Source organism: Natroniella sulfidigena, from assembly GCF_023223645.1.
Classification (GTDB): domain Bacteria; phylum Bacillota; class Halanaerobiia; order Halobacteroidales; family Halobacteroidaceae; genus Natroniella; species Natroniella sulfidigena.
The window spans coordinates 1-57,671 of sequence record NZ_JALKBY010000007.1 but is presented as its reverse complement, the minus strand read 5'-3'; the positions used below and the strand labels follow the sequence as shown (position 1 = coordinate 57,671).

Below are 57,671 nucleotides of genomic sequence, written 5' to 3'. Positions count from 1 at the left end.
AGTCTCTTGCAGGAGCTTAGTTTTAGTTCTAGAATTAAATAGATGAAATAAATTGAGTGATAATTAAAAAAGATTATATTTACCAGGAGGGATTATAGTTAGAGAAAAAGAACATAAAGAGATTCCATTTTTGATTACAATTTCTTATTTTCTTTCATTTTTAGCGATCAGAGTGATGGTATTAATAGCTGGTTCAGCAGAGAGTGAATTTGCTGAGGTAGCAAAGCAAGGTGGAGTTCCTGAAGTTGATTTTTATATTGGTCGTAATATAATTCTCTTTGGCTATCATATTCATCACTTTTATTTTGGAGTCCTTCTAATTGCTTTCGCTGGATGGATAGCATTAGTTGGGTTTACATTTTTAACTAGAAAACAGACGGCGTTGATTTATGGAACAGGCTTAGGGTTATTTATGGATGAAATTGGTTTGTTGCTGACTTGGGGTGATTATTACTCTAGTTTAACTTATTTATTGAGCCTCTTTTTAATTGGTATCTTCTTAAATTTCATCTTCTTTCCTTACTTTTGGAAAGAAGTTAGGAATAATATTTTGCAGTCTAATGCCCATTCACTTACTTGGAATACATTATTAAACCATACTAATTTTATAAAGGTGGCTGATACTTTGAGCGAAAAAACTGGTAAAACTGAACGAGCTAGTTTGATTTTTACTGGAATTGTTTATTTATTCGTCGGGATCTTAATTTTACTATATCCGCAATTTGTCTATTATTGGGTTGCTGGTGTTTTTTTCATTCAAGGGGTTTCATCATTAGTAGGAGCTTGGCGGAAAGATTGATTGCAATTTATTAAAGGAGTTGATATATTCTTATTAAGGGTATATCAATTTCTTTTGTTTTTTTATTTAAACAGGCTTTAATTAGCTTTTCTTGACAATAAATTCAATTATCTATATAATAAATCTGACATGAAATTTACATACAGGAGTGATCTGATGGAGGGATTTGGACTAGGATTGCAGATTAGTTTAGTAGGAGTCTTAATTGTAAGTTTAGCTTTGGCCAGTATTCCTTTAGTTGTCAAGATAATAGAGTTGCTTGTGATGAAGCTAAAGTTGGATCGAATTGTTTCAACTAAGCAGATTAAGAGGTTAGAAGATGATCAAATGGAATTAACAGAAGAAGAGATTGCTGCTATTTGTGGGGCAATCAGTACTTATTTAAGTGATGAGAAGCAAGAATATAGAATTAAATCGATATCTAAAATAGAATAATTAATTTTTAAGTTCAAGGTTAAGTCTAAGTAGAAATTAACTTAACCTTGGACTTCACTATAGTGTTGGAGGTATGGGATGCGTAAGTTCAAAGTTAAGGTTAATAATAAAGAATATTTGGTAGAGGTAGAGGAAGTTGAGCGGAGAGAAGCTGAAAATTTTGAAGAGCAGGAAATTAAGAATGAAGAACATGAAAAGAGTAATGCACGAACTGAAATAACAAGTCCCCTAGCTGGAGTAGTCAATCAGGTCTTAGTAGCTGAGGGCCAACAAGTTAAAAGTAATGAGTTGATTATGATTTTAGAGGCGATGAAGATGGAGCATGAGATTAGAGTTGATAATGAAGGGGTTATTGAAGCTATTAATATTGTAGAAGGTGCAACAGTAGAAGCAGGAGATATACTAGTAGTAGTTGAGTAGATTACTTTTTCAGGGGTTTGATTTTAATATTTTAGAATTAATTGTAAATTGTGCATCGTGAATTGTGAATTGAAAAGGAGGTGGAAGGATTGAGTTCTTTAATAGCTGATTTTTGGGCTTCAACCGGTTATGCACAATTAGATTATCGTTATTTAATTATGCTCGGGGTTGCCTTGGTCTTATTTTATTTAGCAATTGTGAAAGAATACGAGCCGTTATTGTTGCTACCAATCTCTTTTGGCTTACTATTGGCTAATCTACCAGCAGCAGGCTTAATGGAAGAAGGAGGCCTGTTATATTATTTATATTATGGAATCAGATTGGGGATTTATCCCCCTCTTATCTTTTTAGGGGTGGGGGCGTTGACCGATTTTGGCCCTTTGATTGCAAATCCGAAGACTGCGTTATTAGGAGCTGCTGCTCAATTTGGAATCTTTGGCACAATGTTAGGAGCACTTGCGTTAGGTTTTTCATTACCGGAGGCTAGCTCGATTGGAATCATTGGTGGAGCAGACGGGCCAACAGCTATCTTTATGGCATCTAGGCTGGCCCCTCATCTGTTAGGTTCGATTGCTGTTGCAGCTTATTCTTATATGGCTTTAGTACCGATTATTCAACCACCGATTATGAGGCTGTTGACTACCAAAGAGGAACGCCAAATTGAGATGAAACAGTTAAGGGAGGTCTCTAAAGCAGAAAAGGTATTATTTCCGATAGTGATGATTATAGTTACTGGGTTATTATTGCCTGCAGCTACGCCACTATTAGGGATGTTGATGTTTGGCAATCTGATGAGAGAGTGTGGAGTTGTAAAGCGGCTTTTAAAGACGAGCCAAAATGAATTACTTAATATAGTGACTATTTTATTGGGATTGACAGTAGGAGCCACAGCCAGTGCTGATCAATTCTTAACGATTGATACGATTCAGATTATCTTATTGGGATTAGTAGCGTTTACAATTGGAACAGCAACTGGGACTTTATTTGGCAAGTTGATGTCTAAGTTGACTGCTGGAGAGATCAATCCCTTGATTGGTTCAGCTGGAGTATCAGCGGTACCAATATCAGCTAGAGTTGTACAAGCTGTCGGTCAAGAAGAGAATCCTAAGAATTATCTGTTGATGCATGCTATGGGGCCAAATGTAGCAGGAGTGATTGGGTCGGCAGTGGCAGCAGGGGTTTTGTTGGCGTTGGTTTAAAATAATGTGGCACTAAAGTGCCACATTATAGTTGACAGTTTACGGTTTACAGTTGACAGTTGAAGGTCAAAATCTTAAAAACTTAAAAAATTAAGACCTTTGAAAAGTCTTATCTTTAGAGGTTTAGGTTTTTAACTGTCAACCGTCAACTGTTCACTGTCAACTGCTTTTAAAGAGGGGGGGCTACATAAATGTATCAAGTCGATTTGAATAGTGATATTGGTGAAAGCTTTGGTAATTATAAATTAGGTTTAGATCAAGAAGTAGTTAAGCATATCACCTCAGCTAATATTGCTTGCGGCTGGCATGCTGGTGATCCGTTGGTGATGGAGCAGACGGTCAGAATTGCTAAAGAGAATGGGGTACAGATCGGAGCTCATCCTGGCTTGCCAGATTTGATGGGCTTTGGTAGGCGCAAGATGGAGCTTACTCCCACAGAAGCGAAGGCTTATGTCAAGTATCAGTTAGGGGCATTGGTAGCATTTGCTCAAGGAGCAGATGCTAAAGTTAAACATCTTAAACCTCATGGTGCTTTGTATAATCTGGCTGCGGAAGATGGGGAGTTGGCCCGGGCAATTGCAGAAGCAATTTATGAAGTTGACCGAAGCATTATCTTGGTAGGATTAGCAGGAAGCCAGTTGATTGAAGCTGGCTTAGAGCAAGGGTTGCAGGTTGCTAATGAGGTTTTTGCAGATAGAGCTTATAATTCTGATGGAACTTTGGTCTCTAGAAGAAAAGAGAGAGCAGTGATTCATGATTCACAGTTAGCAGTTGAGCGAGTAGTCAAGATGGTCAAAGAAGGAAAGGTAGAAGCAATTACAGGAGAGGAAATAGAGGTTAAGGCTGATACTGTCTGTCTTCATGGTGACAATCCGCAAGCAGTTGAATTGGCAGTTAAGATTAAAGAAGGATTGAAAAAAGAAGGAATAAAAGTAAATTCTATGTCTTGTTTTTTATAATTTAATTACAATAATGTGTCAGTTGTTTGTGTGAGTGTGAGTGAGGTCAAAATCATAAGGTCTAAGGTTTTGCTTTTACACACACACATTACTCACACTGACACTTAATATCAATAATATTTTAGTTAATTGTGGAGGGAAAAATGTATAATCAAGCTAGATACTTAGATGCAGGGGATAAAGCAGTGGTAGTTGAGTTAGGGAATCAAATCTCTACAGAGATAAATAGAAAGATAAGAAATTTTACTTTAGCCATTGAAAAGGAAGGTCTAGAAGGGGTTGGGGAGGTAGTTCCTACTTATAGATCACTATTGATAACTTATGATCCCTTAACAATAGAACGTGACCTGTTGATTGAAAAATTAAAGATATTAGAAGAAAACCTTGAAGAAATTGAACTTCCTCAACCAAAATTAGTTAAAATTCCTACATTATATAAAGGGGAAGGTTTGGAGTATGTATCTCAAGTTAATGGTTTGACAGCAGAAGAGGTAGTTGAGTTACATTCTAAGCCAAAATATCTAATTTATATGTTAGGTTTTACGCCTGGTTTTGTGTATCTAGGAGGTTTAGCAGAGAAGTTAGCTACTCCGCGTTTACAAGAACCACTGACTAAGATTCCAGCGGGGAGTGTAGGGATTGCTGATAATCAGACAGGAATCTATCCGATTGAAAGTCCTGGTGGTTGGCAGTTGATTGGAAAGACACCTGTCAAGTTATTTGATCCTGATCGTAAGCAACCAATTTTGGAGGGGATAGAGAGTGGCAATTATATTAAGTTTGAGCCGATAACCGCAGAGGAATATGAAGCAATAGCTGTTGTAGTAGAAGATGGTGATTATCAAGTTGAGGTTAAACAAATTGATAATTGATGTTAATTACAATATTGTGGCACTTTTGTGCCACAATATTGAGTTGACAGTTTACGGTTTACAGTTTACAGTTGAAGATCAAAATCTTAAAAACTTAAGATCATAAGACCTTTGAAAAGTTTTATGTTTAGGGGTTTAGAGTTTAGGTTTTTAACTGTCAACCGTCAACTGTTCACTGTTAACTGGTATTTTGGAAGGAGATCTAGCAGAGATGGGAGAATTAAAGATTATAAAAGCCGGGCCAATGACAACAATTCAGGATCTAGGAAGATTTGGTTATATGAAGTATGGAATGCCTACTGCAGGGGCTGTTGATCAGTATGCTTTCAAGATTGCTAATATATTAGTAGGGAATCCAGAAGATGAAGCAGCGATTGAAGCAACATTCCTAGGGCCAACAATTCAGTTCAAAGTTGAAGCAGTCATTGCGATTACTGGGGGAGGTATGAATCCTGAGCTTGATGGGAAAGAGATTCCTATGTGGCAGGCGGTGAAGGTAAGTAAGGGTAGTAAGTTATCCCTTAATGGAGTAAAAGCAGGATTAAGGGGTTATATTGCAATCCGAGGTGGGATTAAGTTGCCAGAAGTAATGGGCAGTAAGTCGACTTATTTAAGGGGGGAGTTGGGTGGTTTTAAAGGAAGGAAGCTTAAGCAGGGAGATGAACTCAGCCTAGCTAAGAATAAAGAAGTAAGGGAGTTCTGTTTGAAGAGAAGTATTCCAGCAGATCTCTTAGAAGATTATCTAGAGGATAGGAAGATTAGGGTGATTGTTGGCCCGCAGGGTGATTATTTTACCTCCAAGAGTTTAGAGACCTTCTTAACTAGTAGATATCAACTAACCACTCAATCAGATCGGATGGGCTGTAGATTGGCTGGGCCAACGTTAGAACATACCAAGGGAGCCGATATTATTTCAGATGGGATAGCTAGCGGAGCGATTCAAGTACCTGGTGATGGTCAGCCGATCATTATGTTGGCTGATCGACAGACGACTGGAGGTTATGCCAAGATAGCAAATGTAATCAGTATAGACTTACCTAAAGTGGCTCAAGCTAAGCCAGGAGATAAATTGAAATTTGAGCAGATAGAAGTTGTAGAGGCTCAGCAAGAATTGAAGAAAAAGGAAGAGAGAATAGCTCGACTTAAAGAATGGCTTGCTACTGAGGTTAAGAAAAGAACTAGATACTTTAAGATAAAGGTCGATGGTAAATTATTTGAGGTAGAAGTGGAAGAGCAGTGAATAGTGAATAATGAATAGATACAGAGCATATTTAATAAGAGATATAAATATCTAAAAACTAGGAACTCAACTAATGAAAGGAGTAGATGATGATGAAAAAACAATTTTTAGTTTTATTGCTGGTAGGTTTGTTGTTTAGTTCTTCAGGGACTGCCTGGGCTTTAAGCGGGCCAACTGTAAGAGCAGAGCAAGGTTCAATGACGGCAATGTTAATCAGTGATCACGGTTTTAGTCTTGGTGGGGAGTATGGTTTGAATTCTGAGATAGGATTGACAGCAAAGGTAGGAACCTCTTTTGATCGGTTAGGAGTTAAGTATCAGCTTGATAGTAATTTAGCACTCTTAGCAGGGTTAGCTGATAGTGATCCATTTGTTGGAATCAATGGTCAGCAAGGGCTAAGTAATGAGGTAGTAGGGCTTTATGAATTGAATCTAACTACAAGGGGAGGCGATTTATCGCTGCTTTATGATGTAGGAGTTAGCACTAGTTTAAATCATAATCTTGATCTTAGAGCAGGTTTTATAGGTCATTTAGATGATCGCAGTTCGATTAATTTACAGTTAGGAGTAGGGCATCGATTTTAGTTCAATTAATAGTGAATAATTAATAGTGAATAGTTAAAACTAATTAAAGTAATGTTACAATATTGTGGCACTTTTGTGCCACATAATTGAGTTGATAGTTTACGGTTTACAGTTTACAGTTAAGATCAAAATCTTAAAAGCTTAAAACCTATGAAAAGCTTTAGAATTACAGGTTTAGAGTAGTTTTGATTTTAAGGTTTTAACTGTCAACCGTCAACTGTAAACTGTACACTGATATTTAGTGGCAAAGTGCCACTAAATATCAATAATGTGTAAGTTGTTCTATAGGGAGGTAGAGAAATGGACAGTAAGCAAGTACTAAAAGAACTATCTGAAGCTACCGGTGTCTCAGGATATGAAAAAAAGTTGGGTCAACAGGTAGCTCAATTATTTGAACCTTATGTAGATCAGATTGAATTTGATAAATTAGGTAATCTGCTGGCTTATAAAGCAGGAGAGAGCCAACAGGAATATAAAGTGATGTTAGCAGCTCACTTGGATGAGATAGGATTGATGGTTACTGAGATTGAAGAAGGAGGATTTTTACGATTTACGACGGTTGGTGGGGTTGATCAGAGGACAGTAGTAGGTCAAGAGGTAACTGTTCATGGTCGAGAAGATCTGTCAGGGATAGTTGGAGCTAAGCCACCTCATTTGCAAGATGAAGAGGAGCAGAAAAAGTCATTTGAGATAGAGAAGATGTATATTGATCTAGGTTTAGCTGAAGCTGAGGTTAAAAAGAAGGTTAGAGTTGGTGATATTATTTCACTGCAACGGGATCTTTTAAGCTTAGAAAATGATCGAGTAGCAGGTAAGGCCTTAGATGATCGGGCAGGGGTCTTGCTTTTATTAGAGACATTAAAAGAGTTAGATAAGATGACCCATCAAGTCGATCTTTATGCTGTAGCTACAGTTCAAGAGGAGGTAGGAGTCAGAGGAGCGACGACGAGTACTTATGGCGTTGTACCCGATATTGGGATTGCAGTTGATGTCTGCCATGGATTGATGCCTGGTGTCAATCAGGATGAAGCTGTTGAATTAGGAACAGGTCCAGCACTCAGTTTTGGCCCGCATATTCATCCTCAGTTGGTCAAGAAGTTAAAGGAAGTAGCAGATGAAATAGAGCTTGATTATCAACTGGATGCTTCTCCATCACCACGGGGGACTGATGCTTATGCAATTCAGGTTACTAAAAGTGGGATTCCAACTGCGGTTTTATCTATTCCTTTGCGGTATATGCATACTTCAGTAGAGACGGTCAGTTTGAATGATATTAAGCGAGGGGCTAGGTTGTTGGCCCAGTTACTAAGAGAGTTAGAAGGCGAATTTGTGGAGGGATTAAGATGTTTTTAAAGCAGTTATCAGAGGCAGTTGGAGTTTCAGGGCGTGAAGCTGAAGTAAGAGATTTAATTAGAGCAGAGATTAAGGATGATGTTGATCAAATTGAGACTGATGCTTTAGGGAATTTAATCGCTTTTAAAGAAGGTAAACCAGAATATCCAACGATATTATTAGCAGCTCATATGGATGAGATTGGATTGATGATTACAGATATTACAGATGATGGGCTGTTGAAGTTTAAACCGATTGGTGGGATTGATAAAAGAATCTTAGTCTCTAAGCAGGTTGTTGTTGGCCCGGATAAGATTCCTGGGTTGATTGGAGCGAAAGCAATCCATCTTCAAGAGCCTGATGAGCGAAAAAATCCACTTGATTATGGAGAATTGTATATAGATATTGGAACTAAAGAGAAAGAGGAGTCTGAAAAGTTGATTGAGTTGGGAATGATGGCTACTTTTGCTACTGAGTTTAAGCACTTGGGTACTGATACCGTTAAAGGTAAAGCATTTGATGATCGGGTTGGATGTGCAGCATTAGTTGAGCTTTTACAACAAGAGCACCAACTTTCTATTATTGCTGCTTTTACTGTTCAAGAGGAGATTGGTCTGCGGGGAGCAAGTGTAGTTGCTTATGATCTTGATCCTGACCTTGCATTAGTAGTAGAGGGTACTTCAGCTTCTGATGTGCCTGATAGTAAGGAGGCAGGTTATTCTACTCAGCTAGGAGCAGGGCCAGCTTTAACAGTTCAGGATGGCTCGTTGATTCCTAGTCAACCTGTAGTGAATAAACTGATTGAGGTAGCTAAGCAGAATGAGATTCCTTATCAATTCAGAAAGTTGACTACAGCAGGAACCGATGCAGGAGCAATCCATTTAACTAAGGAAGGGATTCGGACAGCAGTTATGTCACTGCCGTGTCGATATATTCATTCCCCAGCGTCACTGATCAACTTAAATGATTATCAGGCAACAGTTAAATTGTTGACTAAATTTTGTGAAGAGATGGAAGAGGGAGGTCTGACAGATGAAGGAATTAATTAAGAGGTTAGTAGAGACTTTTGGCCCGTCAGGGGATGAGCTTGCAGTAAGAGAGTTAATTCGTGGGGAGATAAAAGATCAAGTAGATCACATTGAGGTTGATACAATGGGTAATCTGATTGCTCTTAAAAAGGGGCAAGATGATTCTAAAAAGGTGATGTTAGCAGCTCATATGGATGAGATCGGATTGATCGCTACCCATATCGAGGAAGATGGATTTATTCGTTTTTCTAATGTAGGAGGGGTCTCTCCTTATAATCTATTGGGTGAGCGAGTGTTATTCAATGGAGAAACGATAGGTGTGATCGATAAAGAGGGTAAATTGGATGATATCAGTAAGTTAAAGCATGATAAGATGTATGTCGATATCGGAGCTACTAGCCAGGAAGAAGCAGAAAAGAGGGTCAAGATCGGTGATACTGCTACTTATTATCGCCAGCTCGATCTGCTAGAAAACAGACTTGTTGCCAAGGGATTGGATGATCGGGCAGGTTGTGCTGTCTTGATTGAGACGATCAAGCAATTAACAGAGCAACCGACTTTTGATACTTACTTTGTCTTTACCGTACAAGAAGAGGTTGGTACTCGAGGAGCTATAACATCTTCTTATGGGATCAATCCCGATGTAGGGATTGCAGTTGATCTGACCTTAACTGGTGATACTCCTGAAGCTAAGCGGATGGCAGTTTCATTGGGTGAAGGGCCAACAATCAAAGTCAAGGATAGATCGGTGTTGGTCAATCCCCAACTAAAGAATTTAATGATTGACTTAGCTGAGGAGAATGAGATACCTTATCAGCTTGAGGTATTAGATAGAGGTGGAACCGATACGGGTAGAATGCAGTTGTCTCGAGAAGGTGCGATTGCAGGAGCAATTTCAATTCCTGGGCGTTACGTTCATTCGCCAGCGGAGATGATTGATTTAACAGATCTAGAAAATAGTATTAAGTTATTGAGTAAAATTGTACAGAGCGATTATCAAGGATTATTCTAATTTGAGCTCAGGGCCAACGTTGGCCCTGAGCTTTTGTATAATTAAGTTTAAGGTTAAGTCTCAGTTTAATCTTAAACCAAGACAAACTTCTCATCAAAGACCTTCTTTTATCGAGTATCAGATAACTCCTTAATGTAAATAATATTAAAGGTCTTTATTCGATTTTAAAAGGAGTTGTAGTTATGCCGATAGTACTTAGAGCGTTTCTTTTTTACATTGGTTCTGTATTAATACTTCGCTTATTAGGAAAAGGGCTTACCTTTCAACAAAAACCTTATGATCTGGTAGTAATGATGATCATGGGTTCTGCTTCAGGGGCGTTGATAGTCAACAGGGAAGTTCCTATTTTGAATGGGCTGATAGCTTTAGTAATCCTTGCTTTGCTTCATACTTTGATCAGTGTCAGTACTTTGAGTAATCCTTTAAAGGGGATTGTGGGTGGGCAACCAGATATATTGGTACGTAATGGTCGGATTGTTAAGGAGAATCTAATCAAAAATCAAGTTAATCTCAATCAATTATTGGCTGGTTTGCGTAGTAAAGGCTATCGGAGGTTACATGATATTGAATTTGCAATCTTAGAACCAAGTGGTCAATTATCTGTGATTCCTAAAGCCCAATCTCGACCTGTCACTCCGACTGATCTAGAATTAAAAACTAATTATGAGGGAATTCCTGTCCCACTGATTATTGATGGTGAAATTAATAGAGGTAAGTTAGAGGCTGTAGGATTAGATATGGAGTGGTTGGAAACTGAAATTTCAAAACGGGAGTTAGAGATAGATGAGGTCTTATTAGCTTTACTAGATACCGATGGGAGCTTTTATATCTCTGAACAACCACCAATTGATTATCTTAAAGCATTCTTTTTAGGTGAAGGAAAGGATCAGGCACAGGGTAAAACTGATTGAAATAGAGAAAATAGTAGGAATTATTATAAGAGATCTAGAAGTGAGGTAGTATGTATTAATCATTGAGAATTGGAAAATAATAAGAAAAAGAATATTAAAATAAATGGGGGTTAGTTATGGAAGTGATCTATGTCGGGCCAACAGGCTCTGGTAAGACGACAAAGTTATATCAAAAATATAAAGAGGTTGCTCAACAGACTAGTACTGATGACTGTCTTGTTTTGGTCAATGATGCAACCAGTGTGAGGGATTGGCGAAGAAAGATCGATTTAGAATCTATCGGTTCTTTACATATCTATAGTTATTTTAGTTTTTTACAACAAGAGATCAAACGATATTGGGATCTGATTGAAGGAGAGTTAGCAGAGGGGCGTAAGGTTTTAGAGCCGCTCTTTATGACTGTTGAACCAGCTCATTATCTAATGAGTAAGTTAGTAGAAAAAGAGCGGGAGAAGGGCTATTTTATAGATGTTAAATCTACCATGCAACAGATTGCAGTACAGTTGATTGATAATCTAAATCATGCAGCTTTAAATGGTCTCTCACTGACTGAGGCTAAAGAGCGACTCTTAATCTTAGCAGATGGTGATCAGGATAAGCAAGAGGCTTATCAAGTGGCATTGAAAGTGATGAAGGGCTTTCGGCGATTATGTTTAGAACGGCGTTGTCTCGATTACTCTTTATTGGTGGAGTTATATAATCGGTATTTATTATCTAGCACAGAGTACTATCAAAGTTTAGCTGAACGGTATAATTACTTAATTGTTGATGATTTAGAGCGGATGACACCTGTTGGTCAGGAATTAATTATCAAGCTGATGGAAGTGGTTGAAGATAGTTGTTTAGCTTTTAATCCTGAGGTTAGCTTGGGTAAATTCTTTGGTTCAGCACCGGAGTTGGCTAGGGAGCGATTTGTGGCTAATTGTGAAAGAGTAGAGTTAGAAGAGTCTTATACTGCTTCTGAAAATGCAAGGGAGTTGGCCCGGCAATTAGCTGAAGGAATCTTAACTAGTAAAGAGATAGAATCAACAGGCTTTATCCAACAACAGATTCGGACTGAACTACGAGGAGATATGCTAGCAGAGGTTGCTTCCAAGGTTGTTAATCTACTTCAAGCTGGTGTTGAAGCTAATCGGATTGCTATTATTACTCCTTATCCAGATAAGGTATTAGATTTTACTCTTAATAAACACCTTGAGCAAGAAGAGTATTCTTTGCTCAGTTTGACCAAGAATAGATTGTTGCTTGATAACCCCTTTGCTCAAGCATTAGTTGTCTTAACAGTCTTAACGAGGCCAGATTGGGAGTTAGAGGTCAGTCAATCTGCTTTGTTTCAGACTTTAAATTTGATCTTAGAGTTTGATCCAGTCCGAAGTTCATTATTAGCAGAAAAGATTAAGGAGAATGATTTAAGATTACCTGATCCTGAAGAGAGTGGCTTACGGGCCAAACTTGGCTTCCAGCGAGCTGAGAAATATGAAGCCTTTCGAGATTGGTTATTTAAGCAGCGAAAGGATGATTTTCAATTGGAGTACTTTTTTAGAGCAGCATTTGGAAACATATTATCTTCTTTAGTCCCCGATGAAGATGATATGTTGGCCTGTCGACAGTTAATTAAATCATTTGTTAAATTTAAGGAAGTAATGATTAAGTTCAAGGACTTTGAAGAACGTGATTTAGGAGCTAGGTTCATCGAAATGATCAATGAAGGGACTTTGGCAGCAGAGCTACTTTATCGACCAGAGGATCTAGAAGATAAGGTCATCTTAGCTACTCCTTATACTTTTCTCTCCTTTTCTTATCTAGAAGATGTTGATTATTTATTTTTATTAGATGCTTCTAGTGAATTGTGGCTATTAGGAAGCAGTAAGGAGTTGAGTAATCCGCATCTATTATCCAAAGAAGAGGAAGAGTTAGAGTGGAATGATTTTATAGATCAGTCTTTACGTAAAGAGCAATTGGCTGGTTATTTACAGAGTATGCTCAGTAAGGTCAAGGAAGGACTTTATGTAGCTGATAGTGATCTAAATAGTAGAGGATGGGAGCAGACAGGACAGTTAGCTCAGTGGATAGAAAAAATCTAAGAGCGGATTTTTTCATCACGAAGGGTTCGAAGAACCCGGAGGGAGAATTAAGAAACAAATGTACAATTTACAATTTACAATGTACAGTTAAAAATCAAGTGATAAAGAGCAATAGAAAAAATCTAAGAGCGGATTTTTTTATCCACTATCCACTATCAATTATCAACTATACACTAACATAAGGGGGGATTGTAGTGATCGACTTTAAAGATGTTGAATTACGAGCTGGCGGACAGCAAGAGGTAGGGGAATATAGTTCGGGAATGATGGCTGTACCAGCGGTACCGGGAGCAGGTAAGACCTTTACCTTGGCTTATTTAGCAGCTGATTTGATTGCAGAGGGTTACTTAGATTCAAGCAAAATCTTAATTGTAACGTATATGAATTCGGCTGTAGCTAACTTTCGCAGCCGAATCGATAAATTTTTAGAAGCAAGAGGTTTGGCTACAGGAGCGGGTTATGAGGTCAAAACACTCCATTCTTTAGCAATGGGGATCTTAAAGGAGCGGCCTGATTATCTATTGATCAATGATGAGTTTAAGGTCTTAGATGAGAATGAACAACAGAGGATTATTAATCGCTTAACTCAGAAGTGGTTAAGCGAGAATCGTTCCCGTTGGGAGAGGATTATCGATCGACCACCTAATACTAAGTGGCATTCGATTGGAGCTGAGAAGTGGCAGGAGAAGGCCTTTCCAGGTTTAGTAAAGACGATGGTTGGTCAGTTAAAAAGCCATGGGTTAGATCGAGATCAAGTAAAAAAGTTGCGTAATAAACTAGCGGCTCAATCTTATTTAGCTTGGGTTTGTGAAATATACCTTGATTATGCTCAAGAGTTAGCTAGTAATGGTTTACTTGATTTTAATGATTTAATTGTCAATGCCTGGCGTTTACTGAATGAAGATCAAATACTTCGTAGTCGTTTACAGCAAAGGTGGGGTTATATCTTTGAGGATGAAGCCCAAGATTCAAACCTGATTCAACAGAAGATGCTCTATTTATTAGCCGCTGATCATGGGAATTTAGTTCGAGTTGGTGACTCTAATCAATCGATTATGGGTACCTTTACCTTGGCTGAGCCTGATCTCTTTAGAGAGTTTTGTCGACGAGATGATGTTGAGCGGGGGGCGATCTTGGCTTCAAGCAGGAGTACGGAGCAAATTATAGATTTAGCCAATTATTTAGTAAACTGGACTCGGAAGGAACATCCAGTACCAGACTGTCAGCAGGCATTAGAGGGCCAACTAATCCAAACAGTAACAGAGGATGATCCGTACCCTAATCCTAAATTGGATGGTTATGGTATCTCTACTCAAAAGTATGAAACTAGAGCTGAAGAGATAGAGCTGACTGTTAAGAAGGCTATTAAGCAGGTTGAAAGTAATCCAGATGAGACACTAGCTATCTTAGTACCTAATCGCTATACCCAAGAGGAGGTAGTAGAGCGGTTAAAAGAAGAAGATGCTCCATTTGTAGAAGTAGGTGGGATTAGTCAGGAGCAAGCTCGTACGATTGAGCATTTAGAGGATGCTGTCAGTTATTTGGCTCGTCCTCATCAACAGGGACAGTTAGATAAATTATTAAAAAGTTTATTTCTAGAGCAATTTGCAGAGGTTGAATTGGAGGCGGTCGATCAGTTACTTAAAGATTATTCAGTAGCTGAAATTATCTATCCAACTGGTGGTCAGTTAGCTCCGATAGAGTTACCAGAGGAGTTATTTAATAATAGTCAGTTATATACTGCTTTGCAGGAGGCTTTAGATCAGATTCGATATTGGCTAGAGGCCAGTCTGGAGTTGTCAGCAGATGAATTGATACTCTTTTTAGCAGAGGAGTTAGGGTTAAAGGATGATACTTTAGCGTTGGCCCAAGGGATTGCGCTCTATTTTAAGGATGAGTTACGGGCCAACCCTGGCTGGCGGTTGGTTGATATTGTTGACCAACTATCAAATTTGAAGCCTTCTTTTAAGCAATTGGCTAAGAAGTTGTATGATACTAAAGGTTTTGAAGCCCAAGCTGGGGTAATAACTCTCTTAACTGCTCATAAGGCTAAAGGTTTAGAGTGGGATACTGTCTTTGTAACTTCACTGGTAGCTGATGAATATCAGACTACTGTGGACGATAGTTTTCGTGGTGAACAGTGGTATTTAGCTAAACATCAATCGAATCCAGTAGCAGTTGCTAAGGCTGAATTAGATGAGAAATTGGGTAAGACAAGAAGGAAAGATCCAGTCTTTAAGGCAAAGGTTGATGTGATTAGTGAGCGATTACGATTATTATATGTTGCAATTACGAGAGCTAAAAAGAGGTTGGTCTTGAGTGCTTATCAAAAAAGGAAGAATTGGAATGGAACGAAGCTTAATGATGTTGAAGTTAGTCACACCTTTAAAGTTTTAGACAAGTATATTACAAAGGAGCGGAAAGAGTATGCTGACTAATAGTTTAGATGATCTTTATTTCAGTGCTTCAGCTTTAAAGACTTATGATACCTGTAAATTGAAGTTTAAAAGACGTTATCTTGAAGGATTATTTTGGCCTAGTGATTGGAGTCAGGATCAAGAAGATAAAGAGATTTTCAAGTTAGGACAAGAATTTCATAGATTGGCTGAAAGGTATTATTCGCGAGGAAGAATAGTCGATCCTGACAGCTTATTGTCAGAGCAGATGCAGGAGTGGCTTGCTCAACTGGTTGAATTTAGGCCTTATAATAATGAAGAAAGGTTTTATCCCGAGCAGGAGCTACGCTTTAATGGAGCTGGAATTAAGTTGATGGGTAAATATGATCTATTATATATTAGTAAAGAAGGGCGGGGGATTATCTATGATTGGAAGACTTATAAGCAACAGCCACGGATTGAATATTGGCGTAATAGTCTCCAAACGATAATTTATAGATACTTACTCTGTAAAGCAGGAGATCACTATGCCCCTGGAGTAGAGTGGAATCCTGATCAGATTACTTTAATCTATTGGAATCCTCGCTTTCCTGAAGATTATGAGCCACTTAACTATAGCCAATGGCAGTTTGAACGTGATCAAGCTCGGATTAAGAATCTGATAGCTGAAATCAAGGCTTTAAGCCATGATCAATTCTATGCTACTGAGAATGAGAAGAGCTGTAGATATTGTGAATATAGGCCAATCTGCCATGGAGAAGAAGCTCTGCGAGTAGAGTTAGAGGAAGAAGATCTTGAACTGGAGCTAGCTTGGGATGAGATTGATGAGATCGGATTTTAAAACTGAGTTGACAGTGTACGGTTTACAGTTTACAGTTAAAGAGCAAACTCTTAAAACTTAAGAGCATTGAAGTCTCTTATGACTACAGTTTTATAATGGCTTTAATATTCTAATGTTTTACTTTTTTGATGATTTTAACTGTCAACCGTCAACTGTTAACTGTAAACTGAATAGATAAGGATGGTGCCTATGGATTTAAAAGTTGATTACCAAGAACAAGTAGAATTACCTGACTGGTTACTAGCCGGAGTTGATGGCAATCATCTGTTGGCCAAACTTCTCTGGCGACGGGGAATTGATAGTCAGCAACGCTTAAAAGAGTTTCTAAATCCTGAAGAATATACTCCAACAGACCCTCGCCAGTTTCCACAGCTGGAGGAAGCAGTTGAGCTGGTATTATCAGCTGTTGAAGCTGGGGAGAAGATTGTTGTATATGGTGATTATGATGTTGATGGAGTAACTTCGACGGTGATCTTAGTGACTATGCTAGAAGCAGTCGGGGCCAACGTCGATTATCATATTCCAGATAGATTTACAGAAGGATACGGGATGGATCAAGGAGTCGTTGAGCAGTTGGCTGAAGCTGGGGTAGGCTTGATCATTACTTGTGATTGTGGAATCTCTAATTATGAGGAGGTAGCTTTAGCTAAGGAGTTGGGAATGAAGGTATTAGTGACCGATCATCATGATTTGCCTGCTAGGCTACCTGAGGCTGACCTGATATTAACACCTAAGTTTTTAGAGGCTGAACATCCTGCTTATAATCTACCAGGAGCTGGGATGGCTTACTTTCTAGCTCAAGCTGTGTTAGAAACTACTGGCCCGAAGCAATTACTCAAAAAATTATTAGATCCTCTAGCATTGGCAATAGTGGCTGATGTTGTCCCATTACATGGGGAGAATAGGTATTTGTTGCAGAAAGGATTGGCTTCTTTACAGGCGACTGACTGGATTGGAATTGAGGAGTTATGTAAGGTAAGTGGAATTACTCCTGGTCAGTTGACAGAGGAGGATATTGGTTTTAGGATTGGCCCGCGAATCAATGCTGTAGGGCGAATGGCTTCGGCTGGCCTTGCTGTAGAGTTATTGTTGGTTACTGAACGGACTACAGCTCAAAACTTAGCAGCTAAGCTGGATCAGATCAATCAGCAACGGAAGGAATTGAGCCAGCAGATGGAGCTAGATGCAATAAAGATGGTTGAGGAGCAAGAAGAGATAGAACCGCTTGTGCTTTATCGACCTGATTGGCATCAAGGGATTGTTGGGATTGGAGCTGGAAGATTGACTGAGAAATTTGGAGTTCCTACTATATTATTATGTGATAAACGGGATGGAGAAGGGGTTGTCACTGGTTCGGGCCGTTCGATTCCTGGGATTCATCTGCGGGATCTTTTGGTAGAGTGTCAAGATCTGTTGTTGGGCTTTGGTGGCCATGCTGGAGCAGCAGGCCTTTCTTTAGAGCGAGAAAATTTAGAACAGTTTTCTAATAAACTAAAGGGGCTGTTGCAAGCGGAACTTGATCAATTAGGACACAAACGGATAATTGAGGTTGATGCTAAGCTTGATTTTAGCCAACTTGATTTAGAATTATATCAAGAATTAATGAAGTTGGCCCCTTTTGGAGCAGGAAATCCTAAGCCGCTCTTTTATAGTCCAGATGTTGAGGTGATTCATTCACGTTCCATTAGTGATGGTAAGCATTTGAGGTTGGTGTTGGCCCAGCAAGGTGAAAGGAGATCTGCAATCTGGTGGCGGGGCCAACAAGAGAAGCTAGGAGCTGAGATTGATCTTGTTTATTCGTTACAGATTAATGAATGGCAAGGTAAGAGAGAGCTTCAGTTGGTTGTAGAGGAGGTACTACAGAGCCAATCTGGAGAGGTAAGAGAAGGGTTTGACTGTGAATTTGAAGACTATCGTAATTGGCAAGAGCTAGGAAGAAAGTTGCCTAAGTTGACAGAGGTACTTTATTATTATGAAGGAGTAGAGGAGCCTGCTTTTACTCCAGCGATTAATCGTTATCAAGGTCAGGAAGCTGAGGTAGTTGTATTTCTTTCGTGTCCACCTAGCTTGAAGGTGATGCAGGAGTTATTACTTAAAATCAGGCCTCAGCGAGTGTTGTTGGCTTATTCTGATATAGAGCTTAGGGCAGGAAAGCTCTTTTTGCGTCAGCTATTAGGATTGGTTAAGAGAGTGATTACTGAGCAAGGTGGACGAGTAAGAATTGAGACTTTAGCTGGATTGACGGGTGAAGAAGAAGGGACTATTTTAGCAGCTTTAAAGCACCTGCAAGCTCAAGGGATGATTGAGCTTGAGTTTGTTGGCCCGGCTAATATCTTACTAAAGAAAGGAAAGAAAAAGAAAAAAAACTCGCCTCATCAGGCGAGATTAAAGAGTCGGCTTGAAGAAAGCAGGGCTTTTAGGAGATATATGTTAGAGCAGGACTTGGGTGTGATTAAAAAATTGGTTATGATATAGTTTACAGTTGACAGTGTACAGTTAAAGGTCAAAATCTTTATAGTTGCAGGTCTTAGATTTTTTTATCTACTGTCAACTGTAAACCGTAAACTGTACACTGATATAAAGTGGCACTTTTTCACTTTATATCTTCGTTCTCTTCAGCCAGCCGCGGATAAACCTCTTTTGTGATTCATTGTTTTCAACAATTTCAATATAACGCTTTGCTTGTAAGACATTAAGTAGATGGTGTAGATCGTCAGGATGAGGATATTGATTGACAGCAGCTAGAGTCTGCGGGCCAACAATTCCATCGACAGTGATTGTATCTTGATTTAAGATATTGTAAGCACGCTGAAGGATTCGATTAGCAGTTGGCGGGCCAAGATTGACTGCCTGATCGAAGAGTTTGATAGCAATCTCTTGCTTTTCAATCTTATCGTAGTGGTGGTTGGCCCAATAATGCTGATGATAGATCTCTTTTGCTTCTTCTAGTGTTAATTCTTTGATTGGCCCTTTATAACCAGCCTTTCTGGCTGTCTCTTCTGTGATGCCATATTTAGTCTTTCCTCCTCGATCTATAGGATCGTTAGAATAACCACCTTCATATTTGATAACCTCTTCAAATGCTATTTCAAAAGTACTTCTATTCTGTAAACTCGACCCGAGTTTATCGAAGAAGTCCTGAATTCAATCTGATAATTTTTTATTGAGATATCTTTCTCGCCATTCTTCTTCTAACTCTTTTACTTGATCAATCCAATCTTCACCAACCAATTCATTGAAGGTTTCAATTAGACTGTCAATAACCCGTGAAATAAAGAATTCAACGATTCGTCTTTTAATCCAATTTAGTTCCAGCTCTTCTTTGGCATAATTCATTACTTGTTCCATAACCCATTCTTTCTTGACCTTGCCTTGACCACTTTCTTCCCATTTTTCTTCGGCTGCAATTATAGCTGCAAAGATTTCTTCCCAAAGACCGTCCCATAATTTTTCAGCTGTATTATTAAAAATTTGTCTGACAATTAAGCTGATAAAGGATAAAACACGTTCAGCCATCCTCTTCCTCCTTTCTAGATTTCAATTCATACAATAACTTATTCAATTAGAGGCTGATTTGTTCTGAAAGGTAAGAATTATATAAGTTGAAATATCCATTATAATAAGATTAAATTCAACTTATCAAAAAAGAATAAAAAGCTCTTTACTTATGCTTGTTTGTTGTGAAAATAATTATCAGGAATTTTATAACATTTTATTAAGAATATTATAATTTAAGGCTTATTTTAAATTGTGCTTATTTTCAGAATTTTATAAAGATTAAGTATTTTGTCCTTATTCTACTTTTTTTAAATTTTTTTTTGGTTTTTTGAAGGATTTTTCTAATAGTTATCTAATATCATATGTGAGACATGAAATATTTGAATTGATTTTAGATAAACTATATTCTTAATATTTAAAATTAAATCTGGTTCTAAGTTGAGAGAGAGGGGCTAAAATAAATGAAGATAGCAATTTCAGGAAAAGGTGGAGTAGGAAAAACAACAATTACAGCAACCTTAAGTAAGATGTTTTCTGAAAATGATTATAATATTTTTGCTGTAGATGCTGATCCAGATGCTAACTTAGCTACCACTTTAGGAATTCCAGAAGAAGAAGCAGAGAAAATAAAACCATTAGCTGAACTAGAAGATGTAATTGAAGAGAAAAATGATGGTGGAGGAGCCTTCATTAGTTTAACTCCCAAAGTTGATGATACATTAGATGATTATGCCTATAACTTAGATAATATTAAGTTTTTAAGGATGGGCGAGATTAAACAGGGAGGCGCTGGTTGTTACTGTAAAGAAAATTCATTTTTGCGTTCTATAGTGGAATCACTATTAACTGATAAAGAAGAGATTGTAATTTTGGATATGGGAGCAGGGATTGAACATTTAAGTAGAGGAACATCTCGAGCTGTTGATATATTAATAATTGTAATTGAGGCCAGTCAAGTCAGTATTGAAACTGCTCAAACAGTTAAGAAGATGGCAGTTGAATTAGGAATTCCTGCAGTTAAGGTTATAGCAAATAAGGTCTTTGATGAAGATGCTGAAGAATTAATTAAAGATAATTTTTCTGATGAAGAGATTTTGGGTTTTATACCCTTTAATAAAGAAGTAATGATGTCTGCAATGACAAAAGGAAGTAATGAGCAAACATATCAGGCCTTAAAAGCTGATATGGAAGTGATCTACAACAATCTTTTGAGGGGAGGTGGGAGCAAGTAAGCCGTCTAGTCATTGTAATTTAAATAGCTAGTTAGATAAGTAATATAAATCATAGTAGTTAATGAGCTAAAAATTGATTGGCTGGAAATGAATCTCTGCTTCTCACTTATAAAATTCATTATAAAAAGTGGAGGGGCAGACAGATAGAAGTAAAGGTGTTGTTTTGTTGGGCACTTAGTAAAGTCTAAATCATTTCTAACAGATATTAAAAAAGATTATTACAAGGAGGTTGAAAAGATGAATATTGAGGATTATGTTATTGATCCAGCAAATACAAAGATGCTGCAATTAGCAGAAGATGAGGGGGTCAGTACTTGTTTTTCCCGCTATGAAGATATGACCCCACAATGTGGTTTTGGTGCTGCTGGAGTCTGTTGTACTATGTGTTTACAAGGTCCTTGTCGAGTTAACCCAGCTGATAATGATAAAGGAAACCAAGAAGGAATTTGTGGAGCTAGGGATTATACGATAGTAGCACGTAACTTAGTAAGATCAATTGCTGCTGGTTCTGCTAACCACTCAGGTCACGCTCGACATGTAGCAGAGGTATTAAGAGGGGTGGCTTTAGGTGAGGCAGAGGATTATGAAATTAAGGATGAAGCTAAGTTAAAGAAGGTAGCTACTGACTTGGGAATAGAGGTTGACGGAAAAGAGACTAATGAGATAGTTAAAGAGGTAGCTGAAGAAGCAATTAGTAACTTCATTGGGTTTCATGGGGAAGAAGTTAGTTGGTTAAAGACAGCGATACCTGAAAGTCGTTATAATCTTTTAAGTGATTGTGACGTTATTCCACAAGGTATTAATGATGCTATCGCTGATTCGATGCATAGAAGTGCTATGGGAGTAGATAGTGATCCATTGAATCTAATCTTTGGTGGTTTAGAAACATCTTTAACTGACTTTACAGGTTGTGCTATAGGAACTGACTTATCAGATATCTTATTTGGGACTCCAGAGTTGATTGAATCTGAAGCTAACTTAGGAGTATTGGATGAAGATGCAGTTAACTTGTTAGTTCATGGTCATGACCCATTATTAAGTGAAAAGATAGTAGAAGCAGCTAAACGTTTAGAAGATGAAGCTAAAGCTGCTGGAGCTGAAAATGGAATCAATATCGCAGGAATTTGTTGTACTGGAAATGAGCTTTTAATGAGACAAGGTGTTTCATTAGCAGCTAACTTTACTTCTCAAGAGTTGGCAATTATGACTGGTGCTGTAGATGCTATAGTAGCTGACGTTCAGTGTGTAATGCCTTCTTTACAAGAAATTTCAAGATGTTATCATACTGATATCATTACAACTATGGATATTGCTAAAGTTTCAGGAGCTAAGCATATTCAATTTAATGATTCAAGTGCGAATGCTGATGCAGATACTATTGTTAGAACAGCAATTGAAGCCTTCCAGAAGAGAGATGCAGAGGTTGATATTCCAGAGCATAAGAGTAAGTTGATGGCTGGATTTACTGTAGAACAGATTGTAGAAGTTCTACAGAAGGTTAATGCTGATGATCCATTAAGTGTAATTACTGATGCTTTAGCAAGTGGAGATATTAGAGGAATTGCTTTATTTGCTGGTTGTAATAATGTGAAGACTAAGCAAGATCACAACCATCTTGAAGTAGCTAAAGAATTAGTTAAGAATGATGTATTATGTGTAGCTACTGGTTGTGCAGCTAACTCACTTGGTAAGCATGGATTCTTACTTCCAGAAGCTGTAGAAGAGTATGCAGGAGAAGGTCTTAAGAAAGTCATGGGTATCCTTAGTGATGCTGCAGGAGTAGATCTACCATTAGTTTGGCATATGGGCTCTTGTGTTGATAACTCTAGAGCAGTTAGATTAGCAACAGCATTAGCTGATTATACAGGTTTAGACCTTGGTGAATTACCGATTGTTGCTACTGCACCAGAGGCAATGCATGAAAAAGCTGTATCAATTGGTACATGGGCAGTAACATTAGGATTACCAACTCATGTAGGTGTTGTACCACCGGTAACAGGAAGTAAATTAGTAACTGAGGTAGCTACTAAGATAGCTAAGGATGTTTATGATGGACACTTTATCGTTGAAACTGATCCGAAAGCTGCTGCCGAAAAGTTAATTGCAGAGATAGATGAGAGAAATTGGATTCAAGCGATGAAGACTAAAGCAAGAGAATCTGATTCATATACGACAGAGTAGAATTGAGAAAATTTAGAGTCTTAAAAATATGTTAAAAGGGGGCAATAAGATGTCTAGAGATCTATTTAAGTCTGCTATTGAAGGGGCTATGGTCGCTACTAGTTTTGCTGAAACTAGATTACAAAAAGCTATTGATAAGTATGGATCTGATAAGGAAGTAGCTTATCCTGAAACTGGTTATGAATTACCTTATATTTCTTCTTTAGATGGAACTAAAGTTAAAACACTTGGTGAATTACCAGCAATTTTAAATAAGTATAAAGATTTATTAAGTCATGATTATACATTAGAGGGAGCTAGAAAAGCTGGGGAAGTTACCGGTTATGCAGCTGAAATTATTGAAGCTATTAAGTATGCTGAAGAGGAAGATCCATATCAAGACGAAGTATATATGGGCTTTGTAAGTGATAAAATAATGAGAGAGTATGGAGTTTCTTTAGTAGATGGTACAATCCCTGGTGTAGCTGTAATCATGGGGAAAGCTGATGATAGCAAAGAGTTAGCAGATTTGATCAGTGATTTACAGTCTAAAGGTATTTTGACATTCTTATCTGATCAAGTAATAGAGCAAGCAATTCAAGAAGATGTGAAGATGGGAGTTGACTTCTTTACATTACCATTAGGTCACTTTACTCAAGTTATCCATGCTGTTAACTTTGCTTTAAGAGCTTCAATGGCTTTTGGTGGTGAAGAGCGTGGTAATTATGAAGCAATTGTTGATTATGTAAGAAATCGTATTAAAGCATTCATCATTGCTTTAGGAGACCAAGATGAGGTTGAAATAGCTGCTCAATTTGCTGCTAACAACCTAGGTATCCCAACTATTACTGATCAAGAAGGAGTAGAAGAGCTTCCTGAGTGGTATCTAGTTGAAACTGATTATGAAGAGGCAGTACGATTAGGACTTGAGTTAAAAGATATTCATATCGAGATTGTTGATATTCCTGTACCAATTACTGTAGGTGCTGCATTTGAGGGAGAAACAATCAGAAGAAACGATATGTATGTTGAGTTTGGTGGACAGAGAACACCAGCTTTTGAGATGGTTAGAACAGTAGATAAAGATGAGGTAGAAGATGGAAAGATAGAATTAATTGGACCAGATGTTGATGATGTAGAAGCAGGTGCTCAATTACCACTAGGATTGGTAGTTGATATCTATGGTAGAGATATGCAGGAAGACTTTGAAGGGGTATTTGAAAGACAAATCCACCACTTCTTTAACTATGGAGAAGGTTTATGGCATATGGGCCAACGTGACATTAACTGGGTTCGAATCAGTAAAGAGGCTCAAGAAAAAGGATTTACGATTGAAGGTATAGGTGAAATTTTATATGCTAAATTTAAATCAGAGTTCCCTTCCATTGTAGATAGATTACAGGTAACACTAATTACTGAAGAAGGAGAACTATTTGATGAAAATTATGAGACAGCAAAAGCACGTTACAAGAAGCGTGATGCTAGATTAAAAGACTTATCTGATGAGTCTGTTGATCAATTCTATGATTGTACTTTATGTCAATCATTTGCTCCAGCACATGTCTGTGTTGTAACTCCTGATCGAGTTGGATTATGTGGAGCTATCAGTTGGTTAGATGCTAAAGCTGCTTATGAGATTGACCCTGCAGGGCCAAACCAACCTGTTAGTAAGAACAAAGTAATCGATGAGCATAAAGGACAATGGGAAGGTGCTAACCAAAGAGCTGCTAAAGAGTCAGGTGGTAAGATAGATACAGTAAATCTTTACTCTATCATGGAATCACCAATGACTTCTTGTGGTTGTTTTGAGGCAATTATGGCAATGGTACCTGAAGCCAATGGAATTATGATTGTTGATCGTGAACATGGTGGAGAAACACCTGTTGGAATGACTTTCTCCAGTCTAGCTGGTACAGTAGGTGGAGGTAATCAGACTCCAGGGTTTATGGGAATTGGTAAGACATATATTGGTAGCGATAAGTTCATCAGAGCTGATGGCGGCATAGGTAGAATTATATGGATGCCAAAAGAATTAAAAGAGCAACTAAAAGAGGATATTGAGAAGCAAGCTGAAAAAGAAGGTTTAGAAGACTTCTATGATAAGATTGCTGATGAAACAGTAGGAACTACTTCTGAAGAGATATTACCGTTCTTAGAAGAAAAAGGTCATCCTGCTTTAGGTATGGATCCATTATTGTAAGGTAAGTTGGTAGTGTAGTTAAATAATAGAAGATTAGGTGTGAACTGATTCATACCTAATCTTCACTTATGCCTAATCTTCATTATTATATAAAATAAAAGATTAGAAAAACATTAACGAAAGGGGATTTTAAAAGATGGGATTAACAGGATTAGAGATTTATAAGAAGTTACCTCAAACAAATTGTGGAGAGTGTGGGTCTCCTACTTGTTTAGCATTTGCTATGCAGTTAGCTGAAGGGAAAGCTGAATTAAGTGAATGTCCAGATGTATCTGATGAGGCTAAAGCAGCATTGGATGCAGCAGCTAAACCTCCAATTGCTACTATTACTATTGGTTCAGGAAAGTATGAAAGAGAAGTTGGTGGAGAGACAGAATTATTTAGACATGATAAGACATTCTTTAATGAAACAGGTGTTGCAGTAGCAGTTAGCGACGAAGAGGATGTAGCAGCTAAGGTAGAGAAGATCAATGCTTTAACTTTTGAAAGAGTAGGGCAAGAGATAGCTGTTGATATGATTGCTGTTAAGAATGATTCTGGAGATGTCAATACATTTGCTGAAGCTGTTGAAACAGTAGCAGATAATAGTGAAAGAACTTTGATCTTAGTTACTGAAGATGCAGCAGCAATGGAAGCGGCTCTAGATATAGCTGCTGACCAAAATCCATTACTTTATGCAGCGACTGCAGATAACTATGAAGCAATGACAGAGTTAGCTGAGGAGAATGACTGTCCATTAGCAGTTAGAGGTGAAGATTTAGATAGCTTAGCTGAATTGACTAAGAAGATTGATTATGAAAACTTAGTCATTGATAGTGGAGCTCGACAGACTTCTGAAGTATTAAGAGATCAGAATGTAATCAGAAGATTATGTATTAAGAAGAAGTTTAGACCTGTAGGATTCCCAACTATTACGTTTACTACTAAAGAAGATCCTCAAGAAGAGGTTATGCAAGCAAGCACTTATATAGCTAAATATGCTGGAATCGTAGTCTTGAATAATACAGTAGAATTAGCTGAAACATTATCATTATTAGCAGTACGACAGAATATTTATACAGATCCAAGAGTACCGGTTACTGTTGAGCCAAATAAGGTTTATGAAGTAGGGGAGCCTGATGAGAATTCTCCAGTCTTTATTACAACTAACTTCTCATTAAGTTATTACAGTGTAGAAGGTGATGTATCATCAAGTAAAGAACCTGCTTATATTATTCCGATTGATACAGATGGAACTTCTGTCTTGACAGGTTGGGCAGCAGATAAGTTTGGTGGAGCTAAGATTGGTGAGATTATAACTGAAGAGACAGATATAGAAGATAGAGTAGATCACAGAAAGCTTATTATTCCAGGTCATGTAGCAGTAATTAGTGGAAAATTAGAAGAAGCTTCTGGCTGGGATGTTCTTGTAGGTCCACGTGAATCTTCTGGAATTCCAAGCTTTATTGCTAATCGCTGGGAAAGCGAGTTAAATGGCTAATTAGCCTAGTTCTGGAAGGGGGAAATTATGTCACTAGTTAAATTTGTACCTGATCAAATAGAGATAGAAGCTGAGCCAGGAACTAACTTATTAGAGTTAGCAGTTGATGCTGGAGTTGAGTTAAAAGCAGTCTGTGGTGGTAGCGGAAGCTGCGGTAAATGCCAATTGATTATTGAAGACGGAGAAGTTGAAGTACTTGATCAGGGGAACCTTTCCCCTGACAAGCTAAAACGAGGTTATGTTTTGGCTTGTAAGACAGAAATAAAAGGGGATCTGATAGTTGAGATTCCGCCAGAATCACGTTTGAGTAAGCATCAGGTCTTTATAGAAGAAGAGGTTGAAGAAAGAGAAGATATATTAACAGAAGAAGAGTTAGCAGCTACTCAAAAACTGAAGCTTGACCCTATTTATCGCCAGATAGAGCTAGAGTTGAATCAACCATCACTAACAGATAATGTTAGTGACCTAGAAAGGTTACAGATTGAGCTTAATCGTGATCGAGACCTTTCATCATTACAAGCTTCCTTACCTGTAATGAAGGATTTAGCTTCTCATTTACGGGCAAATGACTGGAAGACTCAGGTTTCATTATCAAAATTAGGAGATAATTATGAAATTACTGAGCTAAAGTCATTAGATGATCCAAAGGTTGATTATGGTTTGGCAGTAGATATCGGAACGACTACTGTAGTGGTAGAATTAGTAGACTTAGCAACTGGCAAAGTCGCTGCTCGCGAAGGTAGCTATAATAAGCAAGCCAACTATGGTGATGATGTAATCAGTAGGATTAACTTTGCTAAAGAGAATGAAGGTGGTTTAGCAAAACTTAATCAAGCTGTAATTGGTACAATGAATTCCTTGATTGATGAGATTGTCAGTCAACAAGAAATAGAGCAGAGTCAGATTAAGACAGCAGTTTTAGCTGGTAATACGACAATGATCCATTTATTGTTAGAGATAGACCCTAACAATATTCGATTAGAGCCTTATATTCCAACTGTCAGCTTTGTCCCACCATTAAGAGCTAAAGAGTTGAACCTTAAGATTAAAGAGGATGGTTTGATTCATTGCTTACCTGGAGTAAGTAGCTTTGTTGGTGGAGATATAAGCTCAGGAACTTTAGCAGCTGAAATAGCTGATAGAGATGGAATAACCCTCTTTATTGATATTGGTACTAATGGAGAATTAGTATTAGGCAATAAAGAATGGTTAATGACTTGTTCTTGTTCAGCTGGCCCAGCTTTTGAGGGTGGAGGAATTACTTATGGAATGAGAGCGATGTCAGGGGCAATTGAGATGTTTGATATAAATCCAGAGACTTATGAAGTCAAATATAGTACAATCGGTGATGTTCCACCAATCGGTATCTGTGGATCAGGTCTGATTAACCTATTAGCCTTATTAAAGGATGTAGGAATCATCGGTCGCTCAGGAAAGTTTGATGAAGAATTGGAGCATGAGCGACTAAGAGATGGAGAGTATGATAAAGAATTCGTCTTGGTCTGGGCTGATGAAGCAGGGATAGAAGAGGATATAGTGATATCAGAAAATGATATCAAAAACTTACTCCGCTCTAAAGGAGCTGTCTATGCTGGAATTAGAATGATGTTAAACAGCATGGCTTTAACTGAAGAGTTTATCGACCAGGTATTAATTGCCGGAGGCTTTGGGAATTATATAAATCTGGATGATGCTTTGAAGATAGGTCTATTACCTGACTTACCATTGGATAAATTTAAGTTTATCGGGAATACTTCATTAAAGGGAGCAAGAATGAGTCTTTTATCCGAAGATAAGTTTGAAGAGGTGCAAGAGATAGCTAAGAAGATGACTTATCTTGAGTTGAGTGCTGAAAATTATAGCCAAGACTTTATGGATGAATTTGTATCAGCTCAATTTATTCCTCATACTGATTTGAACCTCTTTCCTTCAGTAACAGGGGAATAAGTTAACTATAAAAAAGGAGTTGACAATTATGAATTTAGCAGTAGCAGGAAAAGGTGGAACAGGTAAAACAACATTCTCTTCTCTTTTAATTAGAACACTAATCAAAAATGAAAAGACGCCAATTTTAGCAGTTGATGCTGATGCTAATGCCAACTTAGATGAAGCTTTAGGAATGGATGTGAATAATACCATAACGGAACTCTTAAAAGAGTTTAAGGAAATGGATGGTAGGCCACCTGGTGGAATGGATAAGTTGAGTTATATTGAGTATAAGCTTAGTGCTTCATTGGTTGAAGATGATGATGTAGATTTATTAGTGATGGGCGGGCCAACTGGGCCTGGATGTTATTGTTATCCTAATGATCTGTTGAAGAAGTTTATTGAAAAGCTAAATGCCAATTATCCTTACTTCGTAATGGATAATGAAGCAGGCTTGGAGCATCTAAGTAGAAGGACTACTCAGGATATAGATGTCTTATTTGTAGTCAGTGATGCTAGTGCACGTAGTATTCGCTCTGCAGGTAGGGTTAAGAAGATAGTTGATGAGTTAGAGTTAGATGTTGACCAGGTTTATTTAGTGGTTAACAGAGTAAGAGAGGGAATCATTGAAATATTACAAGAAGAAATTGATAAGACAGGTTTGGAAATGATTGGAACTTTACCTGATGATCCACAGGTGATGGAGTATGACTTACATGGCAAGTCATTGGTCGATTTGCCAGATGATGCTTTGGTGGTTCAAGCAGTAGAAGAGCTTGTTAAGAAAACTGTCTTATAAAGATGATATATATCTGTGATAAAACTATAGAAAGGGGAGAATAAAATGGCAGTAGAAATGCTTAAAGAGAAATGGACTGGTCAAGTAGCAGAGGTTGTTATTGGAGCTACAGAAGAAGAGGGAGGTACTCGTACTTCTACAGTAACTGTAGGAGGGGAAACAGCTTTACCTTTCTTGGATTTTGAAGGAGAGATTCCTAATAAACCAGTAGTAGCTTATGAAGTTCTTGATGAGGAACCAGAAGGATGGGCAGAGCCATTAGTAGAAGCATGGGGAGATGTTTATTCTGACCCAGTTGCTTGGGCTAAGAAGTGTGAGGAAGAAGGAGCAGAGTTAATAGCTTTAAGATTAGTAAGTACTAATCCTGCTGGGCAAGATCGTTCTCCAGAAGAAGCTGCTCAAACTGTGAAGGATGTTTTAGACGCAGTAGGAGTACCACTAATGGTACTTGGTTGCGAAGATGCAGAAAAGGATAATGAAGTCTTAAAGGCTGTAGCTGAGGCAGCAGAAGGAGAAAATCTCTTAATTGGTGCTACAGAAGAAGATAATTATAAAACGATTGCTGGAGCGTGTATGATTCATGATCATACTTTAATTGCTCAATCACCAGTAGATATGAATATTGCTAAGCAGTTAAATATCTTATTGACTGATTTAGGGGTTAAAGAGAATAAGATAGTTATTGACCCATTATTAAGTAGTTTAGGTTATGGTTTAGAGTATTCTTACTCTGTAATGGAAAGAGTTAGATTAAGTGCTCTAAGAGATGATAAGATGCTGTCAATGCCGGTTGTTGCTTTTGCAGGAAAAGAAGCTTGGAGAACAAAAGAGCCTAATACTCCTACTGAAGAGAACCCACAATGGGGAGAGCAAGAAAACAGAGGTGTTATGTGGGAGACTTTAACTGCAAGTACAGTATTACAATCTGGTGCTAACATTTTGGTAATGTATCATCCGCAAGCTGCTAAGAATGTACAAAGTTTAGTTGACGATTTAATGGAAGATAATTCATAAAGTTATCTTGAGCAGAGGTTATATTAATTGAGTACTTATAAATTAGGGAGGTAGAAAAAATGATTATTATTGGTGAAAGAATTAATGGAATGTTTAATGATATTGGTGAGGCAATCAAGAATCAAGATCCTACAGCAATTCAAAAGTGGGCAGTAAAGCAAATAGAAGCTGGTTCTCATTATCTAGATGCTAATGTTGGTCCAGCAGTAGAAGACTCACCAGAAGTTATGAAGTGGTTAGTAGAGGTTATTCAAGATGAAGTAGATGCTCCTGTTTGTTTAGATACAACGAATGTTGATGCTATGGAAGCAGGCTTAGAGGTACACAAAGGAACAGCAATGATCAACTCTGTTACTGCTGAACCTTCTAAGTTAGAAGCTATTTTACCATTAGTTAAAGAGTATGATGCTGAAGTAATCGGTTTAGCTATGGATAAGTCAGGAGTACCTAAGGATGCAGCTACTAGAACAGCTAAAGCAATGGAAATTGTAGCTAATGTTGATGCTCACGGTATTCCAATGGAAGACTTATATATTGATCCTTTGATTCTACCGGTTAATGTAGCTCAAGATCATGCTCCAGAGGTATTGGAGTCTATTCAACAGGTTAAGAAGTTAGCAGATCCTGCTCCTAAGACTGTTTTAGGATTAAGTAATGTTTCTCAGAACTGTACTAATATGGGATTAATCAATAGAACATTTATGGTAATGGCTATGGCAGTTGGATTGGATGCAGCTATCATGGAAGCTAATGATCAAGAGATGCTAGATTCAATAGCTACTGCAGAGATTATCCTTAACAATGATGTATATTGTGACTCTTTCTTGCAACAATTTAGAAAGTAATTTGAATTAATTTAAGAGAATAAGATAAGGTTCTTAATCAATAAGAGGTAAGGGAGGCGCCCCCTTACCTCTTATTTTTATTTCTAATTACAATATTGTGTCACTTTCGATATGCTATTAACATGAGGAAAGTTTCTCGTTCGGAAAGATTTTTTCTGAGTTTCTAAGACTCACCTCCAATCAAACAAGAGCAAGTTAATTTTAAAATAGGAAAATTAACTAATTCATGCTCTGATTTGATTTCCGGTTCATCAAGAAACTAAACGAAAAAATCTAGATGTCACTGCGAAACATTCCTCATGATAGTTTGGATTTATGTTTATGGTTTTAATGATTTTAACTGTCAACTGTACACTGTAAACTGTCAACTGATATATAGTGGCAAAGTGCCACTATATATCAACTCAGTGTAATTTAATGTTGAAATTTGAACCTAAAAGACGAATGTTTTAATTATTTAAAGGAATAAGTCGTTAAATGAAGAATGTAGTATTAACTTCCTTTTTATTTAGTTTTAAGTAGTCGAGTAGGGAGAATAAATAACAGAGAGGGTTGAGTTGATGAAAAAGAAATTAGTAATGCCTAGTTTTTTTGGAGTAGCGTTTGTATGGTTTACTACCCATTTTGGTGGTGGATTTGCTTCGGGCAGGCAGGTAGCTGAGTTTTATGTTACTTATGGTTGGTTTGCTATCTTTATGCCTATTATTGCTATGGCGATTAATGCGTTGGTCTTTTATTATGCTTGGGATTTTAGCGTTAAGCATCAGGTTTTTGATTATAAGAGTTGGACTAATGAATTTTATAGTCCTTATGAAAAGATTTTTTCTAATTTATATGAATTAACCTTTGTGATTACGATGTTTGTGGCAACTGCTGTTGGTTTTGCAACAGGAGGGGAGATTATAGAAGAGGCATTGGGTACACCTTATATAATTAACACTCTTATTATTGCAGTTATTATATTTTTATTAACTATTTTTGGAGCTGAACTAATACGTAAGGTAGCTACTGTTATAGCGATAGCTTTGATTATTGGTGTTGGAATTATTTATGGTACTAATGCAGTTATTAGTTTTCCAGCGGTTATGGAGTTAGTGGCTAATCAAACGACAGAGACAAGCTTTTGGACAGCAGCATGGAGAATGCTGTTATATGCTAGTTTTCAGGCTTTAGCTGTTGGAGCATATGTGGCAGTGGCTGATGTTTTAGATGATGGAGAGGATGCTAAGAAAGCAGGAATGATAGGTTTTGCTATCAATGCTATATTACTAACCTTAGCAAGTATTACTGTATTGGCTTACTATCCTGAGGTAATTGATATTCCAGTACCGACAATCCATGTAGTTAGAGAAGGGGTCGGTGGGGTTTTTGCAGAAGGATTGATTTCAATCTTAATTCTATTTGGAGCAGTTTCTACTGGGGTTAATTTTGTCTTTGGTGGAGTTAAAAGGATTGTTTCTTGGTGGCCAGGAGAGGTTGAAGAGCATCAAGAGAAGAAGAGATCTATTATTGCTTCATTGATATTTGTAACTATAACCTGGGGGATAGCTTTATTTGGTTTAATTCCACTTGTAGCTAGAGGTTATAACTTCTTGGGTGTTTTAGGAATACCGATGATTATAATTCCTGTCTTATATAAACTGTTTTTATCAAAAGAGAATATCTAATAATTATTGTTAATTAAGAGGGAGGATAAGACTTTGAAGATTATTGTACTGATCAAGCAGGTTCCTGAAATGGAACGAGTCAAGTTTGATACAGAAAGAGGGGTAATTAATCGTAAGTCAGCTGGAGTTGAGATCAACCCCTTTGACTTGAATGCATTAGAAGCAGCTCTTCAAATCAAAGAAGAGCTTGGGGCAGAGGTAATTGCTTTAAGTATGGGGCCAACTCGAGCTGAGGGAGTTATCAAAGAAGCGATAGCTAGAGGGGCTGATGATGGCGTTTTATTGACAGATAGAAAGTTCTCCGGTGCAGATACACGGGCAACTTCATACTTATTAGCTAGTGCGATTGAGGAGATTGGAAATGTTGATCTAGTGATAGCAGGAGAGATGACTGTAGATGGAGATACTGCTCAAGTTGGCCCGCAGACTGCTGAATATTTGGGGTTGGCCCATGTAGCTTATGTAACAAAACTGAAGAAAATAAGAGAAGATTATTTAACTGTTGTTTCTTCAGTGTGGGATGCTAATTACCTAAAAAAGCTTAAGTATCCAGGCTTAATAACCGTTACTAAAGATTTAAATACTCCTCGATTACCTTTGTTGAAGCGGAAGCTAGAGGTTAGAGAAGCTGAAGTTGAAAAGTGGGGGATTGCTGATTTTAAAACTGACTTGGATCATCAGGATGTAGGTCTAAAAGGTTCTTGTACTCGGGTAAGAAAGATTGAAGTTCCTTCTTTAATTGAGAGAGAGGGTAAGATTTGGACAGGAGATGAATTAACAGAGGCGATAACAGAAGTAGCTCAAATCTGCCAGGAAAAAGATAGGATGGGAGAATGATAATATGACTGAGAAAGAGTATAATGGAATCCTTGTTTTTGCTGAACAGAGAAATGGAGAAATTCATCATGTTAGTTATGAATTACTGAATAAAGCAGAAGAGTTGGCTGCTGAGCTAAATTGTCCTATTTTTGCTGCTTTGTTAGGGCCAACAGGTATCGAAGCAGAAGAGTTGATTTATCGAGGAGCTCATGAAGTTTATTATTTAGAGGATGAAGCTTTTGGGCAACCTGATGAGTTATTTTATAAGGAAAATTTGGTTGATTTAATAGAGGAGCTAAAGCCTGAGATTATCTTACTTGGAGCAACCAATTTTGGTCGCTCCTTAGCACCGCGAGTGGCTGCAGCTTTAGATACGGGATTGACTGCTGATTGTACTGATCTTAGGGTTGATGAAGCAGGAAAGTTGCTACAGATTAGGCCTGCTTTCAGTGAAAATATTTTGGCCCAGATAGAGACAGTGACTTATCCTCAAATGGCTACAGTTAGATATAAAGAATTTGTAGAACGGGATCGTGACGCAACTTTAGAAGGGGAGATTATTAAAAAAAGCCCTACTAAAGCTCAGGAGCAAAGTATAGAAGTTTTAGAGTTATTAGAGCAACAGAAGGTTAATATTGCGGAAGCAGAAGTAGTTGTAGCAGGAGGGAAAGGAATTAAAAAAGCGGCTGATTTTGAATTATTACAAAAGTTAGCTACTAAGTTAGGAGGAGTAATTGGTGCTTCTCGTGATATTATTGATGCCGGTTACCTTTCTAAAGAATATCAGATTGGTTATAGTGGCTATAGAGTAGCTCCTAAACTATATATTGCTTGTGGTATTTCAGGTGCTCCTCAGCATGTTGCTGGAATTAAAGAAGCAGACAAGATAATAGCTATCAATACAGATCCGTCAGCTCCTATCTTTGAGATTGCTGATTATGGGATTATAGGGGATTTGTATCAGGTGATTCCAAAGTTGATTGAGGAGGTGCAAGAAGATGAAACAAGAGATAATTAAGAGATTAGAGGAGATAGTTGGTCAAAATTGGGTAGATACTGATCCTGAACGGGTTATAAGCTATAGTAAAGAACAGACCAATAATGCCTATGGTTTAGTAACTCCTCAGCCAGTTAAAGGAAGTGTGATAGTAAAACCAGCAGGAGCTAAAGAGATAGCTGAAGTTCTTAAATATGCTAATCAAGAGTTGATCAAGGTAATACCTAAAGGAGCAGGGACAGGCCTTTCTGCCAATGCGATTCCTACAGAACCAAGTATAATTCTTTCAGTGGAGAGGCTAAATAAGATGCTTGAGGTAGATGAGGAGAATTTAATGGTTAGTTGTGAAGCAGCTGTAACATTAGGAGATTTGATCGAGGAATTAAAGAAGAATGATAAGCTCTATTTTCCTTTACATCCAGGTGATGAAGGGGCACAGGTTGGTGGTATGGTTGCTATGAATGCCGGGGGAGTTAGAGCGGTCAAGCATGGTATAATGCGTGATCAAGTCAAAGGCTTAGAAGCTGTTCTTCCTACAGGAGAGATAGTTAGCTTTGGTGGAAAATTTGGTAAATTGCTCAAAAATAATGCAGGTTATGATTTGATGCAGTTATTAATTGGAAGTGAAGGAACCTTAGGGATTATCACCAAAGTAGTTTTGAAGCTCTATCCTGAACCTAAAGCGACTGGAACATTGATTATTCCTTATCAAAAACGGAGAAATGCTTTTCAAACAGTGCCTAAAATTTTGCAAGAAGGGATTATCCCGATGGCTATTGAATATATGGAAAAAGAAGAGATTGAAGATGCTGTACAAGGGATAGGTAAAGAGTGGCCCAGTAAAGAGGGAAGCTCTTATTTGATGGTAATTTTAGCGGAGGATAAAGAGGATACTTTGTATGATAAAGCAGAGGTAATTGGAGAAATTTGTGAAGAAGTAGGGGCAGGGGAGATCTTAATTGCCGAGACCAATGCAGAACAGCAGAGTATTTTAGAGATTCGCAGTCATGTCTTACCTGCAATTGCAGGTAAGATTGTTGACAGCCCTGATGTTACTGTTCCACGTAGTAAGCTTGCTGAATATTTAGATCAACTTGATCAACTAGCTGAGGAATATAACACTAAAATTCCTGTAATTGCTCATGCGGGAGATGGAAATCTTCATCCAATTATTTTAAAGGAAGAAGGAGAAGTTCCTGCTTATTATGATCAATTGAAGGAAAAGATTTATCAAGTAGCTGTAGATCTTGGAGGAACAGTCACTGGAGAGCATGGAGTTGGAATGTTACGTTTGAAATTTTTACCTTTACAACTAGGTCAAGCGGAGCAACGGATAATGTGGAAGATCAAAGAGGCGTTTGATCCTAATGAGATTTTGAATCCAGGTAAAGCAGTAGTTAAAGTATCTAATTGATTTTTTTGAAAAGCTCTCTTCCTTAACTTTAAGAAAGAGAGCTTTTTGGTATTTCACAAGTCATGTTTCATAGGGAGGAGGAACCAAAAACCAGCCTTTCAATTGACCGTATTCGATTAATTGTTCTGCCATATCTAACTCTTCGATTAAATAATCTTTAAATAATGTTCTTAAATCTTTATTGGTTGCTGAGCGAAAAGCTCGAGCGTGTAGATCGATATAACCTTGGATCCCACGGTGAATATCCCTAAAGATCATCTCATCTTTGAGCATCGTAATATTATTATTAATATTTGCTTTTGCTGGTGGTCTACTTGGTAATGTAATTCCAATCTCAGTCATAATATCTTCTAGTTCGTTAATTTGGTTTTTTAACTTCTTAATACCTCGCTTAACGATTGCCAGAAAATCTTTATCATTGATAAATTCACAGTATAGCTGAGTTTTATCTAAGGAATCATATCTGGAAACTAGTAGTTCCCATAAGTAGAATGCTTCACCGGTATGGATCTTCATCTTCTTATTCTTCTTTTGACCGATCTTTTCGGTGACATTTTTTAAAATAGACATCAGACTTAACTCCTTTCAATTGCTTATCCTCCTAGAGTGATATCTTGTTGATCATACCAGTTGAGTGCTTGATAAAAATGTTCTTCCTTAAAGTCGGGCCAATACTCCTCAACAACATAAAAGTCAGAATAAACAGATTGAGCTGGTAAAAAGCCACTAAGCCTTCGTCTATTACCCCAGCGAATAATTAGATCAATTCGAGAAATATCTTTTGATTTTAAGGAGCTAATTACTCCCTGCTTAGATCTCTTATCATTTTGATCTAGATTACCTAAATCCCAATGCCAGCCATAATTAACAAGGAAATTGACCTTAATTTGTTCTTCCTCTGTAGTTGTTCGTGTTGTATATGGTAATAACTCCTTGGGAAACATAGGAGAATCTGTATTACCGACCACTAAAATTGAAGCCTCTTCTTGAGCAATGATCTTAACAGCTTCAATACATGCTTTAGTAAAGGCTTGGGTTTGAACGGAACGTCTTTTAGTATTATCTACTGTAAAACCATAGAAAGTTAATTCTTTAACTCCAACCTCCTGGCAGAGTTTAAATACATCTAAACCTGGTTTGAGTCCATGCGCATAACCTTCTTCTTTACTTAGTCCTTTACTTTTGGCCCATCTTCGATTACCATCAGGAATGATTCCTATATGTTCTGGAATTCTCATTTATAATCCTCCTTTGCCAAAACCTAATTTTAGTATGGTGATGATCAAGGAGGATTATTCTTTAAAGCATCTCAAATTTTTACTTCTTTTCAGTTGGATCTAAAATTAAGAGGTCTGGATTAGTATTTATTAATTCTGTTTTATTATTAGTTTTGAGAGCGGTTAATATGTTGAACTCTTCTTTAATGGTTAGTAAGAGCTGTTCATTGCTATCTTTAATAGCTGGTAATTCGATTATAACTTCTTCTTGTGGTAAACCAAAGTCTGTTAAATGTTCAAGATTATTTTGTACAGCAGTCAATATTTTTTCTTCTCTAATTTCTTTTTCTGTAGTTACAGTTGGGATTAGAATAGCTGCTCCATATTTGTTAGCTAAAGATAATATCTCTTTTTGGTCAGGATGAACTAATTGGACTAATGGTTTGCCCACTATTGATTGTAAGGCAACCTCTAACAGCTCCGGTTTGTCTAATTTAAGGGCCAACGGTAGTCTAGTTCTCATTTGAACGGTATTAATTATTTTTTTAATCTGTTCTGGTTCAGTTAAACTAGAGAGGTTACAGCTGATAATATCTGCACCTGCTTGATCTTGAGCAGTAGTTGCTTGGCCAAGTAATTTAGTCTTATTGTTTTTTAGTTCTGTGGCTAAGTCTGTTGGCTTAGTAGAGTCGATCTTATCTCCAATAATTAGTGGTTTTTCTTGTTTAAGGTTCAGTTGTTGATTACGGCTAGCTAACTTTGTTATTCTTGCTTTAGGTCTTGATGTAGGTTTGAGATCTTTAAGCTCTGCTTTTAATAAGCGAATATAATCTGGATTTGAGCCACAACAGCCACCAATGATATTTGCTCCTGCTGTAACGAACTCTGCTCCATAGCTGGCCATCTCTTCAGCTTCCATAGGGAAGATAGTTTGGTTATTTTCATCTAAGACAGGTAATCCAGCATTTGGTTGGACTGCTAAAAAGCTAGCTGTCTGTTGGCCCATGATATTGATGATCTCAGCCAATTCTGCTGGGCCAAGGCCACAGTTGGCTCCGATGATATCTGCGCCAGCTGCTTCTAAGACGGTAATAGCACTTGCAGGGTCGGTACCGGTCACTGTCCGTTGGCCCGACTCATAGGTTAAGTTACAGATGACAGGTAATGATGTATTTTCTTTAACGGCAATCAGAGCTGCTTTTGCTTCTTGTAAATCGATCATCGTTTCGATATTGATCAAATCTGCTCCTGCTGCTGCTAAGACTTCAGCCTGTTGGGCAAAGACTTGATAAGCTTCTTCAAATGATAGAACACCCATTGGTTCGAATAATTTACCAGTAGGGCCAATTGAGGCAGAGATGAGTGTATTCTCAGTTGCGGCCTCTTGAGCTAATTTGACAGCAGTAGTATTGATCTCTTCTAGTTCTTCACTCAAGCCATACTTGGCTAGCTTAATACTGTTGGCCCCGAAGGTATTGGTTTGAATAATGTCACTTCCGGCCTCTACATAACTAGTATGGATCTCCTGTAATACATCAGGATGGGTTAAATTCAATTTTTCAGGACAATTCCCAACCTCTAAACCTTTGTTTTGTAATTCAGTCCCCATTGCTCCATCTAAGATTAATACTTCTTCTTTTAATCTTTCTAATAATTGACTCATAATTTATCTACTCCCTCCAAATTTTAAGTTTTAAACTCTACTAGTCACTAGTTACTAATAATACTACAAAAAATAAAGATATTTTTATATACTATGTAATAAAAAAATCTCTTCTGTAAGAGAAGAGATTGTGGATTATAATACTCCCTTCTCTTATCTTCCAGAAGATTAACTTCTGTAGGAATTAGCACCACTGTAGCATTTGTCATTTTGCTACTGGTTGCCGGGTTTCATCGGGCCAGTCCCTCCACCACTCCGGATAAGAGATGAATCTTTATTCGATTATTGTAAATAATTATAACACTAGCTTTAAGAAATGTCAAAGGGAAATAAAAGTTTTCCTATCTATTAACTGTGGATTGAGGTTGAATTACAATATTGTGGCACTTTTGTGCCACAATATTGAGTTGACAGTTTACGGTTTACAGTTGACAGTTGAAGGTCAAAATCTTAAAAACTTAAGACCTTTGAAAAGTCTTATATTTAGAGGTTTAGAGTGGTTTTGAGTTTAGGTTTTCCTTCGGGTTCTTTAAATCATTCGTGATGAAAAAATCAGCTCTTAGATTTTTTCTATCTACTGTCAACCGTCAACTGTTCACTGTAAACTGATATAAAGTGGCCAAGTGCCACTTTATATCAATAAAGAGTAAGAAGGAGTGAGCATTATCTATACTGATAGAGATTACTTTAAGTTGGCCTTAATCAATGCTAGCTTTCGACAGATTAATGGTTATTCGCAACCTAAACTAGAACTGCATTTGTTGACCTCAATCTTTAAAAGTTCTTTAGCAAAGAGAGTTAATCTATTTACTGCTCCAGAGGTTGAAGTCAAGGCGTTGATTGCAGAGTCTTTCCCACGGAATAGTTATTATCAGGGGCGGGTTGAGAAGGTGGCCGATGTTTTTTGTAATCAACAATTTTTAGCTAGGATCGAAGAGCAGGTAGAGGAAGAGATGCGATTATGTCAGGAATATGAAATCAAGTACATAACCTACCAAGAGCAAGTTTATCCTACTTTGTTGAAGGAGATTAAATTGTCACCTATTATCTTGTTTTATCAGGGCCAACTGCCGACTGATCAAGAGTTAGAAAGGTCATTAGCAGTGATTGGGGCTAGGGAGGTGGAGGAGCTAGGAGCAAAACTTGCTTATCAAGTAGGGAAGAAGTTAAGCGAAGAAGGCTGGTGGAATATTAGTGGCTTGGCTGCAGGGTGTGATCGGGCAGGCCATCAAGGCTCTTTAGCAGGGGGTGGGTTGACTGGGGCGGTGTTGGCCCATGGTCTCGCAAGTGAGATCTATCCTCCTGAAAATGAGAAGTTAGCAGCAGAGATCTTGGAGGCGGGTGGCTTTTTGTTATCGGAATTGCCGCCGAGTACTGAGCCGTTGGCCCATTTTTTTAAGTGGCGGGATCGGTTACAGAGTGGGTTGGCCCGAGGTGTCTTTGTGGTTGAGACTGCTCGGAGAGGTGGTACTTTATATACGGTCAATTATGCCTTGCGGCAGGGGAAGAAGGTCTATGTCTGGGATCCACAAGAACAGCAGTTGCCAGAGGAGATGATTGAAGGCAATTTGATCTTATTAGGTAGCAAAGATGCTCCTGATAACTTTCAGGTTAGCTCAAAGCAGAAGTTAGAGCAGGTGATTGGAGTTGGATCAGCAGCGGAGCTGCTGGAGGAGTTGGCCCGGCTTGGTGGAAAGCAGATGAGGTTGAACCTTTAAATAAGAGCAGAGGCTTATAATAAGCCCCTGCAGGTTTTATCCTCCCATTAACATTGGAGGTGAAAAGGAGATTGTATCTCCAGGATTTAATTTCAGTTGAAAGTCATTCTTTTCTTTCAGGCGTTGCTGATTAACAATAATCCAACATAAAGGATCTAGCTCTTTTTCAGCAGTGAATAAACGTTTTTCAAAGCCTGTTCCATATCTAGCAGTTAAGAGCTCGATCAACTCAATTACTGTTGTATCTTCTTCTATGGTTAACTCTTCTTGTTGGGTAAAGTTGGTTTCGAGACAGAAAGTAGCAAAGTATTTGACTGTGATAGTCATCTTATTCGACCTCCAACCCCAACTCTTTTAATGTTTCTTTGCTTGGAATCCCTTGGGCTGTCCAGCCTCTAAGCTTGTAGTATTGATCGAGCATAGTTTCAAACTTATCTTGGCCCAAAGTTTCTCCCTTAGATGGGCCTGTACTAATCGGTTCATTCAATATTCTTGCTGGTGGAAGATCATCTTGGCGAGTAAATCCTTCGCGAGCATTAAATAATCGCTCCAAGTTCCAAATTCGCTTTCCTATTGTCCGCAGTTCTTCTTCTGTAATCTCCCAACCAGTAGCAGTTGCTAATAGCTCAGTAAAGTGGCAGGGTCGGAGAGGTTTGAGAGCAATTCCTTCTAACTTACATAAGCCTAAAGAATCGACAATACAATGCCAGTCTTCATGCCAAGCAATCAGTTCTGGCTTAGTTTCGTATTTTTTCCAGTATTCTTCTCCTACTTCAATACCGAGTTCTTTTTTGATGTCCTCCTGATAGACTTCAGGAGCTACTTCATAGAGTGGTAGAGCTTTTAAATGATCTGCTCCTCGTGGTGAGACAGCAAAGCCTAAAGCCATTCCTTTTGTTCCTCGGACATCAACAGAAGGATACTCCATTCCTTTGATATGTATTACATAATCTTCAGCAGAGTCACCTATTTTTTTGGAAGCTTGAAGGGCTCCATAAGCTAGAATATCGCCTAGTCCTTCCCGATAAGCAATTTTTTCGATTAACTTGATGATCGCTTGATGATTACCCCACTCAAGATCTAAATCATCTGTGTCAGCAGTAGTCAATATACCTCGCTGGAAAAGTTCCATTGCCCAACCGATCACAGTTCCGGTAGAGATTGTATCTAGACCTAGTTTATTGGCTAGATCATTACTCTTTAAGACAGAAGGTAGATTATCATTGCCACATTTACTACCAAAAGCTCCTAGATTTTCGTATTCTGGCCCTTCTCCGGTAGTGCCTTCATATTCACCTTCAGTTACTTCATAATAACGGTTACAACTGACTGGACAGTTAAAACATCCTTTCTGTCTTGTGACGTATTTTTCTAGTAATCTTTCTCCACTCAGTTTATCAGCTCCTGCAAAGGTTGACTCTTGAAAGTTTTTAGTAGGTAAAAAGCCGAGACTTTGGGCCATTCTCATGATTGCAGGAGTACCAAAGGTTGATGATATTTCATATAATGGATCTGTTAAGATGCTTTCTTCACTGTCTGAGACTGTAGCTGAGAATTCTTGAGGTTGGGCTACAGTTAGTCGGTTAGTCCCTCGCACAGCTATTGCTTTTAAATTCTTTGAACCCATGACAGCTCCCATCCCTGTTCTTCCAGCAGCACGGGAATAATTACAGATGATTGCCGCGAAGTTGACCAAATTTTCACCAGCCGGGCCAATAGAGGCGACTTGAACCTTCTCATCCTCCAACTCTTCTTTAATCTGATCTTCAGTTTCATTGGTAGTCTTACCCCACAACTTACTAGCATCTTTTAGTTCTATTTTGTCGTCATTAATCCATAGAAAGACAGGTCGTTTAGCTTTGCCGGTAATAACGATATGATCATAGCCTGCATACTTTAATTCTGGCCCCCAATGGCCACCACAGTTAGAGTCTCCAAAGGCATTGGTTAAAGGTGATTTGGAGGTGACAGTGAAGCGACCAGAACAAGGGGCTAACGTTCCTGTTAGCGGGCCAACCCCAAAGATTAAATGATTTTCTGGACTTAAAGGATCAACACCTGGTTCTAGGTTATCATATAATAACTTGGCATTGATACCAGATTGTCCTAGAAACTTTTCTCGCAATTCTTTGTCCAGTGGAGTAGTTGAGATCTCTTCTGTTGTTAAATCAACCCACAAAATTCTTCCTTGCCAACCATAAGATTCTTTAGTCATTATTAATTCCTCCTTCAATAAATTCTAGTGCTCCAAAGTTACAAGCTGTTACACATCTAGGAGTCTCTTTAGTGCAAGGTCTTATTTTACACTGTTGCTCAAAGATAGGTAATTCAGTAGCACCTTGATCTTTTACTTTAATCTTTATCTTAGCTCGCTTTAGCTGGACACTTCCTTCTTGACGCCACGAACAGGCTATTTCACACCTGCGACAGCCTCGACAGAGGTCATAATTGATCTTGATTTTCTTTTGCATTTTACTCCTCCTCAACTGATATTTTTAGTTTAAAATAAAAAAAGTCCCCAGCCGCTAACGGCTGAGAACTTTACCATCATCCTCAAGCTTTTTAATTAAAAAGCTATAATAAACTAAGCAGGTCTCCTGACTTCTAGCTGAAAAGACTTCACCTTCCCTAGGGGTTAGCAAATAGTGACTTGTAATTAGTGACTAGTAATTATTTATAATTTATTAATTACCAATCACTAATTACTAGCTACTAATTACTAATTCCTCCAAGTGGTATTACTAAGCCTTGTAGCAGTTAATAATTAATAGTTTTTGATTTTGCCTTTGAACTTCAACTATTCACTATTAATTATTCATTGCTTTTATAGCTAGTTACAGTGACGGGTTCGTTCAGGATTTGCACCTGATTCCCTATCCTCCTTTAACTTATAGTCAAAGGCACTTAGTTTACTGGGTATTTAATTTTCACTTTCAAGTTAATCATTCGCTATTAAGGAAATAATTCCTGCATTATTCTTAAAAAAGATTAAAATTTAGAACTACTCTTTTAGATTTAATTCTTTATTTTGCAGGGATTGGATTATATAAGCAGAAGTCATATAATACCTATTAAGAAATATTATTGATAAATAGTAGGAGGGAGAAAATGTTAAAAGATAAGTTGAGTTTTACAGGAATAAAGGATTTGAGTATTAGCGTTAAGTTAACCACTGCATTTATTATATTGATCATAGTCAGTTTAGGTGGTTTAGCTTTATTGAGCTATAATATAGCTTCTAATATTTTAATCGAAGAAAATAAGCAGCAATTAGAAGCGGTTAGAGAGGTAAAGGGGAGTTATATTGAGGATTATTTTCAAGAAAGATTCAGGGATATAGAAGTTTTGGCTCAGGATACTTTAGTTAGAGAGGCATTACCTGATTTTAATGATATTTTTGAAGAGGGTTTAGATAGTCAAGAGTATGCTGAGATAGAAGCTCTTTATGATCAACAGTTAAGTGATTATAATGAAACTTATGGTTATTATGATCTCTTTTTGATTGATTTAGATGGGAATGTAATCTATACAGTTGTTGAAGAAGATGATTTAGGTACTAATCTAGTTAATGGTTCTTATAGTGATTCGGGTTTGGCTGAGGCGTATCAAGAAGGATTAAGTGATATTAGTTTAATTGATTTTTCTATGTATGAGCCTAGTGATGAACCTGCTTCCTTTATTAGTGCTCCTGTGGTAGATGATGATGGTGCTAAGCTGGGAGTAGTAGCTTTACAGATACCTATAGAGCAGATTAATAGTATTATGCAAGAAAGGTCTGGTTTGGGTGAAAGTGGAGAGACTTATCTAGTTGGAGTTGATAATCTGATGAGATCAGATTCCCGCTTTAGTGAGGAGAGTACTATTTTGGATCTAGAGGTCGATATGGAAACGAGTAATAGAGCTTTACAAGGTGAAACTGGAGTAGAGGTAGTATCAGATTATCGGGGGATTGATGTGATCAGTGCTTATACTCCTGTTGAAATTGCAGGAGTAAATTGGGCTTTATTAGCTGATATCGATGAAGCGGAAGCTATGGAATCTGTTTATGGATTATTACGGATCATTCTAGTAATCTTAGTTGTTATTGTAATTTTATCTATTATAGTTGGTCGGTTATCAATTAGGAAGTTAGTTACTGATCCGATTAATAGGTTTAAAGAAGAGGTTTCCAATAATGATTTAACTTCTGATATTGAGGTTAATCATAGGGATGAGATTGGGCAGGCCAGTATAGCTCTAAATGAGATGAAGAGTAATTTACGAGGGATGATTATTCAGTTAAGGGATAAGATTGAAAGTTTATTGGCTTATAGTGAAGAGTTATCTGCTTCTGCAGAAGAAGGCAATGCCACTATAGAGACAACCAATGATTTGATAGAGAATATGGCAGCAGGTATTGAGGAGATTTCAGCCAGTGCTCAAGAAGTAACCAGTTTTTCTGAGGAGGCTAATTCGCAGGCTGATAGGGGAAGTCAAAATATTGATGATACGGTAGATAAGATTGAAGAGATTAATCATTCAGTCAATGAGACTGTAGAAGTGATTAATGAATTAGATAGTACTTCTGAAGAGATAGGAAGGATAATCGAATTAATTACGGGGATAGCTGAACAGACTAATTTATTGGCCTTAAATGCTTCTATAGAAGCAGCCAATGCGGGAGAGCATGGACGAGGATTTACAGTAGTAGCAGAGGAGATTAGAGAACTTGCGGAACAGACCGCTGATGCTACAGGTGAGATTGCAGAGTTGGTTACCAAAACGCAGAAGCAGTCTAAAAAAGGATTACAGCAGGTAGAAGAAGTAGAGAGTAGAGCACAGGAGGGTAAGGAGATTGCTCAAGAGACAGGAAGTGCTTTTAAAGAGATTCAAAGGTCAGTGGAGGAGACTTCAGCTCAAATAGAACAGACGGCTAGTTCGACTACTGAGTTGGCCCAGCATAGTAATGAAGTAAATAATGCTACTGAAGATATAAGCCATATGTCTACAGAGGTGACTAGATCATCTCAGGAGTTAGCAGAGATGGCCCATGAGTTGCAGGAGATAGTTGAGCAGTTTAAGATTTAAGATAGAATGAGAGTAGAACTTTTCAAAAGCCTTAATATACTCATTTATAATTTAATGACCATATTTATATTAAAATGATGATGTTTATGTTATAATAAATATGGTCATAAGAAATTAAATGAACATATTTATAAGGAAGGTGAGTATATTTATGAAGTCATTTAGAAATGAGAAATTAAAGAATGAAAAGATACCAATGAATATAGTAAAATTAGTGGGAAAAATAAATGAATATAAAGGAAAGCAAGATTTGTATATGAATCAATCTCCACAAATATTAGAAAAATTAAAAGAAGTAGCAGTTGTTCAAAGTACGAAAGCTTCTAATAGTATAGAAGGCATAGTTGTTACTGATAAAAGATTAAAAGAGATAATGAAAGATGATACAAATCTTAAAGACCGTTCAGAAGGAGAGATTGCAGGATATAAAGATGTTTTAAATACAATACACACTTCATATGATGCTATTCCTATAAATCCTAATGTAATTTTGCAATTACATAGAGATTTATATAAGTTTATTCCTGCAAATGGAGGCAAATGGAAAAATCAAGATAATATTATAGGTGAGATATTACCTAATGGAGAGAAAAGAGTAAGATTTAATCCATTATCTGCATATGAAACTCCAAAAGCTATGGAGGAATTATGTAATTATTTAAATAGAGAGATGAGAGAAGAAAATATTGACCCTCTAGTATTAATAGGAACTTTTATATTAGATTTTTTATGTATTCATCCTTTTAATGATGGAAATGGGAGAATGTCAAGATTATTAACATTACTATTATTATATAAATATGATTATAAAGTGGGGAGATATATTAGTTTAGAAAAAATTATTGAAGAAAGTAAATCTAGTTATTATAAAACTTTAAATCAATCTTCAACAGGTTGGCATGATGCTAATCATAATATATTTATTTGGTTAGATTATTTTTTAGGGACGTTACTTGTTGCATATAAAGAATTTGAGGATAGAGTAGGGTTAGTAAAGAATAAAAAAGGAAATAAAAGTTATAGAGTAGAACAAGCTGTTAAAAATGTATTAGGAACTTTTAGAAAAGAAGATATAAGGAATGCCTGTCCTGATGTTTCAGATTCAACAATTAATAGGGTGTTTAGGAAACTAAAGAAAGAAGGGGTTATAGAAGTATTAGGAAAAGGAAGAAATGCAAAATGGAAAAGATTGAAGTAAGTAATGCTAGCAAAGATATAAATTAGATGTCTGTAGAGTTATTAGATCATCTCAAGAGTTAGCAGGGTTGGCCCGTGAGTTGCAAGAGATAGTTGAGCAGTTTAAGATTTAATGAGAAATTTAAAGAGAGCAGAACTTCTTGTATAAGAGAGGTTCTGTTCTTTTTGAAGATTATTGTCTATATGGCAGGGATTTATTTTGTGAAAGAGAAAATATAAAGAAAAGAGCAGGCAGAATAAAATTGCTTAATAGGATTATACTTTAAAGAGGTTAGTAAAGTTAAAATTAAAGATTACAGTTATATTATACGATGGAGGTAAGTGATGATATATGATAAATTAGTTCGAGATAAAATAATTGAGATCATAAAAGCAGATGGGAAAGAAGCTAAATATAAAATTGCTCATGGTGAAGAATATAAATGTTATTTAATTAAAAAGTTACAAGAAGAGGTAGATGAGTTTAAGGAAGAAGAGGAAATTGAAGAGTTGGCTGATATATTAGAAGTAATTGAAGGCTTATTAAATGTATATAATTTAAGTTGGGATGATATTTTTAAATTAAAAGAAGAGAAAGCTATAAAGAGGGGGCAGTTTGAAGAAGGGATAATACTTAAAGAGGTCAAGGAATAAGGAGGCTATTAATGGATTCAGTAGAAATAATAAAGAAAGATTTGAGCAATTATAATAAATCTTATAAATTTATTGTTTATCAAGCATTCTTTGATTTAGTAGTAGCCGGTGAAGTGGAGTTAGATCAGCTTGTAGATTACTTTATTAGTTTTTATCGGGCAAGAAAAGAAAGAGGATTGCAGGTAGAGGATGACAGAGCTACTTCATTAATAACCGAGATTGAAAGTTCCAGTTTTAAAAGGGTTAAAAATTATATCAAGCGGATGCCATTAGCTAAAATTGATCATTTGCAAGAAGTTGATAATATTGTTAAAATGGATCAAGAGTTATGGCAGAAGCTATCTAGAGATGATATAGTGGAGATAAAAGAGTACATTCAGGAGAAGAAGATAGATTATTTTACTAAATACGCTGGAGGTTACAATATGGCAATTCCTGACATGAGTAAAGAAGAGATACTAGCAGCTTTAAAAGAATTCGATCGAGAACATAGAGATAAAAAGCGGTGGAAAAACTTTACCAAGAATAAAAATCATAAATATGCGATTCAGTATAACCAAGATCTATATCCTGTCAAAGAGATCATTAGGATTGCTGGTGATTATGACTTACCTTCCTTCAGTGGAGGTAGAGAAGCCAACAATTACTTAATAGAGCGTGGCTTTAGGATCATTGAACTGACTAACTATCGGGGCCAAGCTAAACAAAAGAGATTATTACTTAAAAAGAAGGTTGGCTGGTCATTATTTAATTGGGGGCTTACTATTCCAATTAGTGCTCATCAAGATTTTTACAAGGCCAACCAAGAGCAATTAACAACCGGCCAAACTAAAGAAGTCAAATTAAAGTTCAAGGAAAGAGAATATACAGCTAAACTAAGAAATGTTGATCGGGATACCAAAAGTACTACCTTACAGCTTCGCTATGATAGCAATGAGGAGTTATTGAAGTTACTACAGGAAGAATTCAGCTTCAGTTATCACTATATCAAACAAGAGCGAAAGAGATTAATTCAAGAGGGCCAACAGCGACCCCAGGTCAACTTACCACCAGAAAAGAGTGAATATTTAGAAATTTATTCCACAGGACAACCTTATTATTATCAAATTGAGCTTAAACCAGTTGTCAACTTTGAACTTAAAACTTCAGAGAAGGTTAAGCGGATTGAAGATTATATTGCAGCACAGGGGTTCAGTTATCCTGATGGGTTGATAAAAAATTTCTACCTATCGCTTAAAACTAAACCATTTGTACTGTTAGCAGGTATCTCTGGAACTGGAAAGACTAAATTAGTCCAGCTCTTTGCTGAGGCTATCGGCTGTACAAGTGAAAATAATAGATTTAAGTTGATTCCTGTTAGGCCAGATTGGAGTGATGGTTCTGATCTACTAGGCTATAATGATCTTAAAGGAGAGTTTAACCCTGGCCCTATAATAGATATCATCAAACGGGCCAACAATGATCAAGATAATATCTACTTTATCTGCCTTGATGAGATGAATTTGGCCCGGGTGGAGTATTATTTCAGTGATCTGTTGAGTTTGATGGAGACGAGAAGCAAGGTTGCAGGAGAGGTTAAATCTGATCCATTATTACAAGCTGAAGACTTTACTACAGAGCAAGATGAGGAAGAATATGCTGGGATTTATCTATCAGATAATCTCTTTATTGTAGGGACGGTCAATATGGATGAAACGACCCACCCTTTCAGCAAAAAGGTCTTAGATAGGGCCAACACAATTGAGTTTTCACAGGTTAAGCTCGATAATTTTAGATTAGATCAGACAGGGGAAGAGATTAAAATCAGTGCTGATAGTAGTTTTCTTAACTCTGAGTATATTACTTTGAATGATTGTAACAAGGAAGATGAACAGCTAATCGAACAGGTAGTCGCTAAATTAATCGAGGTCAATGAGGTTCTTGAAGAGGCTAATTTGCATATAGGGTATCGGGTCAGAGATGAGATCTGCTTTTATATGTTGTATAATCAGCAATATGGCTTACTTGATTTTGAGCAAGCCTTTGATCTACAATTGATGCAAAAGATCTTACCAAGAATTCAGGGGAGTTCTCGAGTAATTAAGAGGGTGCTGTTAGATCTATTTGCTATTGCCTCGGGAGTAAAGAAGTATTCTGGAACTGAGAGTCCAGTAAGAGTTGGAGATGAAGTTGTTGATTATGTTAGAGAAAATCAGATTAAACCTTATCCTAAATCAGCTGGGAAGTTGGCTGATATGATCAAGCGGTTTGAGGAGGATGGGTTTACGGCGTATTGGTTATAAGTAAGTAGTGAGTAGTGAGTAGTGAGCAGGAATCACAAATTTACACAAATTAGCACTAATTAAAAATTAAAAGATAAAATTGGTTTTAGTTGTAAGGGTTTTGATTTTTTAATTTGAAAAGTTAAATTGAAGATCAATAAAAAATGATATATATGAGCGGAGGATTAAAATTGAACTATCAAGGTAATGATCTAGAATTAATCTACCTCGAAACTGAAAATTTCACCTTTACGATCAAAGGAAAACCAGTCCATCCTGATCTTGAACAACTGTATCCTGAGCGAGAAGGGGATTCAATCACAGCTTTATTGGAGTTGGAATCATTCAATACGGAGATTATGGAGTTTCTTCATTTCGATCCTCAAGAGGGGCTAAAGGAGTATCAATCAGCTGCGGTTTATCCTTGTTTCTATGAGTGGCAGGATTATCAATTAATAATTCAGAGCAAGGATGGCAGTCAGTTGGAATTTTATCACTCTAATAGGAAGATCAGAGAAGCTGTCACCCCTCTAAGTCGTGATCAAAGCATCTTAACGGGCCAGATTAACTTTCGTAATGATGTAGGTTATTCGGAACTAGAGATTAGACAGGACGGAGTTCCCTTATGTAGTGTAAAGATTGAAGTCTTTCCTTCGAAGCTTGATTATCAGCGGGATTACTATAATCTGTTGCGTGAAGTAAATCACGAAGTCTATAATCTTGCCTATGATTTTTTACGGCGAACCTTTCAGGAGATGAGTTTGAGTCAGGAGCAGGATATCACCCATAGTGAATTCTTTACAATTCTAACTACTATCTTCGTTAAGTTTAAGAAGGCGTTACAACGAATCAAGAACTCACCCCATCACAGGCTGCAGCGAACTCGCTGTGTTGGCCCGGCTTCTAAAGTTAAAAAGGTTACTAAACAGGGTATTAAGTGGTTAAGAAAGAATCGACAAGCTTACGATCAGAACTTAGAGTTGCCAGTTGAAATGTTAAATTTAGATAAACGAGTCAGCTTTGATACTTTTGAAAATAAGTTTGTCAAGTGGATGATTGAGGAGCTTATCAAGAAGATAAAAGAGTTTTTAGAACGGTACCGCACTATTTATAATGAAAATGCAGAACCAGAAGTGATCAAAACAGCTCGAACAATGAGCGAGCAACTGGAGTATAATTTACAGAGCAGTTTTTTAAGCCAAGTCGGGAAATTACACAAGATTGATTCTCTATCATTAGTCTTACAGATGGCTCCTGGCTATCGGGAGTTATATAAGTATTATCTAATGCTGAAGAAGGGCTTAACGATCAACGGTCAACTCTTTAAGCAGTCAATCAAAGAAACCTGGAAGCTCTATGAATATTGGTGTTTTTTAAAGCTCAACCGAATTCTGACAGATAGATATCAATTAATCAAGAGTACATTGATCGACTTTGATTATTCAGGGATCTATGTAACATTGAATACTACTAGAAATTCTGAAGTCGAGTATCAAAACCCTAGAACAGGTGAGTGTTTTAAGCTCAGCTATAATCTAACCGAGGGGGATAAGGTTACGACAGGTCAAAAGCCTGATACTGTATTAACACTTAAGAAGGAAAATTCTGAGGTTCAATATAAGTTTGTCTTCGATGCTAAATACCGCATCAATCCAGCTTATCAAGGTAGTTCTTATCATAATCGCTATCAAACTCCCGGGCCAAAAGAAGAGACGATTAATACGATGCATCGTTATCGAGATGCGATAGTCTCTGAAAGTAATAATGACTGTAAAAGAACGATAGTTGGTGCTTATGTTCTCTTTCCTTACCATAATCAAACAGAGTTTAAAGAGCATCACTTTTATAAGAGTATAGACAGAGTAAATGTAGGAGCTTTTCCTTTTCTACCTGGGAATATTGACTTAGTAGCAGATTTTTTAGCTGATTTAATAGAAGAGTCTGGGCTGTCTAATTATGAACGAAACTTATTGCCTACAGGAAATGAAGAATATCGCAAGCAGGTTGATTTCAAGCAGAATGTAATTGTAGGTTCATTAAGGCAAACTAAGCAGTTGAGTCAAGTCCTTGATAAAAAGATTTATCATCTGCCTTGTAATAGAATTAAAGATATACGAGATGAGTTTGAATATCTTGCATTATACCAAAGTAAGAACAAGTTTCCTCAAAATTTTGGGGTCAGATATTTTGGCCAACTTGAAAAAATAGAAATTAAAGCAAGAAAAGAGATCCCAATTGATTTAAGTCCTCATAGTAATCCAGAAGAACCTTATTACTTATTTCAGGTTAAAGAGTGGGAGAGGTTAGAACAGACTATCGTGCCTGAAGGATATGGGATTAGAGCTAGCCATATTTATACTAACCTTCTATTATTAAAAAAGGCCGACACTTTGCCTGAGTTAAGTATAAGAACTCTTGCTGAATGGCGAATTTGGTTGGAGTTAAAGCATTTCAAAAGTGAGCTTGAGGTCTTAATTAGCGAAGATGATATTGAAGCTACAACCAAGGTTGATCGCTTTAAGATTAATGATTATCAAATTTCAATCAAAAATAAGCAGGTTATAATCAGCCAGAAAGAGCGAATTATAATAAAAGAACCTATAAAAGGATTTATCAAGCAACCAAGGAATATATTAAAGGCTATTCGTTAGCTCGCGTAAGTTAGAGAGAAAATTTTTACGTCAGAGTTGGCAGCTAGAATTGTTAAGCCACCTTTTATTTAGTCATCAGCAATTTGATTGAATTGCTGGGGAGTGGATCTGATATAGTGTTAGGATTTGTTAAAAGATTACTTTGGTTAAGTTGGAAAAATAAAGATGATAGAAGGACTTTCAGTTTGAGTTGTTGAATTAATTAATAGACTTTAAGCGAGAGGTTAGATGAGAACTGGGGTTGCCTCCTGTTTAATATAGGAGGCGTTAATTATTATGGGCAAAGAAGTTAAGGTACAGTATTGAAGGACAAGCTTAAATTTTGCCTGAGCAGGTAGTAATTAAGAAAGACCCAATCAGTAAAAGCAATTGGAGGAGAGATAGCAAATGGCTTATCAGGTTTTTATATCTTATTCTTCACAGGATAAGGAGGTAGCAGATAAGATTTGTTCTGCTTTAGAGGCAGAGGAGATAGAGTGTTGGATTGCCCCGCGGGATATAACACCGGGCAAGGAATGGGGCCAAGAGATTGTGGAAGCAATTAGAGGGAGTAAGATTATGGTATTGCTATTCTCTTTCGCTAGCAACGAGTCCCAACAGGTACTCCGAGAAGTAGAACGGGCTGTTAATAAGAATGTAATAATCATTCCTTTTAGAATTGAAGATGTCGAGCCTACTAAATCTTTAGAATATTTTTTATATTCTACTCATTGGTTGGATGCTTTTGATTCGGAGTTGGAGAGCAGTATAGAGCGGCTAAAGCAGACGATAGAGCATCTATTGACAGAATACAATAAAAAGAAGAGCAGCGAAAAATGTCCTACTTGTGAAGCGGCAAATGAGCTAGATAATAGATTCTGTAAAGATTGTGGAACAGAATTGGAGACTAAAAAAAGTAAAGGGGATATTCTAAAGGAAGTAGAGGAGTCTGTCTTGTCTGAACAGCAGGATTATAAGCAAAGATTATATAGGGTCAGTCGGAGGCTGTCTCGGACTGTTCAAAGCAAGACTAAAGAATTATATCAATCATTACAAGAATTCTATCAGACAGCTGATGACAAACAGAAGATAATAGCTGTTGCTTCAGCAGTTATTGTTCTTTTATTAATCTCAGTTGCTAGCTTAAATTTAGGACAGGATACTGCTCAAGAAGAATTACAGGCTGAAGAAGAACAACAAGAGGAGAAACAGCAACAATACGAAAAGGCAGAAGATTATTATCAACAAGAAGATTATCAAACAGCTATTGAATTTTACAAACAGGCTGCTCAAGAAAACCATGTAAGAGCAAAAAAGAGGTTGGGGGATATGTATCACCGTGGTTTGGGAATAGCCAGAGATGATAAAAAAGCAGTAGAGTGGTATCAACAAGCTGCTGCTGAAGAGGATAAAGAGGCTCAGTATATGATTGGACTTATGTATATGGGAGGCAGAGGAGTAGAAGGCAGTGAGCAACAGGCAAAGGAATGGTATTTGCAGGCAGCTGAACAAGATCATAAGGATGCCCAAGTAGCTTTAGGGGCTATTTACAAATACGGTTTGGGGATTGAAGAGGATATAACAACAGCAGAGAAGTGGTATCAAAAGGCTGCTCAGCAGGGAAGTCAAACAGCAAAGGAGCAGCTAGAAGAGTTAGCTAGTGGAGAGTAATCTCAGTTAAAATAAATATCGAAAAATAGGATATTTAGTTAGAGGTGAGGGTGAGTTTATGAATAAGTTAAGCAAGACTTTATCTAGTCTAATAATTATAGTTATTTGTTTATTGATAGTCAGCGGGAGTGAGGTTAAGGCAGCTTCGGTCTTGGATTTGGTGGTTATGGTGGAAGATTCTGAGTTTGAAGATGTTCTGTTAGGTGAGTTGGAGCCTAGAGAGGAGTTAAGGATTATTGCAGCTGATGAGATTGAGGATATCTTGGCTGATGATGATCTAGAAGATGTTGATCAGGTTCAGGAAGCTGAAGCACAGGAAGCTGATGTTGTAATTACTGGTATTTTGATCAACTTAGGAGGTTCTTTCTTTAGACTGGAGTTTGAAGTGGTAGATATCAGTGAAGGAACTACTATTTATTCAAGCAATGTCACAGGAGAGAGGGAAGAGGTTCTAGAAGGAATGATTGAAGATATTCTGCCTGAACTAAAGGATTCATTATTGCTCCATGATCTAAGAGGCCAGGTCGTTGACGGAGAAGGTCAACCTATCAGTGGGGCAGAGATAGAGTTTAGTGGTGATTATAGTTCAGTTGTGACGGATGAAGAAGGCCACTGGGAGAAAAAAGAGCTATTAGGTGCTGTTGAACTTAGGATTGAGAAAGAGGGTTGGGAGTTTACTCCTTCCCAGCAAGAAGTTTATGTCAGAACAGGAGAAGTCGAGTTTGAAGGTTGGGAAGAACCTTATTTAGAAGAGATAGAGGTGGAGTTTGAGACCGATAAGTTTTATCAAGGTCAACGCTACATAATTAGAGCAGCCGGTTATGATCAGTACGGAGAGAAATACGAGATAGAGCCTGAATGGCAGGTCTGGGGTGATGTAGCAGAGATAGTTTCTACTTCCTATGACCAAGGGAGAATTTCCTTAGTAGCGATTGCTTCAGGTTCAGGAACACTGGAATTGATGGCTGAGGAGCAGATTAAAGAGGTTGACTTTGAAGTGTTGGCTAATGGAGAAACAACAGAAGAAGCTAGTCTTGTCTTTCAGCCTTGGAAATTGGATTTAGGGTTTAGCTATAATTTTTATGATTTAGAGGAGTTTAATGATCAGATTGAGGAGCAAGGTGGTAGCAGTAATAGTTCAGGTTTAGGAATTTATCTTAGAGCTAAGAGAGGCTTAGAACAGATTGATTTTGCTAGGGAGCATCTGCCTTTGGAAGTAGTCCAGGATATCAATTATGGTTTGGAGTTGGAGCGATTTGGACTCAGTTATGATGACTTGGATGAGGAAGCAGAACGCAAGCTCTCTACTACAGGTGTTTTGGGAACTATTTCTTATCAACTGCTTGAGTGGTTGGAGCTTAATCTGGCTGCAGGTCAGTATCTGCTTACTAAGACTGATGGAAGTGGAGGAATTCAGGACAGACACTTTGGGTTTATCTTTAAACCTGGAGCCAGCTTTGAGTTAGGAGTTGTTAGTGACAGATTCCAGGAAGAGATTACCGATAGAGTCCAAATTAAGGGTAGAGCAGGTTATCGCTTTGCTGAGATTGGAGATTATGATTTCAGTGGTTTTGAGCTTGGCTTGTTGGGTCAGATTATGTTTTAGTATCAGTAAAAAAATCAAGATTTATTATTATGTGTCAGTTATGCGTGTGAGTGTGGGTGAGGTCAAAACCATCATGGCTAAGGTGTTGCTTTTACACACACACATAACTCACACTGACACTTTATATCAATAGAGCTCAAAATTTTTAACTACTCAAGTTTTAAATACAAAGGAGATTTGAAAATGATAGATTTAAAGGAATTGATAACAGACTTCGATAAGGTTTACATCCAGCCTCATGATAATCCCGATGCTGATGCAATTGCTTCGGCTTATGGCTTAGAAAGGCTGATTGAGAGCTGGGATCAAGAAGCAGTAATAATCTATCAGGGTGGAGAGATAAAAAAACCTAATTTGAGAAATCTGATTAAAGAGTATCGGCTTAAGCTTATGTTAGTAGGGGCAGGCTTTGCTATTGGAGATGACGAATTATTGGTAATTGTAGATGGTCAGTATGGAGCAGGGAATGTCAGTTTAGTAGCCGCCCAGAATATAATAGTAATTGATCATCATTTAGAAGAAGGTAATCAGAAGTGTCTGGGCAAGGACATCCAACCGCGGATTGGAGCCTGTGCGACGATGATAGTCAATTATTTGCGGGAGTATGGGTTGGAGATGGATCAAGAATTGGCGACTGTTCTGTACTTTGGGATTTATATGGATACTGATTCCTTTACTGGAGGGATGACTGTTCTGGATAGCGATAATAAAGTCTTTTTAGAGGAGTATTATGATAGTGAGGTCTTTGATTATTTGAGGTTGTCGACTTTGAGCTTTGCTGATATAAAGACCTGTGCTGAGGGGATGTTGAATACTCAGCGCTATGAGAATCTTGTATTCTCTAAAATGGGTGATTGTGGTGATAATTTATTGGGTCATACCTCTGATCTATTATCTGAGATAAATGGTGTGGATATTGTGGTTATCTACTCTGCTAGGGAGCAGGGCTTTAAGTTCTCTGTCAGAAGCTACCACGACTACATAACTGCCCAGGAGTTGGCCCTGGAATTAGCAGCAGGAGTAGGTTCGGGAGGGGGGCATGCCAATAAGGCCGGTGGCTTTATTATTACTGATAAACTCCAAGCTGCTGCCAGTAATATCAGTTTTGATATGTTTGTCAAGACTAAAGTTATTGACTATTGTCGTAATTTAGTCTTTTTAGAGACTGCTAAGGATGATCCTTACCAAATTTACGGGGAGGAAGCCTTCTTTAGAGCCCAAAAGAAGAGCAATTATTTTCGTTATTTGAATATTGGAGATTATTTTGAAGAGAATATCCGGGTAAAGACCTTAGAAGGGATTGAAGAGGCCAGTTATGAGGATAAGCTGATTATTGGGATGAAAAATGAGGTGTGGCCGATTGATGAGGTCAAGTTTAAGGAGCGATATGAGATTATAGATGATCAAGAGGTGACTGCTGTCTCTGATAGATTCGTTGATGATTACGGGATAACTTTACAATCGTTAGACAAAACTTATAGAATAACCAAAGATAATATAAAAGAGCATAATATCTGTAGAAGTTTGGACAATAATGTTGTAGATGTAATGCAGTTGGAGGAGAATATGAAGATCAGAACCTCTTGGGGTGATCTATTCGGGCGGGTTGGAGATTATCTGTTAGTAATAGATTTAAGTGATTATTATATAATTAAAGAAGAAATATTCGATCTCTCTTATGAAGTTTTATAAGGTTAGGCTCAGAAAACCCCTTATGCTTGTCTTAGGGGCTGAATGAGCCTTTAATTTTAAGGTTCGATACCTTAAGATTAAATATTCTTTTGTTTTTGAATATACTTTTGGATAGTTTCAGAAGATACACTTCCAGCTGTACCAACATAATAT

At 37.5% G+C, this 57,671-nt stretch carries 45 protein-coding genes and 2 riboswitches; of the genes, 37 read left to right on the top strand and 8 right to left on the bottom strand.

Translation table 11 applies throughout. The features are described 5' to 3' along the window. Positions 1-175 precede the first annotated feature (175 nt). The 16 genes from MWH28_RS05910 to recJ all read left to right on the top strand — a co-directional run bounded on the left by MWH28_RS05910 (position 176) and on the right by recJ (position 18,587). Positions 176-799, top strand: coding sequence for a hypothetical protein (locus tag MWH28_RS05910; RefSeq protein ID WP_248618388.1), 624 nt, complete (start codon positions 176-178; stop codon positions 797-799). 156 nt (positions 800-955) lie between these two features. Continuing rightward, the gene (locus tag MWH28_RS05905) at positions 956-1,234 is read left to right on the top strand and encodes a hypothetical protein (RefSeq protein ID WP_248618387.1); all 279 of its coding nucleotides are present in this window, start codon (positions 956-958) and stop codon (positions 1,232-1,234) included. A 78-nt stretch (positions 1,235-1,312) separates the two neighbouring features. Then, entirely contained in the window at positions 1,313-1,654 is a 342-nt protein-coding gene (locus MWH28_RS05900; RefSeq protein ID WP_248618386.1) for an acyl-CoA carboxylase biotin carboxyl carrier protein subunit, read from the top strand. A gap of 89 nt (positions 1,655-1,743) precedes the next feature. After that, entirely contained in the window at positions 1,744-2,853 is a 1,110-nt protein-coding gene (locus MWH28_RS05895) for a sodium ion-translocating decarboxylase subunit beta (RefSeq protein WP_282580145.1), read from the top strand. Between the two features lie 191 nt (positions 2,854-3,044). Further along, positions 3,045-3,812 carry a LamB/YcsF family protein gene (locus MWH28_RS05890; protein WP_248618384.1) on the top strand — a complete coding sequence of 256 codons (768 nt, stop codon included), beginning with the start codon at positions 3,045-3,047 and terminating at the stop codon, positions 3,810-3,812. Positions 3,813-3,955: 143 nt separating this feature from the next. Beyond that, the gene (pxpB, locus tag MWH28_RS05885; RefSeq protein WP_248618383.1) at positions 3,956-4,684 is read left to right on the top strand and encodes a 5-oxoprolinase subunit PxpB; all 729 of its coding nucleotides are present in this window, start codon (positions 3,956-3,958) and stop codon (positions 4,682-4,684) included. Between the two features lie 211 nt (positions 4,685-4,895). Beyond that, entirely contained in the window at positions 4,896-5,924 is a 1,029-nt protein-coding gene (locus tag MWH28_RS05880; RefSeq protein ID WP_248618382.1) for a 5-oxoprolinase subunit C family protein, read from the top strand. A 92-nt stretch (positions 5,925-6,016) separates the two neighbouring features. Beyond that, a complete protein-coding gene (locus tag MWH28_RS05875; protein ID WP_248618381.1) occupies positions 6,017-6,508 on the top strand; it encodes a hypothetical protein in 492 nt (163 codons plus the stop codon). A 300-nt stretch (positions 6,509-6,808) separates the two neighbouring features. Continuing rightward, complete coding sequence (locus tag MWH28_RS05870) at positions 6,809-7,861, top strand: M42 family metallopeptidase (RefSeq protein WP_248618380.1); 1,053 nt, start codon at positions 6,809-6,811, stop codon at positions 7,859-7,861. Then, entirely contained in the window at positions 7,852-8,889 is a 1,038-nt protein-coding gene (locus tag MWH28_RS05865) for a M42 family metallopeptidase (RefSeq protein ID WP_248618379.1), read from the top strand. Before MWH28_RS05870 ends, MWH28_RS05865 begins: the two co-directional genes overlap by 10 nt. Then, positions 8,873-9,880 (top strand): M42 family metallopeptidase, encoded by a 1,008-nt coding sequence (locus tag MWH28_RS05860; RefSeq protein ID WP_248618378.1) that lies wholly within the window; start codon positions 8,873-8,875, stop codon positions 9,878-9,880. Before MWH28_RS05865 ends, MWH28_RS05860 begins: the two co-directional genes overlap by 17 nt. A 182-nt stretch (positions 9,881-10,062) precedes the next feature. Next, positions 10,063-10,791 carry a DUF421 domain-containing protein gene (locus tag MWH28_RS05855; protein WP_248618377.1) on the top strand — a complete coding sequence of 243 codons (729 nt, stop codon included), beginning with the start codon at positions 10,063-10,065 and terminating at the stop codon, positions 10,789-10,791. 116 nt (positions 10,792-10,907) lie between these two features. After that, positions 10,908-12,875, top strand: coding sequence for a PD-(D/E)XK nuclease family protein (locus tag MWH28_RS05850; RefSeq protein WP_248618376.1), 1,968 nt, complete (start codon positions 10,908-10,910; stop codon positions 12,873-12,875). A gap of 194 nt (positions 12,876-13,069) precedes the next feature. Next, a complete protein-coding gene (locus MWH28_RS12970) occupies positions 13,070-15,313 on the top strand; it encodes an ATP-dependent helicase (RefSeq protein WP_248618375.1) in 2,244 nt (747 codons plus the stop codon). Continuing rightward, positions 15,303-16,112, top strand: a complete 810-nt coding sequence (locus tag MWH28_RS05840; protein ID WP_248618374.1) for a PD-(D/E)XK nuclease family protein — start codon at positions 15,303-15,305, stop codon at positions 16,110-16,112. Before MWH28_RS12970 ends, MWH28_RS05840 begins: the two co-directional genes overlap by 11 nt. 189 nt (positions 16,113-16,301) lie before the next feature. Further along, a complete protein-coding gene (gene recJ / locus MWH28_RS05835) occupies positions 16,302-18,587 on the top strand; it encodes a single-stranded-DNA-specific exonuclease RecJ (RefSeq protein WP_248618373.1) in 2,286 nt (761 codons plus the stop codon). Between the two features lie 123 nt (positions 18,588-18,710). Here the strand turns inward: recJ and MWH28_RS05830 are convergent, their stop codons facing one another. Beyond that, positions 18,711-19,181 carry a glycoside hydrolase family 108 protein gene (locus MWH28_RS05830; protein WP_345894750.1) on the bottom strand — a complete coding sequence of 157 codons (471 nt, stop codon included), beginning with the start codon at positions 19,179-19,181 and terminating at the stop codon, positions 18,711-18,713. A 75-nt stretch (positions 19,182-19,256) separates the two neighbouring features. Further along, positions 19,257-19,628: a hypothetical protein gene (locus tag MWH28_RS05825; RefSeq protein ID WP_248618372.1), complete on the bottom strand. Its 372-nt coding sequence runs from the start codon at positions 19,626-19,628 to the stop codon at positions 19,257-19,259. A 443-nt stretch (positions 19,629-20,071) separates the two neighbouring features. Here MWH28_RS05825 and MWH28_RS05820 point away from each other — a divergent pair, with 443 nt between their 5' ends. The 12 genes from MWH28_RS05820 to MWH28_RS05765 all read left to right on the top strand — a co-directional run bounded on the left by MWH28_RS05820 (position 20,072) and on the right by MWH28_RS05765 (position 36,163). Then, a complete protein-coding gene (locus MWH28_RS05820; protein ID WP_248618371.1) occupies positions 20,072-20,842 on the top strand; it encodes an ATP-binding protein in 771 nt (256 codons plus the stop codon). Positions 20,843-21,079: 237 nt separating this feature from the next. Continuing rightward, on the top strand, positions 21,080-23,023 hold the full coding sequence (gene cooS, locus MWH28_RS05815; protein ID WP_248618370.1) for an anaerobic carbon-monoxide dehydrogenase catalytic subunit: 1,944 nt from the start codon (positions 21,080-21,082) through the stop codon (positions 23,021-23,023). Positions 23,024-23,072: 49 nt separating this feature from the next. Continuing rightward, entirely contained in the window at positions 23,073-25,202 is a 2,130-nt protein-coding gene (gene acsB, locus MWH28_RS05810) for an acetyl-CoA decarbonylase/synthase complex subunit alpha/beta (RefSeq protein ID WP_248618369.1), read from the top strand. Positions 25,203-25,338: 136 nt separating this feature from the next. After that, the gene (gene acsC, locus MWH28_RS05805) at positions 25,339-26,682 is read left to right on the top strand and encodes an acetyl-CoA decarbonylase/synthase complex subunit gamma (RefSeq protein ID WP_248618368.1); all 1,344 of its coding nucleotides are present in this window, start codon (positions 25,339-25,341) and stop codon (positions 26,680-26,682) included. Positions 26,683-26,709: 27 nt separating this feature from the next. Next, positions 26,710-28,629 carry an ASKHA domain-containing protein gene (locus MWH28_RS05800; RefSeq protein WP_248618367.1) on the top strand — a complete coding sequence of 640 codons (1,920 nt, stop codon included), beginning with the start codon at positions 26,710-26,712 and terminating at the stop codon, positions 28,627-28,629. Between the two features lie 28 nt (positions 28,630-28,657). Next, entirely contained in the window at positions 28,658-29,407 is a 750-nt protein-coding gene (locus tag MWH28_RS05795) for an ATP-binding protein (RefSeq protein WP_248618366.1), read from the top strand. A gap of 45 nt (positions 29,408-29,452) precedes the next feature. Next, entirely contained in the window at positions 29,453-30,421 is a 969-nt protein-coding gene (gene cdhD, locus MWH28_RS05790; RefSeq protein ID WP_248618365.1) for a CO dehydrogenase/acetyl-CoA synthase subunit delta, read from the top strand. A 59-nt stretch (positions 30,422-30,480) separates the two neighbouring features. Further along, positions 30,481-31,266: a methyltetrahydrofolate cobalamin methyltransferase gene (locus tag MWH28_RS05785; RefSeq protein WP_248618364.1), complete on the top strand. Its 786-nt coding sequence runs from the start codon at positions 30,481-30,483 to the stop codon at positions 31,264-31,266. A 560-nt stretch (positions 31,267-31,826) separates the two neighbouring features. After that, positions 31,827-32,933, top strand: coding sequence for a YkvI family membrane protein (locus tag MWH28_RS05780; RefSeq protein ID WP_248618363.1), 1,107 nt, complete (start codon positions 31,827-31,829; stop codon positions 32,931-32,933). Between the two features lie 33 nt (positions 32,934-32,966). Further along, complete coding sequence (locus MWH28_RS05775; RefSeq protein WP_248618362.1) at positions 32,967-33,770, top strand: electron transfer flavoprotein subunit beta/FixA family protein; 804 nt, start codon at positions 32,967-32,969, stop codon at positions 33,768-33,770. Positions 33,771-33,774: 4 nt separating this feature from the next. Then, positions 33,775-34,770 (top strand): electron transfer flavoprotein subunit alpha/FixB family protein, encoded by a 996-nt coding sequence (locus MWH28_RS05770; RefSeq protein ID WP_248618361.1) that lies wholly within the window; start codon positions 33,775-33,777, stop codon positions 34,768-34,770. Then, positions 34,751-36,163, top strand: a complete 1,413-nt coding sequence (locus tag MWH28_RS05765; RefSeq protein WP_248618360.1) for an FAD-binding oxidoreductase — start codon at positions 34,751-34,753, stop codon at positions 36,161-36,163. Before MWH28_RS05770 ends, MWH28_RS05765 begins: the two co-directional genes overlap by 20 nt. A 60-nt stretch (positions 36,164-36,223) precedes the next feature. On the opposite strand, the gene MWH28_RS05760 is transcribed toward MWH28_RS05765, so the two are convergent. From MWH28_RS05760 to MWH28_RS05750, 3 genes are all read right to left on the bottom strand, one after another. Further along, positions 36,224-36,733, bottom strand: coding sequence for a DUF3231 family protein (locus tag MWH28_RS05760; RefSeq protein ID WP_248618359.1), 510 nt, complete (start codon positions 36,731-36,733; stop codon positions 36,224-36,226). Between the two features lie 23 nt (positions 36,734-36,756). Continuing rightward, positions 36,757-37,401, bottom strand: coding sequence for a polyprenyl diphosphate synthase (gene uppS, locus MWH28_RS05755; RefSeq protein ID WP_248618358.1), 645 nt, complete (start codon positions 37,399-37,401; stop codon positions 36,757-36,759). Positions 37,402-37,480: 79 nt separating this feature from the next. Then, the gene (locus tag MWH28_RS05750; RefSeq protein ID WP_248618357.1) at positions 37,481-39,043 is read right to left on the bottom strand and encodes a homocysteine S-methyltransferase family protein; all 1,563 of its coding nucleotides are present in this window, start codon (positions 39,041-39,043) and stop codon (positions 37,481-37,483) included. A gap of 150 nt (positions 39,044-39,193) precedes the next feature. Beyond that, positions 39,194-39,309, bottom strand: a riboswitch (SAM riboswitch). 390 nt (positions 39,310-39,699) lie between these two features. On the opposite strand from MWH28_RS05750, the gene MWH28_RS05745 reads away from it, so the two are divergent. Continuing rightward, complete coding sequence (locus tag MWH28_RS05745; protein WP_248618356.1) at positions 39,700-40,761, top strand: DNA-processing protein DprA; 1,062 nt, start codon at positions 39,700-39,702, stop codon at positions 40,759-40,761. Positions 40,762-40,797: 36 nt separating this feature from the next. On the opposite strand, the gene MWH28_RS05740 is transcribed toward MWH28_RS05745, so the two are convergent. The 3 genes from MWH28_RS05740 to MWH28_RS05730 are packed head-to-tail and all read right to left on the bottom strand — an operon-like array spanning position 40,798 to position 43,232. Next, positions 40,798-41,088: a MoaD/ThiS family protein gene (locus MWH28_RS05740; protein ID WP_248618355.1), complete on the bottom strand. Its 291-nt coding sequence runs from the start codon at positions 41,086-41,088 to the stop codon at positions 40,798-40,800. Between the two features lies 1 nt (position 41,089). Beyond that, positions 41,090-42,976: an aldehyde ferredoxin oxidoreductase family protein gene (locus MWH28_RS05735; protein WP_248618354.1), complete on the bottom strand. Its 1,887-nt coding sequence runs from the start codon at positions 42,974-42,976 to the stop codon at positions 41,090-41,092. Next, positions 42,969-43,232, bottom strand: a complete 264-nt coding sequence (locus MWH28_RS05730; RefSeq protein WP_248618353.1) for a 4Fe-4S dicluster domain-containing protein — start codon at positions 43,230-43,232, stop codon at positions 42,969-42,971. Before MWH28_RS05730 ends, MWH28_RS05735 begins: the two co-directional genes overlap by 8 nt. A 99-nt stretch (positions 43,233-43,331) precedes the next feature. Continuing rightward, a riboswitch (cobalamin riboswitch) is annotated at positions 43,332-43,684 on the bottom strand. A gap of 185 nt (positions 43,685-43,869) precedes the next feature. On the opposite strand from MWH28_RS05730, the gene MWH28_RS05725 reads away from it, so the two are divergent. The 8 genes from MWH28_RS05725 (at position 43,870) to MWH28_RS05690 (ending at position 57,518) form a co-directional block, all read left to right on the top strand. Next, entirely contained in the window at positions 43,870-45,828 is a 1,959-nt protein-coding gene (locus MWH28_RS05725) for a methyl-accepting chemotaxis protein (protein ID WP_248618352.1), read from the top strand. Between the two features lie 151 nt (positions 45,829-45,979). Next, complete coding sequence (locus MWH28_RS05720) at positions 45,980-47,026, top strand: Fic family protein (RefSeq protein ID WP_248618351.1); 1,047 nt, start codon at positions 45,980-45,982, stop codon at positions 47,024-47,026. Positions 47,027-47,349: 323 nt separating this feature from the next. Then, complete coding sequence (locus MWH28_RS05715) at positions 47,350-47,658, top strand: nucleoside triphosphate pyrophosphohydrolase (RefSeq protein ID WP_248618350.1); 309 nt, start codon at positions 47,350-47,352, stop codon at positions 47,656-47,658. A gap of 11 nt (positions 47,659-47,669) precedes the next feature. Continuing rightward, on the top strand, positions 47,670-49,940 hold the full coding sequence (locus MWH28_RS05710; protein WP_248618349.1) for an McrB family protein: 2,271 nt from the start codon (positions 47,670-47,672) through the stop codon (positions 49,938-49,940). Positions 49,941-50,110: 170 nt separating this feature from the next. Continuing rightward, entirely contained in the window at positions 50,111-52,570 is a 2,460-nt protein-coding gene (locus MWH28_RS05705) for a restriction endonuclease-like protein (protein WP_248618348.1), read from the top strand. 387 nt (positions 52,571-52,957) lie between these two features. Then, positions 52,958-54,220, top strand: coding sequence for a TIR domain-containing protein (locus tag MWH28_RS05700; protein ID WP_248618347.1), 1,263 nt, complete (start codon positions 52,958-52,960; stop codon positions 54,218-54,220). Between the two features lie 58 nt (positions 54,221-54,278). Then, positions 54,279-55,826, top strand: a complete 1,548-nt coding sequence (locus MWH28_RS05695) for a carboxypeptidase-like regulatory domain-containing protein (RefSeq protein ID WP_248618346.1) — start codon at positions 54,279-54,281, stop codon at positions 55,824-55,826. Between the two features lie 183 nt (positions 55,827-56,009). Continuing rightward, complete coding sequence (locus MWH28_RS05690) at positions 56,010-57,518, top strand: DHH family phosphoesterase (RefSeq protein ID WP_248618345.1); 1,509 nt, start codon at positions 56,010-56,012, stop codon at positions 57,516-57,518. Positions 57,519-57,671 lie beyond the last annotated feature (153 nt).

What these genes read in the sequence shown, in the direction of transcription:
- MWH28_RS05910 (WP_248618388.1), top strand. Translation starts at nt 176, where the DNA reads ATGGTATTAATAGCTGGTTCAGCAGAGAGTGAATTTGCTGAGGTAGCA.
- MWH28_RS05905 (WP_248618387.1), top strand. Translation starts at nt 956, where the DNA reads ATGGAGGGATTTGGACTAGGATTGCAGATTAGTTTAGTAGGAGTCTTA.
- MWH28_RS05900 (WP_248618386.1), top strand. Translation starts at nt 1,313, where the DNA reads ATGCGTAAGTTCAAAGTTAAGGTTAATAATAAAGAATATTTGGTAGAG.
- MWH28_RS05890 (WP_248618384.1), top strand. Translation starts at nt 3,045, where the DNA reads ATGTATCAAGTCGATTTGAATAGTGATATTGGTGAAAGCTTTGGTAAT.
- pxpB (WP_248618383.1), top strand. Translation starts at nt 3,956, where the DNA reads ATGTATAATCAAGCTAGATACTTAGATGCAGGGGATAAAGCAGTGGTA.
- MWH28_RS05880 (WP_248618382.1), top strand. Translation starts at nt 4,896, where the DNA reads ATGGGAGAATTAAAGATTATAAAAGCCGGGCCAATGACAACAATTCAG.
- MWH28_RS05875 (WP_248618381.1), top strand. Translation starts at nt 6,017, where the DNA reads ATGAAAAAACAATTTTTAGTTTTATTGCTGGTAGGTTTGTTGTTTAGT.
- MWH28_RS05870 (WP_248618380.1), top strand. Translation starts at nt 6,809, where the DNA reads ATGGACAGTAAGCAAGTACTAAAAGAACTATCTGAAGCTACCGGTGTC.
- MWH28_RS05865 (WP_248618379.1), top strand. Translation starts at nt 7,852, where the DNA reads ATGTTTTTAAAGCAGTTATCAGAGGCAGTTGGAGTTTCAGGGCGTGAA.
- MWH28_RS05860 (WP_248618378.1), top strand. Translation starts at nt 8,873, where the DNA reads ATGAAGGAATTAATTAAGAGGTTAGTAGAGACTTTTGGCCCGTCAGGG.
- MWH28_RS05855 (WP_248618377.1), top strand. Translation starts at nt 10,063, where the DNA reads ATGCCGATAGTACTTAGAGCGTTTCTTTTTTACATTGGTTCTGTATTA.
- MWH28_RS05850 (WP_248618376.1), top strand. Translation starts at nt 10,908, where the DNA reads ATGGAAGTGATCTATGTCGGGCCAACAGGCTCTGGTAAGACGACAAAG.
- MWH28_RS05840 (WP_248618374.1), top strand. Translation starts at nt 15,303, where the DNA reads ATGCTGACTAATAGTTTAGATGATCTTTATTTCAGTGCTTCAGCTTTA.
- recJ (WP_248618373.1), top strand. Translation starts at nt 16,302, where the DNA reads ATGGATTTAAAAGTTGATTACCAAGAACAAGTAGAATTACCTGACTGG.
- MWH28_RS05825 (WP_248618372.1), bottom strand. Translation starts at nt 19,628, where the DNA reads ATGGCTGAACGTGTTTTATCCTTTATCAGCTTAATTGTCAGACAAATT.
- MWH28_RS05820 (WP_248618371.1), top strand. Translation starts at nt 20,072, where the DNA reads ATGAAGATAGCAATTTCAGGAAAAGGTGGAGTAGGAAAAACAACAATT.
- cooS (WP_248618370.1), top strand. Translation starts at nt 21,080, where the DNA reads ATGAATATTGAGGATTATGTTATTGATCCAGCAAATACAAAGATGCTG.
- acsB (WP_248618369.1), top strand. Translation starts at nt 23,073, where the DNA reads ATGTCTAGAGATCTATTTAAGTCTGCTATTGAAGGGGCTATGGTCGCT.
- acsC (WP_248618368.1), top strand. Translation starts at nt 25,339, where the DNA reads ATGGGATTAACAGGATTAGAGATTTATAAGAAGTTACCTCAAACAAAT.
- MWH28_RS05800 (WP_248618367.1), top strand. Translation starts at nt 26,710, where the DNA reads ATGTCACTAGTTAAATTTGTACCTGATCAAATAGAGATAGAAGCTGAG.
- MWH28_RS05795 (WP_248618366.1), top strand. Translation starts at nt 28,658, where the DNA reads ATGAATTTAGCAGTAGCAGGAAAAGGTGGAACAGGTAAAACAACATTC.
- cdhD (WP_248618365.1), top strand. Translation starts at nt 29,453, where the DNA reads ATGGCAGTAGAAATGCTTAAAGAGAAATGGACTGGTCAAGTAGCAGAG.
- MWH28_RS05785 (WP_248618364.1), top strand. Translation starts at nt 30,481, where the DNA reads ATGATTATTATTGGTGAAAGAATTAATGGAATGTTTAATGATATTGGT.
- MWH28_RS05780 (WP_248618363.1), top strand. Translation starts at nt 31,827, where the DNA reads ATGAAAAAGAAATTAGTAATGCCTAGTTTTTTTGGAGTAGCGTTTGTA.
- MWH28_RS05770 (WP_248618361.1), top strand. Translation starts at nt 33,775, where the DNA reads ATGACTGAGAAAGAGTATAATGGAATCCTTGTTTTTGCTGAACAGAGA.
- MWH28_RS05765 (WP_248618360.1), top strand. Translation starts at nt 34,751, where the DNA reads ATGAAACAAGAGATAATTAAGAGATTAGAGGAGATAGTTGGTCAAAAT.
- MWH28_RS05760 (WP_248618359.1), bottom strand. Translation starts at nt 36,733, where the DNA reads ATGTCTATTTTAAAAAATGTCACCGAAAAGATCGGTCAAAAGAAGAAT.
- uppS (WP_248618358.1), bottom strand. Translation starts at nt 37,401, where the DNA reads ATGAGAATTCCAGAACATATAGGAATCATTCCTGATGGTAATCGAAGA.
- MWH28_RS05750 (WP_248618357.1), bottom strand. Translation starts at nt 39,043, where the DNA reads ATGAGTCAATTATTAGAAAGATTAAAAGAAGAAGTATTAATCTTAGAT.
- MWH28_RS05740 (WP_248618355.1), bottom strand. Translation starts at nt 41,088, where the DNA reads ATGACTATCACAGTCAAATACTTTGCTACTTTCTGTCTCGAAACCAAC.
- MWH28_RS05735 (WP_248618354.1), bottom strand. Translation starts at nt 42,976, where the DNA reads ATGACTAAAGAATCTTATGGTTGGCAAGGAAGAATTTTGTGGGTTGAT.
- MWH28_RS05730 (WP_248618353.1), bottom strand. Translation starts at nt 43,232, where the DNA reads ATGCAAAAGAAAATCAAGATCAATTATGACCTCTGTCGAGGCTGTCGC.
- MWH28_RS05725 (WP_248618352.1), top strand. Translation starts at nt 43,870, where the DNA reads ATGTTAAAAGATAAGTTGAGTTTTACAGGAATAAAGGATTTGAGTATT.
- MWH28_RS05720 (WP_248618351.1), top strand. Translation starts at nt 45,980, where the DNA reads ATGAAGTCATTTAGAAATGAGAAATTAAAGAATGAAAAGATACCAATG.
- MWH28_RS05715 (WP_248618350.1), top strand. Translation starts at nt 47,350, where the DNA reads ATGATATATGATAAATTAGTTCGAGATAAAATAATTGAGATCATAAAA.
- MWH28_RS05710 (WP_248618349.1), top strand. Translation starts at nt 47,670, where the DNA reads ATGGATTCAGTAGAAATAATAAAGAAAGATTTGAGCAATTATAATAAA.
- MWH28_RS05700 (WP_248618347.1), top strand. Translation starts at nt 52,958, where the DNA reads ATGGCTTATCAGGTTTTTATATCTTATTCTTCACAGGATAAGGAGGTA.
- MWH28_RS05695 (WP_248618346.1), top strand. Translation starts at nt 54,279, where the DNA reads ATGAATAAGTTAAGCAAGACTTTATCTAGTCTAATAATTATAGTTATT.
- MWH28_RS05690 (WP_248618345.1), top strand. Translation starts at nt 56,010, where the DNA reads ATGATAGATTTAAAGGAATTGATAACAGACTTCGATAAGGTTTACATC.